This window comes from Blastococcus sp. CT_GayMR16, assembly GCF_004570875.1.
GTDB lineage: Bacteria > Actinomycetota > Actinomycetes > Mycobacteriales > Geodermatophilaceae > Blastococcus_B.
The window spans coordinates 112,584-158,392 of record NZ_SPQK01000008.1 but is presented as its reverse complement, the minus strand read 5'-3'; the positions used below and the strand labels follow the sequence as shown (position 1 = coordinate 158,392).

At 72.9% G+C, this 45,809-nt stretch carries 41 protein-coding genes and 2 pseudogenes (1 of these 43 only partly in view); 35 read left to right on the top strand and 8 right to left on the bottom strand.

Features of this window, described 5'->3' with window-relative positions; all coding sequences use genetic code 11:
* The 12 genes and pseudogenes from E4P38_RS11520 to E4P38_RS11465 form a co-directional block, all read left to right on the top strand.
* A pseudogene (locus E4P38_RS11520) lies at window positions 1–483 on the top strand (glutamyl-tRNA reductase); the annotation flags it as partial.
* Complete coding sequence (hemC, locus tag E4P38_RS11515) at window positions 480–1,430, top strand: hydroxymethylbilane synthase (protein ID WP_209309060.1); 951 nt, start codon at window positions 480–482, stop codon at window positions 1,428–1,430. The pseudogene E4P38_RS11520 and the gene hemC, both read left to right, overlap by 4 nt.
* Before the next feature lie 61 nt (window positions 1,431–1,491).
* Complete coding sequence (locus E4P38_RS11510; RefSeq protein ID WP_135131944.1) at window positions 1,492–3,036, top strand: uroporphyrinogen-III synthase; 1,545 nt, start codon at window positions 1,492–1,494, stop codon at window positions 3,034–3,036.
* Window positions 3,033–4,028: a porphobilinogen synthase gene (hemB, locus tag E4P38_RS11505; protein ID WP_135131943.1), complete on the top strand. Its 996-nt coding sequence runs from the start codon at window positions 3,033–3,035 to the stop codon at window positions 4,026–4,028. Before E4P38_RS11510 ends, hemB begins: the two co-directional genes overlap by 4 nt.
* Window positions 4,025–4,474: a hypothetical protein gene (locus E4P38_RS11500; protein WP_135131942.1), complete on the top strand. Its 450-nt coding sequence runs from the start codon at window positions 4,025–4,027 to the stop codon at window positions 4,472–4,474. The genes hemB and E4P38_RS11500 overlap by 4 nt, the downstream gene beginning before the upstream one ends.
* A complete protein-coding gene (hemL, locus tag E4P38_RS11495) occupies window positions 4,471–5,802 on the top strand; it encodes a glutamate-1-semialdehyde 2,1-aminomutase (RefSeq protein WP_135131941.1) in 1,332 nt (443 codons plus the stop codon). The genes E4P38_RS11500 and hemL overlap by 4 nt, the downstream gene beginning before the upstream one ends.
* Window positions 5,799–6,434 (top strand): histidine phosphatase family protein, encoded by a 636-nt coding sequence (locus E4P38_RS11490; RefSeq protein ID WP_135131940.1) that lies wholly within the window; start codon window positions 5,799–5,801, stop codon window positions 6,432–6,434. The genes hemL and E4P38_RS11490 overlap by 4 nt, the downstream gene beginning before the upstream one ends.
* On the top strand, window positions 6,431–7,003 hold the full coding sequence (locus E4P38_RS11485; RefSeq protein ID WP_135131939.1) for a TlpA disulfide reductase family protein: 573 nt from the start codon (window positions 6,431–6,433) through the stop codon (window positions 7,001–7,003). The genes E4P38_RS11490 and E4P38_RS11485 overlap by 4 nt, the downstream gene beginning before the upstream one ends.
* Before the next feature lies 1 nt (window position 7,004).
* The gene (locus E4P38_RS11480) at window positions 7,005–7,814 is read left to right on the top strand and encodes a cytochrome c biogenesis protein CcdA (RefSeq protein WP_135131938.1); all 810 of its coding nucleotides are present in this window, start codon (window positions 7,005–7,007) and stop codon (window positions 7,812–7,814) included.
* Window positions 7,811–9,406: a cytochrome c biogenesis protein ResB gene (locus tag E4P38_RS11475; RefSeq protein ID WP_245160955.1), complete on the top strand. Its 1,596-nt coding sequence runs from the start codon at window positions 7,811–7,813 to the stop codon at window positions 9,404–9,406. Before E4P38_RS11480 ends, E4P38_RS11475 begins: the two co-directional genes overlap by 4 nt.
* On the top strand, window positions 9,396–10,361 hold the full coding sequence (gene ccsB / locus E4P38_RS11470) for a c-type cytochrome biogenesis protein CcsB (RefSeq protein WP_135131937.1): 966 nt from the start codon (window positions 9,396–9,398) through the stop codon (window positions 10,359–10,361). Before E4P38_RS11475 ends, ccsB begins: the two co-directional genes overlap by 11 nt.
* A 132-nt stretch (window positions 10,362–10,493) precedes the next feature.
* On the top strand, window positions 10,494–10,754 hold the full coding sequence (locus E4P38_RS11465; protein WP_135131936.1) for a hypothetical protein: 261 nt from the start codon (window positions 10,494–10,496) through the stop codon (window positions 10,752–10,754).
* A gap of 1 nt (window position 10,755) precedes the next feature.
* Here E4P38_RS11465 and E4P38_RS11460 read toward each other — a convergent pair whose 3' ends face one another.
* Window positions 10,756–10,974 (bottom strand): hypothetical protein, encoded by a 219-nt coding sequence (locus tag E4P38_RS11460; protein WP_135131935.1) that lies wholly within the window; start codon window positions 10,972–10,974, stop codon window positions 10,756–10,758.
* A 95-nt stretch (window positions 10,975–11,069) separates the two neighbouring features.
* Between E4P38_RS11460 and E4P38_RS11455 the strand changes: the two genes are divergently transcribed.
* Window positions 11,070–11,498, top strand: coding sequence for an Lrp/AsnC family transcriptional regulator (locus tag E4P38_RS11455; RefSeq protein ID WP_245160954.1), 429 nt, complete (start codon window positions 11,070–11,072; stop codon window positions 11,496–11,498).
* Window positions 11,491–11,805, top strand: coding sequence for a DUF4229 domain-containing protein (locus E4P38_RS11450; RefSeq protein ID WP_135131933.1), 315 nt, complete (start codon window positions 11,491–11,493; stop codon window positions 11,803–11,805). Before E4P38_RS11455 ends, E4P38_RS11450 begins: the two co-directional genes overlap by 8 nt.
* Before the next feature lie 7 nt (window positions 11,806–11,812).
* Here the strand turns inward: E4P38_RS11450 and E4P38_RS11445 are convergent, their stop codons facing one another.
* The 3 genes from E4P38_RS11445 to menE are packed head-to-tail and all read right to left on the bottom strand — an operon-like array spanning window position 11,813 to window position 16,352.
* Window positions 11,813–14,308 carry an aminotransferase class I/II-fold pyridoxal phosphate-dependent enzyme gene (locus E4P38_RS11445; protein WP_135131932.1) on the bottom strand — a complete coding sequence of 832 codons (2,496 nt, stop codon included), beginning with the start codon at window positions 14,306–14,308 and terminating at the stop codon, window positions 11,813–11,815.
* A 34-nt stretch (window positions 14,309–14,342) separates the two neighbouring features.
* Window positions 14,343–15,215, bottom strand: coding sequence for a 1,4-dihydroxy-2-naphthoate polyprenyltransferase (locus tag E4P38_RS11440; RefSeq protein WP_135131931.1), 873 nt, complete (start codon window positions 15,213–15,215; stop codon window positions 14,343–14,345).
* 3 nt (window positions 15,216–15,218) lie between these two features.
* Window positions 15,219–16,352 carry an o-succinylbenzoate--CoA ligase gene (menE, locus tag E4P38_RS11435; RefSeq protein ID WP_245160953.1) on the bottom strand — a complete coding sequence of 378 codons (1,134 nt, stop codon included), beginning with the start codon at window positions 16,350–16,352 and terminating at the stop codon, window positions 15,219–15,221.
* Window positions 16,353–16,393: 41 nt separating this feature from the next.
* Between menE and E4P38_RS11430 the strand changes: the two genes are divergently transcribed.
* From E4P38_RS11430 to E4P38_RS22900, 3 genes are all read left to right on the top strand, one after another.
* Window positions 16,394–17,317, top strand: a complete 924-nt coding sequence (locus E4P38_RS11430) for an o-succinylbenzoate synthase (RefSeq protein WP_245160952.1) — start codon at window positions 16,394–16,396, stop codon at window positions 17,315–17,317.
* Window positions 17,314–18,975 carry a 2-succinyl-5-enolpyruvyl-6-hydroxy-3-cyclohexene-1-carboxylic-acid synthase gene (gene menD, locus E4P38_RS11425; protein ID WP_135131929.1) on the top strand — a complete coding sequence of 554 codons (1,662 nt, stop codon included), beginning with the start codon at window positions 17,314–17,316 and terminating at the stop codon, window positions 18,973–18,975. The genes E4P38_RS11430 and menD overlap by 4 nt, the downstream gene beginning before the upstream one ends.
* Window positions 18,976–19,109: 134 nt before the next feature.
* Complete coding sequence (locus E4P38_RS22900) at window positions 19,110–19,733, top strand: hypothetical protein (RefSeq protein ID WP_167760531.1); 624 nt, start codon at window positions 19,110–19,112, stop codon at window positions 19,731–19,733.
* A 68-nt stretch (window positions 19,734–19,801) separates the two neighbouring features.
* Here E4P38_RS22900 and E4P38_RS11410 read toward each other — a convergent pair whose 3' ends face one another.
* Complete coding sequence (locus tag E4P38_RS11410) at window positions 19,802–21,070, bottom strand: isochorismate synthase (protein WP_135131927.1); 1,269 nt, start codon at window positions 21,068–21,070, stop codon at window positions 19,802–19,804.
* A 35-nt stretch (window positions 21,071–21,105) separates the two neighbouring features.
* Here E4P38_RS11410 and E4P38_RS11405 point away from each other — a divergent pair, with 35 nt between their 5' ends.
* From E4P38_RS11405 to E4P38_RS11320, 18 genes and pseudogenes are all read left to right on the top strand, one after another.
* Window positions 21,106–21,825, top strand: a complete 720-nt coding sequence (locus E4P38_RS11405; RefSeq protein WP_135131926.1) for a demethylmenaquinone methyltransferase — start codon at window positions 21,106–21,108, stop codon at window positions 21,823–21,825.
* A 328-nt stretch (window positions 21,826–22,153) separates the two neighbouring features.
* A complete protein-coding gene (locus E4P38_RS11400; protein ID WP_135131925.1) occupies window positions 22,154–23,431 on the top strand; it encodes a geranylgeranyl reductase family protein in 1,278 nt (425 codons plus the stop codon).
* Between the two features lie 96 nt (window positions 23,432–23,527).
* Window positions 23,528–23,890: an NADH-quinone oxidoreductase subunit A gene (locus E4P38_RS11395; protein WP_135131924.1), complete on the top strand. Its 363-nt coding sequence runs from the start codon at window positions 23,528–23,530 to the stop codon at window positions 23,888–23,890.
* A gap of 21 nt (window positions 23,891–23,911) precedes the next feature.
* Window positions 23,912–24,367: pseudogene (locus E4P38_RS11390) on the top strand (NADH-quinone oxidoreductase subunit B family protein); the annotation flags it as partial.
* Between the two features lie 379 nt (window positions 24,368–24,746).
* Window positions 24,747–25,496 carry an NADH-quinone oxidoreductase subunit C gene (locus E4P38_RS11385; protein WP_135131922.1) on the top strand — a complete coding sequence of 250 codons (750 nt, stop codon included), beginning with the start codon at window positions 24,747–24,749 and terminating at the stop codon, window positions 25,494–25,496.
* The gene (locus tag E4P38_RS11380; protein ID WP_135131921.1) at window positions 25,493–26,821 is read left to right on the top strand and encodes an NADH-quinone oxidoreductase subunit D; all 1,329 of its coding nucleotides are present in this window, start codon (window positions 25,493–25,495) and stop codon (window positions 26,819–26,821) included. The genes E4P38_RS11385 and E4P38_RS11380 overlap by 4 nt, the downstream gene beginning before the upstream one ends.
* 76 nt (window positions 26,822–26,897) lie before the next feature.
* Window positions 26,898–27,911, top strand: coding sequence for an NADH-quinone oxidoreductase subunit NuoE (gene nuoE / locus E4P38_RS11375; protein WP_135131920.1), 1,014 nt, complete (start codon window positions 26,898–26,900; stop codon window positions 27,909–27,911).
* 3 nt (window positions 27,912–27,914) lie between these two features.
* Window positions 27,915–29,243 (top strand): NADH-quinone oxidoreductase subunit NuoF, encoded by a 1,329-nt coding sequence (nuoF, locus tag E4P38_RS11370; RefSeq protein WP_135131919.1) that lies wholly within the window; start codon window positions 27,915–27,917, stop codon window positions 29,241–29,243.
* Window positions 29,240–31,732, top strand: a complete 2,493-nt coding sequence (locus tag E4P38_RS11365) for an NADH-quinone oxidoreductase subunit G (protein WP_245160951.1) — start codon at window positions 29,240–29,242, stop codon at window positions 31,730–31,732. The genes nuoF and E4P38_RS11365 overlap by 4 nt, the downstream gene beginning before the upstream one ends.
* The gene (gene nuoH, locus E4P38_RS11360; RefSeq protein ID WP_135131918.1) at window positions 31,729–33,198 is read left to right on the top strand and encodes an NADH-quinone oxidoreductase subunit NuoH; all 1,470 of its coding nucleotides are present in this window, start codon (window positions 31,729–31,731) and stop codon (window positions 33,196–33,198) included. The genes E4P38_RS11365 and nuoH overlap by 4 nt, the downstream gene beginning before the upstream one ends.
* On the top strand, window positions 33,191–33,814 hold the full coding sequence (gene nuoI, locus E4P38_RS11355) for an NADH-quinone oxidoreductase subunit NuoI (RefSeq protein ID WP_135131917.1): 624 nt from the start codon (window positions 33,191–33,193) through the stop codon (window positions 33,812–33,814). Before nuoH ends, nuoI begins: the two co-directional genes overlap by 8 nt.
* The gene (locus E4P38_RS11350) at window positions 33,811–34,617 is read left to right on the top strand and encodes an NADH-quinone oxidoreductase subunit J (RefSeq protein WP_135131916.1); all 807 of its coding nucleotides are present in this window, start codon (window positions 33,811–33,813) and stop codon (window positions 34,615–34,617) included. The genes nuoI and E4P38_RS11350 overlap by 4 nt, the downstream gene beginning before the upstream one ends.
* A complete protein-coding gene (nuoK, locus tag E4P38_RS11345) occupies window positions 34,614–34,913 on the top strand; it encodes an NADH-quinone oxidoreductase subunit NuoK (protein ID WP_135131915.1) in 300 nt (99 codons plus the stop codon). Before E4P38_RS11350 ends, nuoK begins: the two co-directional genes overlap by 4 nt.
* Before the next feature lie 10 nt (window positions 34,914–34,923).
* Window positions 34,924–36,828 carry an NADH-quinone oxidoreductase subunit L gene (gene nuoL, locus E4P38_RS11340; protein WP_209309059.1) on the top strand — a complete coding sequence of 635 codons (1,905 nt, stop codon included), beginning with the start codon at window positions 34,924–34,926 and terminating at the stop codon, window positions 36,826–36,828.
* 69 nt (window positions 36,829–36,897) lie between these two features.
* On the top strand, window positions 36,898–38,469 hold the full coding sequence (locus tag E4P38_RS11335; protein WP_135131914.1) for an NADH-quinone oxidoreductase subunit M: 1,572 nt from the start codon (window positions 36,898–36,900) through the stop codon (window positions 38,467–38,469).
* Complete coding sequence (gene nuoN, locus E4P38_RS11330) at window positions 38,466–40,004, top strand: NADH-quinone oxidoreductase subunit NuoN (protein ID WP_135131913.1); 1,539 nt, start codon at window positions 38,466–38,468, stop codon at window positions 40,002–40,004. The genes E4P38_RS11335 and nuoN overlap by 4 nt, the downstream gene beginning before the upstream one ends.
* Window positions 40,004–41,059: a polyprenyl synthetase family protein gene (locus E4P38_RS11325; RefSeq protein ID WP_135131912.1), complete on the top strand. Its 1,056-nt coding sequence runs from the start codon at window positions 40,004–40,006 to the stop codon at window positions 41,057–41,059. Before nuoN ends, E4P38_RS11325 begins: the two co-directional genes overlap by 1 nt.
* 13 nt (window positions 41,060–41,072) lie before the next feature.
* Window positions 41,073–42,221, top strand: coding sequence for a PQQ-dependent sugar dehydrogenase (locus E4P38_RS11320; RefSeq protein ID WP_135131911.1), 1,149 nt, complete (start codon window positions 41,073–41,075; stop codon window positions 42,219–42,221).
* Here E4P38_RS11320 and E4P38_RS11315 read toward each other — a convergent pair.
* The 3 genes in view from E4P38_RS11315 to E4P38_RS11305 are tightly spaced (at most 7 nt apart) and all read right to left on the bottom strand, a layout consistent with a single transcriptional unit that may run on beyond the window.
* Entirely contained in the window at window positions 42,218–42,748 is a 531-nt protein-coding gene (locus E4P38_RS11315; protein WP_135131910.1) for a DUF6817 domain-containing protein, read from the bottom strand. The genes E4P38_RS11320 and E4P38_RS11315 overlap by 4 nt on opposite strands.
* Before the next feature lie 7 nt (window positions 42,749–42,755).
* Entirely contained in the window at window positions 42,756–43,865 is a 1,110-nt protein-coding gene (locus tag E4P38_RS11310; RefSeq protein ID WP_245160950.1) for a 2-oxoacid:ferredoxin oxidoreductase subunit beta, read from the bottom strand.
* Window positions 43,862–45,809 carry the 3' portion of a 2-oxoacid:acceptor oxidoreductase subunit alpha gene (locus tag E4P38_RS11305; protein ID WP_135131909.1) on the bottom strand. The gene runs 5 nt beyond the window's last position, so only the last 1,948 of its 1,953 coding nucleotides appear in the window; its start codon lies beyond the right edge, outside the window — the gene reads right to left on this strand; the stop codon is at window positions 43,862–43,864. The genes E4P38_RS11310 and E4P38_RS11305 overlap by 4 nt, the downstream gene beginning before the upstream one ends.

Here is a 45,809-nt window from a genome sequence, read left to right as displayed (position 1 = left end):
GATCTCGTGCACGTCGTCGACCTGGCGCTGCTCCAGGGTGAGCGCGCCGCGACCCCCGGCCGGCCCACCGCCGGTCCGGTCGCCGCCGACGACATCGCCGCGGCGCACGCCCTCGTCGAGGCCGAGACCGCGCTGTTGCGGGCCGAGCGGCAGGCCGCCGCCGTGGCCCCCACGGTGTCGGCGCTGCGCAGCCAGGCGGCCGAGGTCGTCGACGCCGAACTGCTGCGGCTGTCCACCCGGCTGCCCGACCTCGACGCACGGGCGCGGTCGGAGATAGCCCGCACGGTGCGCCGCGTCGTCGACAAGCTGCTGCACGAGCCGACCGTCCGCGTGAAGGAACTGGCCGCGGCGCCCGGCGACACCGACTACGCCGGCGCGCTGCGCGCCCTCTTCGGTCTCGGCATCGACGCCGAGGTGGAGGACGGCGCCCTCGCCGAGGCCGTCACCGTCGATCCCGCCCTGCGAGCGGGGGAGGCCTCGTGACCGCCACCGTGACGTCGACGCTGCGCCTGGGCACCCGGGGCAGCGCGCTCGCCCGCACCCAGTCGCAGGCGGTCGCCGACGCGATCACCGCGGCCACCGGGACGCCGGTCGAGCTCGTGCCCATCGTGACCGAGGGCGACCGCTCCGCCGAGGCGATCGCGGAGCTCGGCGGCACGGGCGTGTTCGTCGCCGCGATCCGCCGCGCGCTCGCCGAGGGCAGCGTCGACCTCGCCGTCCACAGCTACAAGGACCTCCCGACGCTGGCCGAGCCCGGGCTGATCATCGCCGCCGTGCCGGGCCGCGAGGACCCGCGCGACGCCCTGGTCGCCCGCGACGGGCTCACCCTCGGGGAGCTCCCGGCCGGCTCGAGGATCGGCACCGGCGCACCGCGCCGGGTCGCCCAGCTGCGCGCGCTCGGTCTCGGGCTCGACATCGTCCCGATCCGGGGAAACGTGGACACCCGGCTGGGGCGGGTCGGCGGTCGTGGAGCCCCGGGGGACCTCGACGCCGTCGTCCTCGCCCGTGCCGGACTGGCCCGGCTGGGCCGGCTGGACGCGATCACCGAGACCCTCGACCCGCTGCAGGTGCTCCCGGCGCCGGCACAGGGCGCCCTCGCCGTCGAGTGCCGCACCAGCGACGCCCGCACCCGCGAGCTGCTCGGCCGGCTGGAGGACGTCAGCGCCCGGGCCTGCGTCGTCGCCGAGCGCAGCACCCTCGCCGCGCTGGAGGCCGGCTGCAGTGCGCCGGTGGCCGCCTACGCCGAAGTGGCCGAGGGCGAGACCGGCCCCGAACTGTTCCTCCGGGCATCCGTGACCGCGATCGACGGCAGCGACGCCGTCCGCGGCTCGGCCACCGGGCCTCTCCTGGAGGCCGCCGCTCTCGGGCGTGCCCTGGCCACGGAACTCCTCGACCGCGGCGCGGCCGAGCTCATGGCGGTCACCCCGTGACCCGCCACCCCATGCAGACCCCCGCACAACAGGCCCTTCGGGCCAGGATCAGGAGCACGCGATGACGCGCAACCGCGCGACCTCCGGCACTGCCGGTCGGGTCGTCTTCGTCGGCGCAGGTCCGGGTGACCCCGGCATGCTCACCGCCCGGGCGACCGCGGCACTGACCGAGGCAGCCGTCGTCCTCGTCGACCCCGACGTCTCCGTCGCGGTCCAGGACGCCGTCCGCGAGGCACACCCGCAGGCCGAGCTGACCCCAGCCGTCGGCGAGCCCGCCGAGGTGGCCAAGGCCGCCGTCGCCGCAGCCAAGAACGGCAGCGTCGTCGTCCGGCTGGTCGCCGGTGACCCCTACACCGCCGACGCGGTGGTCAAGGAAGTGCTCGCCGTCGGCCGCACCTCCGTGCCCTTCGACGTCGTGCCGGGCGTCGCGACGGCCACCGCCGTGCCGGCCTACGCCGGTGTGGCCCTCGGCAGCACCGCGGTGACCGCCGATCTGCGCAGCGGGGTGGACCTGTCCGCCCTCGCCGGTGCGGCCGCGGTCGCCGGCGGCACGCTGGTGCTGCAGGGCACCGCGGACGAGCTGCCGGACGCGGCCGCCCGGCTGGTCGAGGGGGGCCTGTCGGGCAGCACCCCGGTGGTCGTCACGACCGGCGGCTCGGGGACGGCGCAGAAGAGCGTCGTCGCCAAGCTCCTCGCCGTGGCCGAGAAGACCGCCGGCCTCGACTCGTTCACCGGCCCGGTCGTCGCCACCGTCGGCACCGCCGTCGACAAGCGCGCCCGGCTGTCGTTCTGGGAGAGCCGGCCGCTGTTCGGCTGGCGCGTCCTGGTGCCGCGCACCAAGGACCAGGCCGGGGGGATGAGCGACCGGCTGCGCGCGTACGGCGCCGTCCCGGTCGAGGTGCCGACGATCGCCGTCGAGCCGCCGCGCAGCCCGGCGCAGATGGACCGCGCCATCAAGGGCCTGGTGACCGGCCGCTACGGCTGGATCGTGTTCACGTCCGTGAACGCGGTGAAGGCCGTCCGCGAGAAGTTCACCGAGCTGGGCCTCGACGCCCGTGCGTTCGCCGGCGTGAAGGTCGCCTGCGTGGGTGAGCAGACCGCCGACGCCGTCCGCGCCTTCGGCATCGTCCCGGAGCTGGTGCCCGCGGGTGCCCAGTCCAGTGAGGGCCTGCTGGCCGACTTCCCGCCCTACGACGACGTCTTCGACCCGATCGACCGTGTGCTGCTCCCGCGCGCCGACATCGCGACCGAGACGCTCGCCGCCGGGCTCAAGGAGCGCGGCTGGGAGATCGACGACGTGACGGCCTACCGGACCGTCCGGGCCGCTCCGCCGGCCGCGTCGGTGCGTGAGGCGATCAAGGGTGGCGGGTTCGACGCCGTCTGTTTCACCTCCTCCAGCACGGTGCGCAACCTGGTCGGCATCGCCGGCAAGCCGCACGCCAAGACGGTCGTCGCGGTCATCGGCCCCGCCACGGCGGCCAGCGCGCAGGAGTTCGGCCTGCGCGTGGACGTGCAGCCGGAGACGGCGGCCGTCGGCCCGCTGGTCGACGCCCTGGCCGAGTACGCGCAGTCCCTCCGCGACGCGGAGGACGGGGCCGGCACGTGACCGCCACGCCGTCGCCCGCCCACCCGTTCGCGCGCGGGCGGCGGCTCCGGTCGACGCCCGCGCTGCGGCGACTGACCGCGCAGACGCGGCTGGCTCCGGCGGACTTCGTGCTGCCGGTGTTCGTCAAGCAGGGCATCGGCGCCCCGGTGGCGATCTCCTCGATGCCGGGCGTCGTCCAGCACACCCTGGACTCGCTGCGGAAGGCCGCGCACGAGGCGGCCGAGGCCGGCATCGGCGGGCTGATGCTCTTCGGCATCCCCGGCGAGAAGGACCCGGTGGGCTCGCAGGCCGACGCCGCCGACGGGATCGTCAACGTCGCGCTGCAGCAGCTGAAGGCCGACCTCGGGGACGAGCTCGTGCTCATGGCCGACCTCTGCCTGTGCGAGTACACCGACCACGGGCACTGCGGCGTCATCACCCCGGCCGGGATCGTCGACAACGACCCGACCCTGGACCGCTACGCGGCGGTGGCCGTCGCGCAGGCGCGGGCCGGTGCCCACGTCATCGCCCCCAGCGGGATGATGGACGGGCAGGTCGCGGCCATCCGCCGGGCCCTGGACGGCGCGGCCTTTACCGAGACGCCGATCCTCGCGTACGCCGCCAAGTACGCCTCGGGCTTCTACGGCCCGTTCCGCGAGGCGGCCGAGGGTGCACCGCAGTTCGGCGACCGCTCGACCTACCAGATGGACCCGCCGAACGCCGACGAGGCGCTGCGCGAGGTCGCCCAGGACCTCGCCGAGGGCGCTGACGCGGTGATGGTCAAGCCGGCGCTGCCCTACCTCGACATCATCACGCGGGTCGCCGACGCGGTGCACGTGCCGGTGAGCGCATACCAGGTCAGCGGCGAGTACGCGATGGTCGAGGCGGCCGCCGCGAACGGCTGGGTCGACCGCGAGCGGGCGATCCTGGAGACGCTCACCTCGATCCGGCGGGCCGGTGCCGGCACGGTGCTGACGTACTGGGCGGTCGAGGCGGCCCGGCTCGTCCGGTGACCGCGTACGTCGAGCCCGGGGGCTCCTGGCGGCCGTTCTGGATCGTCGCGGCCGCGTTCGCGGCGTTCCTGGCGTTCGACGTCGCCCTGCCCGGCCCGGACATCCCGGTGCTCGTCTGGGCGCTGGTGCTCGTCGTCGTCCTGGGCATCGTGGCGATGGGCTGCCTCTCGGCCCGGCGCATCTGGACCGTCCGGGTGGACGACCGCAGCCTCAGGGTCGGCCGGGAGAATGTCGCTCTCTCCGACATCGACGTCGAGCACCTGCGGGCGGTGGACTCCGGCGTCGACGCGGGCGCCCCGGTGCTCGGCGGCGGCTGGTCGCTGCCCCGCGGGCGGACCGGCCTGCCGCTGAAGCTCACCGACGGCCGCACGGTGCTCGTTCCCACACGAGACCCTGCCGCCCTGTACACGGCGCTCCTCGATGCACAGGGGACACTGGGCTCGTGACCTCGCTGGACAGCTCCGCCTACACCTACGAGGCCCCGGTCTCGGCCGACCTCTTCGCCCGCGCCCAGCAGATCACCCCGGGCGGGGTGAACAGCCCGGTGCGCGCCTTCCGCGCCGTGGGCGGCACCCCCCGCTTCATGGTGGAGGGCTCCGGCCCCTGGATCACCGACGCCGACGGACGCCGCTACGTCGACCTGGTCAGCTCGTGGGGCCCGCTGCTGCTCGGCCACGCCCACCCCGCGGTCGTCGAGGCGGTCACCGCAGCCGCGCGCCGCGGCCTGTCCTTCGGAGCCCCGACCGAGGGCGAGCTCGACCTGGCCGAGGAGATCCGGAACCGCGTCGCGCCCGCCGAGCGGGTACGGCTGGTCAACTCCGGCACCGAGGCCGTGCTGTCCGCCGTCCGCCTCGCTCGCGGCGCCACCGGCCGCCCGCTGATCGTGAAGTTCGCCGGCAACTACCACGGGCACGTCGACTCCCTGCTCGCCTCCGCGGGCTCGGGGGTGGCCACGCTGGGACTCCCCGACACCCCGGGCGTCACCACGGGCGCCGCCGCCGACACCGTCGTCCTGCCCTACAACGACCTCGCCGCGGTCGAGGCGGTCTTCGCCGACCGCGGCAGCCAGATCGCCTGCGTCATCAGCGAGGCCGCGCCGGGCAACATGGGCGTCGTCCCGCCGGTGGACGGATTCAACGCCGGGCTGCGGCGCATCACCGCCGCCAACGGCGCCCTGCTCGTCCTCGACGAGGTCATGACGGGGTTCCGCGTCTCGCGCTCCGGCTGGTACGGCCTCGACCCGGTCGACGCCGACCTGTTCACCTTCGGCAAGGTCATGGGTGGTGGCCTGCCCGCCGCCGCGTTCGGCGGCCGCGCCGACCTGATGGGCCAGCTGGCCCCGCTCGGCCCGGTCTACCAGGCCGGCACGCTGTCGGGGAACCCGGTCGCGGTGGCCGCTGGGCTCACCACGCTGCGGCACTGCACCGAGGAGGTCTACGCGCACTGCGACGAGGTCGCCGCCGTCCTCCGGGGTGCGGCCAGCGCGGCGCTCTTCGCCGCCGGCGTCCCGCACCGCGTGCAGCAGGCGGGCAACATGTTCTCGATCTTCTTCGTGCCCGACGAGCGCCAGGTGCGCAACTACGACGACGCCCGCACCCAGGACGTCGCGCAGTACACCGCGTTCTTCCACGCCCTGCTGGCCCGCGGGGTCTACCTGCCGCCGTCGGCGTTCGAGGCGTGGTTCGTCAACGCCCAGCTGTCCGGCGAGGCCCTCGACCGCGTGCTGGAGGCGCTGCCCGCCGCTGCCCGTGCTGCTGCCGAGGTGAGCACGTGAGCGAGCAGACCGTCGTCCACCTGCTCCGGCACGGGGAGGTGCACAACCCCGGCAAGGTCCTCTACGGCCGGCTGCCCGGGTTCCGGCTGTCCACCGACGGCGAGGCGATGGCCGAGAAGGCCGCTGCCTGGTTCGCGCCTCGGGACGTCACGCACCTGGTGTCGAGTCCGCTGGAGCGGGCGCAGCAGACCGCCGCGCCCATCGCCGAGGCGCTGCACCTTCCGGTCACCATCGACGAGCGGCTGATCGAGGCGGGCAACGCCTTCGAGGGACTCCGCGTCGGCGTCGGGGACGGCGCACTGCGCGAGCCGCGCCACTGGTGGAAGCTGCGCAACCCGTTCCGCCCCTCCTGGGGTGAGCCCTACGTGGAGATCGCCGCCCGGATGCTGGCCGCCGTCGAGGCCGCCCGGGCCGCCGCGCGCGGGCACGAGGCGGTCCTGGTCAGCCATCAGCTGCCGATCTGGACGCTGCGGCTGCACCTCGAGGGACGCCGGTACGTCCACGACCCGCGCCATCGGCAGTGCGGCCTGGCCAGCGTCACCTCGCTGACCTACGACGGCGACCGGTTCAGCGGCATCTCCTACGCCGAGCCCGCGGGCGCCACCGATCCCGACGCGGTCCCCGGCGCATGAGGCGGGTGGTCACGGCGGCGCTCGGCTGCGCGCTGCTCACCGGCTGCTCGACCGGCTCAGGCGCCGTCGAGGTCAACAACGGCGGGGAGTTCCGGTTCGTCGCCGGCACCCCCGCGGGCGAGGTGATCCCGCCGGACGAGCGCGCGGCGGCCCCCGAGTTCTCCGGGCAGCTGCTCGACGGCGGCGAGTTCACGTCGTCCGAGCTCGACGGGGAGGTCGCCGTCCTCAACTTCTGGGGATCGTGGTGCGCGCCCTGCCGGGTGGAGACCCCGGAGTTCCAGGAGGTCTACGCCGAGGTCAAGGACGACGGCGTCGCGTTCCTCGGGCTGAACGTCAAGGAGGCGAGCGAGCAGTTCGCCACCGCCTTCGTCGAGCGGTTCGGGATCGAGTACCCGTCGCTCTACGACCCGCGCGGTGAGGTGGCGCTGGCGTTCCGGGGCTATCCCGCGAACGCGATCCCCTCCACCATCGTGCTGGACCCCGACGGGCGGGTGGCCGCGGTATACACCGGCACCGTCTCGAAGGAGGACCTGCGCCGCGTGGTCGAGTCGATCCTCGGGGAGGAGTGACGTGGGCGAGACCTTCCAGTCGCTCGTCACCGACGGCCCGCTGCTCGTCGCCGCCGGGGTGGCGGCCCTGGTCGGGCTGATCAGCTTCGCCTCGCCGTGCGTGCTGCCGCTGGTGCCCGGCTACCTCGCCTACGTCTCCGGGCTCGTCGGCACCGCGGCGCCGGCGACCGCGCCCGCGGGTTCCGGCGCCGTCGCCACTGCCGTGCGCACCGACGAGCGGTCTCCCCGCACGCGCATGGTGCTCGGCGCGGTGCTGTTCGTACTGGGCTTCACCGCGGTGTTCGTGGCCTTCGGGGCGGCATTCGGCGGCCTCGGCCGGCTGATGCTGGAGTACGCCGACGTCCTCAACCGGGTCTTCGGGGTGATCACGATCCTCGTCGGCCTGGGCTTCCTCGGCTGGCTGCCGCTGTTGCAGCGCACCAAGCGGCTGTCCGCCCGCCCCGCCGCGGGGCTCGCCGGGGCGCCGCTCCTGGGCATCGTCTTCGGACTCGGCTGGACGCCGTGCCTCGGGCCCACGCTGTCCGCGGTCTACTCCCTCGCCTTCACCGAGGCCACGGCCACCCGTGGTGCGGTGCTTGGCCTGGCCTACTGTCTGGGGCTGGGCGTGCCGTTCGTGGTCGTGGCACTCGGCGCCCGCTGGGCCATGGGGGCGACCGACTTCCTGCGCCGGCACGCCCGCACGGTGACCCGCGTCGGCGGCGCCGTGCTGGTGGTCGTCGGGTTGCTGCTGATCACGGGGGTCTGGACCGAGATGATGCAGTGGTTGCGGTCGTGGCTCGCGGCGACCGGACTGGGGAGCTCGGTCCTGTGACGGTGCTCGATCGGCCTGCCGGGGTGTCCGCACCCGGTCCGGCCGCCCCCCGCCGGGTCGCCGGTCTGCTGCTGCGCTGGTGGCGGCGCCTCACGGCGATGCGCACCGCGATCGTCCTGCTGTTCCTGCTCGCCCTCGCGGCGGTGCCGGGCTCGCTGCTGCCCCAGCGTTCGCTGTCGCAGAACAAGGTGAGCCAGTACTTCGCCGAGCACCCGTCGCTGGCGCCGGTGCTGGACCGCTTCTACCTCTTCGACGTCTTCAGCTCGCCGTGGTTCGCCGCGGTCTACCTGCTGCTGTTCATCTCGCTGATCGGCTGCGTGCTGCCGCGGGCGCTCGAGCACGTCCGTGCCCTGCGGGCCGCCCCGCCGCCGGCCCCGCGGCACCTGCTGCGGCTCCCCGACTCCGGCAACCTGACGACGCCTCTGCAGGCTGGGAAGGCGCTCGACGTCGTCGAGGAGGAGCTGCGGGTCCGCCGGTTCCGCGTCGTCCGGACCGACGGGGAGCTCTCGGCCGAGAAGGGCTACCTCAAGGAGACCGGCAACCTGCTGTTCCACCTGTCGCTGGTGGCGCTGCTGCTCGGCCTGGCCGGCGGCAAGCTCTGGGGCTACGAGGGCAGCATCCTGGTGACCGAGGGCCAGGGTTTCTGCAACTCCTTCCAGCAGTACGACACGTACCGCAACGGTCCGCTCGTCGACAGCGCCGACCTCACGCCACTCTGCGTCGACCTCGACCAGTTCACGGCGGAGTACGAGGAGAACCTGACGGCGGCGTCGTTCACCGCTGACATCCGCTACGGCGCGCCCGGCGAGGACGGCCGGCCGGTGACGATCGGGATCAACGAACCGCTGCGCCTGGACGGCGACCGCATCTACCTGACCGGGCACGGCTACAGCCCGACGTTCAGCGTCACCAAGCCCGACGGCACCGCGATCACCGACGTGTCGGTGCCCTTCCTCCCGCAGGACAACTCCACTTTCGGCAGCCAGGGGGCGTTGAAGCTGCCCGATCTCGGCGGCGGCAGAGACGACCAGCTCGCGCTCGAGGGGTTCTTCGCACCGACCGGCCTGGTGCAGAACAACATCCTGACGTCGGTCGACCCCCGGCCGCTGGCCCCGCAGGTCGCCGTCGTCATCTACCAGGGCTACCTGGGGCTGGACTCGGGGATCCCACAGTCGGTGTACTCCCTGGACGCCTCCCAGATCGACCGTGGTCGGCTGAACCGCGTCGCGGCGGCCAACCTGGAGATCGGGGAGTCGACGACACTCCCGGACGGCACGACGGTCGCCCTCACCGGCTACCGCGAATTCGCCGCCCTGCAGCTGTCGCACGACCCGGGCCAGGTCTGGGTGCTCGTCTCGGCGATCTCCCTGCTGACCGGCCTGCTCGGCATGCTGCTGCTGCGCCGCGAGCGGGTCTTCGCCCGGGTCGCCGCCGACCCCGGAGGCGGCGGTACCGTGCTGACGCTCGCCTCGCTCACGCGCGGCAGCGGTGAGAGCGCCCCGCGGTTCGCCGCGCTGACCGACCACCTGGACGACGCGCTCGCCGCCCGGGCACCCGCACCGCAACCGGAGGACAGACCACGTGACCGCTGACTCGCTGGCTTCCCTGTCGGACAGCCTCTTCTCGATCACCGTCGCGCTGTACTCGCTCGCCGTCGTCGCCTTCTGCGCGCAGCTGGCCTTCGGACGACGGCCGGTCCGCTCGCCCGAGCTGGTCGGGGCCGGCGCCGCTGGCGCGACGACCGAGGTCCCGCCCGTCGAGACACCGCCGGCCGACGATGCCCGCGGGCGCCGCTGGGGCCTGGTCGCGATGGGCCTCACGGTCCTGGGCGTCCTCGCCCATACGGGTGTCCTGGTGTTCCGCGGGCTGGCCACCGACCGGCTGCCCTGGGGCAACATGTACGAGTTCGCGACGGCCACGGTGCTCGTCGCGGTGGTCGCCTACGCCGTGCTAGCCGTCCGCGCGCCCGGCCTGCGGCACCTTGGGCTGTTCGTCCTCGCACCGGTCGTGCTCGCGCTCGTGCTGATCGGCCTGTTCCTCTACGCCGACGCGGGCCCGCTGGTGGCCGCGCTGCGGTCGTACTGGCTGGCGATCCACGTGACCACGGCGATCATCGGGTTCGGGATCTTCTTCGTCAGCGGGATCGCCAGCATCCTGTTCCTGGTCCGCTCCCGCTACGAGGCACGGGTGGCCGACGGCGAGGCGCCGGGTTCGGGCATCGTCGCGAAGCTCCCCGCCGCCGCCGCGCTCGACCGGGTGGCCCACCGCACCGCCGTCTTCGGCTTCCCGATCTGGACCTTCGCTGTGATCGCCGGCGCCATCTGGGCCGAGGCCGCCTGGGGCCGGTTCTGGGGCTGGGACCCCAAGGAGACCTGGGCGTTCATCGCGTGGGTCGTCTACGCCGCCTACCTGCACGCCCGGACGACCGCAGGGTGGCGCGGCCGCCCGGCCGCCTGGGTCAACGTCGTCGGCCTGGCCGTGATGATCTTCAACCTGCTCTTCGTGAACATGGTCTCGACCGGGTTGCACAGCTACGCCGGCGTCTGACCCCCCGTTCGGCGCTCACCGACAGTGATCAGCCCGGCGGGGGAACCGTGCGCGCGAAGGTGCCGGATGTCGGGGGCTCGTGCTTCCATGCCTGCATGAACGTCCGTCCCGAGCAGCGCAGCGGAACTCACCGTGGGTAAGCACGACGCGCCCGCCGGATCCGGCGCTCACCCGCTGGTCGCCGACGCGCTGGCCCACCGCGCCCCCGACGCACACCGCCACGACGGCTCGGCGCCGGTGCGCGAGGGCGGGCTCGGCTGGCCCGGACCCCCGCCCGGTGAGGGCGGGGTGGGCTGGCCCCAGAAGGGCTCAGCAGCGAGGAGTGCCGGGCACGACGTGACGGCCCCGCGCCGCGGTTGGCGCCGGTTCTTCGGGGCCCGCACAGCCGCGTGAGCTAGGAGAGGGAGCCGTCGTCCCGCCGGGTCCGACGCTCGAGTTCGCGGAGGAACTCCGGGTCGTCGTCCGGTGCGAGCGGCCGGGTCGGGCGCTGCGGGCGCGGGCGTGGCGCGCGCGGCCCACGCACGCCGCCTCCGGGACGGCCGGGCGCTGCCGCCGCGCGCATGACCAGCACGACGACCACGACCGCCACCACGAGCAACACCAGGAACGGCACGGCTCCACCCCCTCGTCGGCACTCAGCGTACGTCCGCGGCGATACTCGGTGCTCAACCGTCGCCGATCGGGACAGGAGACCCAGCCATCGACGCCGTGGACCGGCAGCTGATCGACATGCTGCGCGCCGACGGACGGGCCAGCTACGCCGAGCTCGCCCGCCAGGTCGGGCTCTCCTCGCCCGCCGTGCACGAGCGGGTGGGCAAGCTGGAGGCGGCCGGGGTCATCACCGGCTACCGGGCCGTCGTCGACCCGGCCGCCGTCGGTCTGGACGTGACCGCGCTCGTGAGCGTGATCGAGAGCGACGTCGTCGACGAGACGGGGGTCGAGGAGGGGCTGCGGGCGCTGCCGGCCGTCGAGGACTGCTGGCGGGTCGCCGGCAGCGAGGGGTACATCCTCAAGGTGCGCGTGACCGACATCCCGGCACTCGAGGCCGCCATCGGCGCGTTGAACCGGATCAAGGGTGTCGCACGCACCCGCACCACCGTCGTTCTCTCAACCAAGTGGGAAGGCCGTCATGGCTGAGTCGAGCACCACCCCGTCGAGTCCGACCGGCGGCCCGGCCACGCCGCCGAAGGTGCTGCCCTGGATGCTCGCCTACACGGGCGGCAGGCTGGCCATCGCCGCCGCGCTCATCGGGCTGCTGTGGGCCGTCGGCCTCGGCGGCTACCCCGCCCTGCTGTTCGGTGCGCTGCTCTCCATGCCGGTCGCGTACTTCGTGCTCCAGCCGGTACGCGACAAGTTCACCGAGGCGCTCGCGGCGCGCAGCGTGGCCCGTCGCGCGGCCAAGACGGAACTGCGCACCCGGTTGAGCGGGCCCGCGGCGGACTGACCCGCACTCAGGGTGTGGGCACGCTCTCCGCGAGGTGGGCCAGCACGTCGGCGTTGTAGGTCTCGCTCGCGGCCACGTAGGCCCACCGCTTCTCCCGGCGGGCGCCGAACCGGGCCTTCTGGAGGTCCGCGCCCATTCCGAACCGCACCAGCCGCGCCCCCCGGCGCTGCGCCGAGCGCAGGGCCTGCAGCAGCAACACCTGATAGCTGGAGTGGGTGGGCACGTAGTCGTAGTCCAGCCCCACGAACACCGGCGCGACGTGGTCGTCCGTGACGTGCTGGACGGCGAACCCGACGACGCCGTCGCTCGTGTCGCCCGCACTCAGCTCGGGCAGGCGCAGCAGCACGAGCTCGAAGGCCGGCGAGGCCAGCACGGCGTCGAGAAGCCGCCGCGGCAGCGGGAAGACGTTGAGCTCGAACGCGTGGCCGTGCACCGCCCGGTAGAGCTCGTACAGGTGGTCGCGAACCAGCGCGGGCAGCGCCGCCGCTTCCGGGGTGCCCCCCTCCAGCACCTGCACGGAGAACGCCGATTCCCGGGCCAGGACCCGGGTGCGCTGGTGGTACCGGTGCTTGCGGGTCAGTCCGGCGAGGAACTCCTCGTCGTCGGCGAACCGCACCTCGCGGGCCCAGCTGTCGGGTACCGGCAGGCGCAGCAGGCCTTCGCCCAGCAGGAACGTGTGCAGCTCGTCGTCGCCGTCGGGCAGGTCGCGCAGCACCACCGCGGCGGCGCCGGCGGCGTCCTCCTCGACGCGGGCCGCCTGCAGGATCAGCCGCAGCGCCCCCTGCCAGTCGCGGGTGCGGTCCAGGTAGAGATGGTCGCCCTCGGTCAGCAGTGACCCCGTGCCGACCATCGGCGACGTGAGGAAGCGGCCGCCGTCCTCGCCGCCCCGGCGGCGCTCCACCTCCAGCGAGATGTGCGCCGGTGAGAGCATGTCGTCCTTCCACAGCGCCGTCGTCAGGAACGTCGCCGCCACCGGCGTCCCGTCGTCGTCCCGGACGACGAGGTAGGAGAACGCCCAGGCGTCCTCGTCCTGACCCGGAACGCCGCGCGCCGCGAAGACCTCCTCCAGAGCGCGCAATCCCGCGGCGTCGAAGGCCCCTCGGTGTCCCAGGAGCGCGTCCCACTCCGCCGCGTCGACGTCGGCGATCGAGCGCACGTGCTCAAGTCGCAGCCCGGACGGCGCGGCCCGCGGCACCGGGACGGCCGGCGGCGCGGGACGGCGGTCCGGCTGGATCTCGTCGCGGCCGCGGAGCTGCCGGGCGAAGGCGCGGCGCAGGTCGTCGACCGTGGCGCCCTCGTCGGCCATGGCCGCGGGCAGGTTCCGGGCCAGGGCGTCGACGACCTCGGCGATGTCCTCCTCGCTGTGGTGCAGCGTCAGTGCCAGCCGCGCGCCGGCCCGCTTGGCCGGGACGGCGGGGAAGGCAGCGGTGTTGACGAAGAAGCCGGCGTCGCGCATCCGCGCGGTGAGCCGGTAGGCCACCGACGTCACCCCGGCGCCGACGAACCGGATCGGCGCCTCCGACTCCGCCACCACCGGGAAACCGGCCTCGGCGGCGAGGGAGTTGAACAGCCGGATCCGCGAGCGCAGCAGTTCCTGGCGGGCCGGCAGCTCGGGGGAGCGGTGGAGGCGGGCCGATGCGACGATCGCGCCCAGCATCGGGGGCTGGATCGGCCCGGAGAAGATCAGCGGGCCGCCGACCGACGCCACGAGCCGGCGGGACTCCTCATCGGGGAAGGTGATCGCGCCACCGGCCGCGGCGAAGGACTTGTTGAGCGACGCGGCGACCACGGTGCGCGCGAGCGTCGCCGGCGACAGCTGCTCGAGGGCGTACCCGCGCCCGTGCGTCCCGGTCCACGACGCCGAGTGGGCGTCGTCCACGTAGAGCCACAGGTTGTCGTACCGCGCGGCGAGTTCCTCGAGCTCGCGGGCCGGGAAGAAGTCGGCGTACATGGAGTACAGCCCGTCGGTGGCGTACCAGACCCGCCGGTCGCGGTGGGTCTCCAGCCGCTGCTCCAGGACGCGCAGGTCGCAGTGCGGAATCAGCTCTACCTGCGTCCCGCCGGCCTGCACCAGCGTGGCCGCCGTCTGCACCGAGTGGTGCACCTGGTGGTCGAGGAGCAGCACGTCCCGGCTGTTCATCAGGGTGGGCATCGTCGCGATGTGCCCGATCGACGTGGACGGCGCGACGATGACCGGGCGGCCGAAGACCTCGGCGAGCTCTTCCTCGGCGACCCGGTACAGCGGCGCCGAGGCGTACGTCCGCGACGAGGAGAACTGCGTGCCGAAGCGGTCGACGGCGTCCCGGACCGCGGCCTTCATCCGCGGGTCGGTCTCGAGCCCGAGGTAGGAGCAGGAGCCGAAGTTCACCAGCCGGCGGCCCTCGACGGTCACCAGCCGGCCGTCCAGCTCGTCGTCCTCGACGTGGTTGTGCAGCAGGCCGCGGCGCACCCCGTCGGAGATGACCTCGTCGACGGCGGTCAGCAGGTCCTCGTGTGTCGCCATGAGGCGGCCTCTCGGTCAGCGCAGCTCGGTCAACTCATCCACTGAGGGCCAGCCCGACAGCGAGTAGCACGCCGGTGGCGAGAGTGAGCAGCCCCGTGCCCTGGAGCGCGCCGATCAACGCGGTCCCCCGCCCGCCGGTGAGCACCGTACGCGCAGGTGGGACCGCCAGGGGGAAAGCGAGCAGTCCCAGCAGGGCCCACGGCCGGAGGACGCCGACGGCGGCGATCACCACGAAGGCGACTGCGAACAACCCGACGAAGGTGATCCGGGTGGCGCGGCCGCCGAGCAGGACGGCGAGGGTGCGCTTGCCGACCACGGCGTCCCCGTCGATGTCGCGCAGGTTGTTGACCACCAGGATCGCGACGATCAGCAGCCCGACCGGAACCGCGACGGCGAAGGCCAGGGCCTCCAGGGTGCGGGTCTGCACGTACGTCGTCCCGACGACCGCGACCAGGCCGAAGAAGACGAAGACGAACACCTCCCCGAGGGCGCGGTAGCCGTAGGGGAGCGGTCCTCCGGTGTAGGTCCAGGCGGCGGCGATGCAGACCGCCCCGACGGCGACCAGCCACCAACTGGACAGCGCCGCCAGGCCCAGGCCGGCGACACCCGCCACGGCGAAGGCCAGCCCGGCGGCGACGAGCACCTGCTGCGGGGTCGCGGCCCCGGAGCCGACCAGCCGCATCGGGCCGACCCGGTCGGCGTCGGTGCCGCGCCGGCCGTCGGAGTAGTCGTTGGCGTAGTTGACCGCGATCTGCAGCGCGAGCGCGACCACCAGTGCGAGCAGGGCGGGCAACAGCCGGAAGCCGTCGAGCGCTGCCGCGGCGCCGGTGCCGACCAGCACCGGCGCGAGGGCGGCGGGCAGGGTGCGCGGGCGGGCGCCCGCGACCCACTGTTGGGGGGTGGCCATGGTTCAGCGAGCTCCCTGGAGAACTGCCGCCGCGACGGCCCGGCGGTCGGGCTTGCCCGTGTGCAGCAGCGGCACGGAGTCGATCACGTGCAGTTCCCGCGGGGCGGCCGGCGACCCGAGGCGGTCGGCGACCCACGCCAGCAGCGGAGCGAGGGCGGGCGCCGTCCCGGGGGCCGGGACGACGGCGGCGACCACCCGCTGGCCCCACTCGTCGTCGGGACGGCCGAAGACGACGGCGTCGGCGATGTCGGGGTGCGCGCGCAGCGCAGCCTCCACCGCTGCGGGCGCCACGTTCACCCCGCCGCTGATGACGACGTCGTCGAGCCGGCCGGTCACGGTGAGCCGGCCGTCCTGCAGGACGCCGGCGTCGCGGCTGCAGAACCAGCCGCCCGCGAACGCCTCGGCGGTCGCGGCGGGGTCGAGCCGGTAGCCGAGCGCGAGCGTCGGGCCGGCCAGCTCGACGCCGCCGTCGGTGACCCGGACGCGGACGCCGTCCAGGGGCTCGCCGTCGTAGACGCAGCCGCCGGCGGTCTCGGTCATGCCGTAGGTCGTCACGGCCGCGACTCCCGCGTCGAGGGCGCGGGCCAGCAGGGCCGGGTCGGTGGCGGCGCCCCCGATGAGCACGGCGTCGAAGGCGCGGAGGCCGTCGGGCTCGGTGTCGAGGAACCGGCGCAGCTGGGTCGGCACCAGCGCCGTGTAGCGGCGGCCGGCGGGCATGCGGGCGGTCGCGACGGCGAGGGTCTCGTCCCGGTCCAGCACCGTGGGTCGTTCCCCGGCCAGGATGTTGCGGCACAGGACCTGGAGGCCGGCGATCGCCGAGACCGGCAGGGCGAGCAGCCAGGCGCCCGGGCCGCCGAGCCGGTCGTGCGTGGCCGCCGCCGACGCCGTGAGCGCCTCTGCCGACAGCAGGACGCCGCGGCCGCCCCCGGTCGAGCCGGACGTGACCACCACGAGGTCGGCGCCGGGCTCGAGCGGCTCCTCCGGGCGGAGCACCCCCCGGGCGGCGGCGACGGCGGCCGGGGGTCCCGCGGGAAGGACGGCGAGCGGGGTCGTCCCGTCCAGCGCAGCGCGGACGTCGTCCACGGAGAGGTGGGGAGCGGCGACGAGCGTGAGGTGCCGAGTCAGCTGCCGAGCCACGAGGAGCAAGGGTACGGCTGTGCCCAACTAGGCTGCGCGGCGTGATCACGGCCGTGTACCGGGTGCCCCTGCGCACCCGTTTCCGCGGCATCGACGTCCGGGACGGCGTCCTCGTCCGCGGTCCAGCCGGCTGGGGCGAGTTCTCCCCGTTCTGGGACTACGACGTCGCGGAGAGCCGTCGCTGGTGGGCCGCCGCGGTGGAGAGCGCCGTCGAGGGCTGGCCGGCGCCGCTGCGAACGTCGGTCCCGGTCAACGTGACCGTGCCGGCTGTCGACGCGGCGCGTGCCCACGCGATCGTCTCGGCGTCGGGCTGCCGGACGGCGAAGGTGAAGGTGGCCGAGTCCGGGCAGACGTCCGCCGACGACCTCGCGCGGGTCGAGGCCGTGCGTGACGCCCTCGGCCCCGGCGGGGCCATCCGGGTGGACGCCAACGCCGCCTGGGACGTCGACACCGCCGTCGCCCGCATCAAGGAGCTGGACCGCGTCGGGCTGGAGTACGTGGAACAGCCGTGCGCGACCTTGGAGGAACTCGTCGCGCTGCGCCGCCTGATCGACGTCCGGGTGGCCGCCGACGAGGTGGTCCGTCGGGCCGACGACCCGCTGCGGGTGGACCTGCGCGAGGCGTGCGACGTCGTCGTCCTCAAGGTGCAGCCGCTCGGCGGGGTCCGTGCCGCGCTGCGGGTGGCCGAGGCGCACGGGCTGCCGTGCGTCGTCTCCTCGGCGCTGGAGTCCTCGGTCGGGATCGCTGCCGGGGTGGCGCTCGCCGCGGCGCTGCCCGAGCTGCCGTTCGCTTGCGGTCTGGCCACCGTCGCCCTGTTCACCGAGGACGTCTCCAGCACGCCGCTCTTGCCGGTCGGCGGGCACCTGCCGGTGCTGCGCCCGGAGCCGGACCGGCTGGAGGCGGTGGCCGCCGACCCGGAGACCGATGCCCGCTGGCGGGCCCGGCTCGCCGCGGTGCGCGGATGAACCCCTCGACCGCGTTCGCCCGCGTGCTGGTCGACGAGCTGGTCCGCGGCGGCGTCACCGACGCCGTCCTCGCGCCGGGCTCCCGCTCGGCCCCGGTCGCGCTCGCGCTCGCCGCCGCGGAGCGGGCCGGCCGGCTGCGGCTGCACGTGCGCATCGACGAGCGGACGGCGGCCTTCCTGGCGCTCGGCCTGGCCAAGGCCTCCGGGCGGCCGGTGCCGGTGCTGACCACCTCCGGGACGGCGACCGCACACCTGCACGCAGCGGTCCTGGAGGCCGACGCGAGCGGGGTGCCACTGCTGGCGCTGACCGCCGACCGGCCGCCGGAGCTCCGGGGCACCGGGGCGAACCAGACGATCGACCAGCCCGGGCTCTACGGCGGCGCGGTGCGCTGGGCGGCCGACGTCGGCGTGCCGGAGGCCGGCCGCGAGGCGACGCAGAACCGCTACTGGCGGTCGCTGGTGGCCAAGGCGCTCGTGGTCGCCCGCGGTGCCGTATCGGCCGACCCCGGCCCGGTGCACCTGAACCTCGCGCTGCGCGAACCGCTCCTGCCCGAGGACGACGACGCCGACCTTCCGGGCCCGTGGTCGGGCCGGGGCGACGGTGCGCCCTGGACGGCGGCGGCGGAGCCCGCGCCGGCCGCGCCGCGACCGGTAGGTGCCGACGGTCGGACCCTGGTCGTCGCGGGGGATGGACCGTTCCGTCACATCGACCTGTCGGGTCTGCCGCTGATCGCCGAGCCGAGCAGCGGGATCTGGGGCAGCTCCGTCCGCGGCGGCGCACTGCTCCTCGGAGCCGCCGACTGGCTGGCCGCGCACCGGCCCGACCGGGTGGTCGTCGTGGGCCGCCCGACGCTGTCCCGGCCGGTCTCCGCGCTGTTGGCCGACCCGTCCGTGCGGGTGGAGACGGTGACGGCGTCCCCCCGCTGGGCGGATCCGGTGCGCAGCAGTGCCCTCGTGAGCCGAGACGCTGCGTCGCTCCCGGCAGCGGAGGCCGCCGGATGGACCGAGAGCTGGCAGCAGGCGGCGGCCCGCGTCGGCACCGCGATCGACGCGGTGCTCGACGCGTCCCCGGTGCTCACGGCTGCCCGGTTGGCCCGGGACACGGTCGCGGCGCTGCCGTCCGGCGCGCTGCTCGTCCTCGGCTCGTCCACCCCGGTGCGGGACGTCGACCGGCTGGCGGTGCCGCGGGCCGATGTCTCGGTGCTCGCCAACCGTGGCGTGGCGGGGATCGACGGAACGATCTCCACGGCGGTGGGCGCCGCGCTGGCGCACGGGGGGCCGGCGTTCGCCCTCATGGGCGATCTGACGTTCCTGCACGACCTCACCGGCCTGCTGCTGGCCGAGGGCGAGGCGGTTCCGGACCTGACGGTGGTGGTTCCGGACAACGACGGGGGCGGGATCTTCGCCCAGCTGGAGCCGGGGGAGGACCGCCATACCCGCGACTACCGGCGCGTGTTCGGCACCCCCCACGGCCGGGACCTCGTCGCGGTGGCGCAGGGGCTCGGCTGGGCGGCGTCCTCGGTGCGGTCGGCCGGTGAACTCACGGCGGCGCTGGCGCTGGGCGGGCCACGGGTCGTCGTCGTCCGGACGGACCAGCGGGCCGAGGCGGAGCTGACGCGGGAGCTGCGGGCCGCGGCCGGCCGCGCCCTGACCTCCTGAGCGGGGCTTTTCACCAGTTCTGATCTCTTGCGGTTCTCTTGCGGTTTCCTGGAGGGAGGCCTGCGGAAGGGCCTGCATCGTCGTCCTTGTCACCGGGACCGCCCCGGTCCCGGCAAGTCAAGGAGACACCCGACATGATCACGACGATCACCCCTCTCCGCCGTATCGCGGTGACGCTGGCAATGACCGGCGTGACCGCTTTCGGCGCCGTCGCCATCGCCCCCGCCGCTTTCGCGGATGACACCATCACCGTCACCGAGGAAGCGCCCGTCACCGAGACCGCTCCTGAGGTCGTCGTTCCCGAGGCAGCTCCCGTCGTCCCCGAGGCCACCCCGGTGGTCCCGCCGACTGCCCCCGTGGTCCCGCCGGCCGCCCCGGCCCCCGTGGTCGAGACCGCTCCGGCCCCCGCGCCGGTCGTGACCCCGCCGCCCGTCGTCATCGGCAAGGACGGCAAGCCCGTCAAGGCGCCGAAGGTCTGCACGAGCAAGGACCTGTCGGACCTCGCGTCCAAGGTCGCCAAGGCCACCGCCCAGGCGACGCAGCTCAACAAGACGGCTGCCGCGCTCCGTCAGGTGTCCGCCGCGCTGCGGACCCAGGCCGCGAAGATGACGAACGTGTCCCAGGCTCGCCTCACCCTGGCGCTGGCCGCGCTCGGTGACCTCGCTGCGAACAAGCTCGAGGCCCAGGCTAAGTCCGTCGTCACGAGTGCGAACCAGATCAGCTGCATCGTGGTCACCGCGCCCGGTGGGCGCTGGTAACCCTCGCTCGATCCGCACGAACGGTCGAAGGCGGCGTCCCGGTTCTCCGGGGCGCCGCCTTCGTGCGTTCAGCCCTCGAGTGCCGCCTGGAACGCCGCGAACTTCGACTGGGTCTCGGCCAGCTCGGCGGCCGGATCGGAGCCGGCCACGATGCCGCAGCCGGCGAACAGCCGGGCGCTGTCGTCCCCGACGAGTTCCGCGCAGCGCAGGGCCAGGCCGAACTCGCCGTCGCCGTGGGCGTCGAGCCAGCCGACCGGACCGGCGTAGCGGCCCCGGTCCATGCCCTCGAGCTCGGCGATGACGGCCGCGGCGTCCCGGGTCGGGGTGCCGCAGACGGCCGCGGTGGGGTGCACGGCACCGATCAGCTCCAGCAGCCCGGCCGCGCCGCGGGGGCCGCGGCTGCGCTGGGTCCCGGTCACGTCGCTGGCGAGGTGACGCACGTTGGCCAGGGTGAGCAGGTCCGGCTCGGCCGGTGCGTCCAACGTCGTGCAGAAGGGCTTCAGCGCCTGGACCAGCGAGTCGACGGCCAGGGCGTGCTCGGCGCGGTCCTTGGCCGAACCGATGAGTGCGTCGGCGAGGCGCTGGTCGTCGGCTCCCGCCCCGCGCGGGGCGGTGCCGGCGAGGACGCGCGCGGACAGCCGGCGTCCGCTGCGCCGCAGGAGCAGCTCCGGGGTGGCGCCGAGCAGGCCGTCGACGGCGAAGGTCCAGCAGTCGGGGAATCGGTCGGCCAGCCGGCGCAGCAGCCGCCTCGGGTCCAGCGGCAGGTCGGCAGAGACCAGCAGGTCGCGGGCCAGCACGACCTTGGCGAGTTCGCCCGCCCCGATCCGCTCCACCGCGGTGGCGACGGCGGCGCACCAGGTGGCCGGGTCGAGCGCACCGTCGGCGTAGCGGAGCCGGGGAGGGGCGGCGTCGTCCCAGGTCGGGGACGCGGCGGGCACCTCGCGCGGGTCGACGTCGCCGATCGTGGTGATCCAGCCGACGCCGTCCCGCCGTCCGACCACGACCTCGGGGACGACGAAGACCGACGTCCCCGCCACCGGGTCGAACGCGATGCTGGCGAAGACCACGGGGCCCGAGCCGGTGATCCCGAGGTCGTCGTCGATGTCGAGGCCGTCGGTGTAGGACGCCCACCAGTCGGCGGCCTCATCGAGGGCGTGGGGGCCGGTGACCTCCAGCCGGGCGGCCTCGCCGCGACCGACCAGGCCCTCGCCGCGGCGCACCCACGACAGCTGGCCCTCGGTCGCCAGGTGGTCGAGCAGGGCGCCGGCGTCGTCGGACCGGACGGTCGTGACCATGCGTGCGGCGGCTGCCGGAGAGGTCAGGGCCGCCGCTGTCATCTCCCCAGCGTAAGAGGCCTTGTAGCGTCGCCGCTGTGGGAGACCGGCGAGATGACGCACACACAGCCGGCGTCCGGGCGCACCTGGACAAGCAGCCGGCCGAGGTCGCGGCGATGTTCGACCGCGTCGCGCGCCGCTACGACGTCACCAACACCGTGCTCTCGGGCGGTCTCGACGCCTCCTGGCGCCGCGCCACCAGGGATGCCCTCGGGGCCCGGGCGGGCCAGACGGTCCTCGACGTCGCAGCCGGGACGGCGGTGTCGACGGTCGAGCTCGCGGCCGGTGGGGTGACCGCGATCGCCTGCGACTTCTCCCAGGGGATGCTCCGGGCCGGAGCGGCGCGGCCGGTGCCCAAGGTGGCCGGCGACGCGATGGCGCTCCCGCTCGCCGACGAGAGCGTGGACGGCGTCGTCATCTCCTTCGGGCTGCGCAACGTGGCCGACCCGGATGCCGCGCTGCGGGAGTTCCGGCGGGTGACCAGGCCCGGCGGCACCCTCGTGATCTGCGAGTTCTCGAGCCCCACCTGGACGCCGTTCCGCACCGTCTACACCGAGTACCTGATGCAGGCCCTCCCGCGGATCGCCCGCGCGGTGAGCAGCAACCCCGAGGCATACGTCTACCTGGCCGAGTCGATCCGGGCGTGGCCCGACCAGGCCGAGCTGGCCGGCCGCGTCCAGGACGCCGGCTGGGCGGACGTCGCATGGCAGAACCTCACCGGTGGGATCGTCGCGCTGCACCGCGCCCGCAAGCCCTGAGGTCCCCAGCCAGGGCACCGCACCGAGCTTGCGAGGGGTGGGGGGAAGCGGATCCTTCTCACCATGACGACCCCGCCGCCTCCGCCGCAGCCGCCGGGACCCGCGCCCACCCCGACGGATCCGATCCCGCCGCCCGTGCCCGATCCCTACCCGGCCCCGGATCCCATCGAGCCGCTCACGCCCCCGCCCGACCCGCTCTGACGCGGTGCGGTCGACGGCACCCCGGGGGCCGGTGTTCCCTTCCTCACAGCCGGGCCTAGACTCGGACCGAACGACTTTGTGAACTGATTCACAAGGTCCGGACGGGTGTGCGGAAGGGGGCGCGGACGTGCCTGGGACCACGACCGAGCTGCCCGCCGCGGACGTCGTGGTGGTCGGGGCGGGCCCCGCCGGTTCCAGTGCCGCCTACTGGCTGGCGCGAGCCGGCATCGACGTCGTCGTCCTGGAGAAGTCCGCCTTCCCGCGGGAGAAGGTCTGCGGCGACGGGCTGACCCCCCGCGGCGTCAAGGCTCTCGAGGACCTGGGCGTCGACACCTCCCCGGCGGCCGGCTGGATCCGGCACAAGGGGCTGCGCGTACAAGGCGGCGGGCAGGTCATCGAGGTCGACTGGCCGCAGCTGGACCGCTGGCCCGACTTCAGCCTGGTCCGCCGCCGCAGCGAGCTCGACGCCCTGCTGGCTGAGCACGCGCAGGCCGCGGGCGCCCGGCTGCACACCGGTGTCACCGTCACCGACCCGATGCTCGACGAGGCCGGCCGCGTCGTCGGTGTGCACACCCAGACCGGCCCGGACAAGGAGCCGGGCGGCTGGCGGGCGCAGCTCGTCGTCTCCGCCGAGGGCCTCTCCGGTCGCCTGGCCAAGTCCCTGGGGCTGGTCCGTCGGGAGGACCGCCCGCTGGGGGTCGCCGTCCGCCGCTACGTCCGGACGCCGCGCACGCACGACGACTACCTCGACATCTCCTTCGACCTGTCCGCCGACGGGCCGACGGCCGCGTCGATGCCCGGCTACGGCTGGGTCTTCGGCATGGGCGACGGGACGGCGAACGTCGGGTTCGGCCTGCTGGACACGCGCCGCGGCGACGGCGGCGACCACCGCGAGGTCCTGCGCCAGTGGCTCGACACCTTCCCGGCGGAGGACCAGCTGGACGAGGAGCACGCCGTCACCCCGCTGCGCGGCGCCGGCCTGCCGATGGCCCTGCACCGCGGCCCCGCCTACAGCCGCGGCCTGCTCCTGGCCGGCGACTCCGCCGGTACGGTCAACCCGTTCAACGGCGAGGGCATCAGCTACGCCATGGAGACCGGCCGGATGGCCGCCGAGACCGCGGTCGACGCACTCGCCCGGCCCGAAGGCCCGCAGCGCGAGACCGCCCTGCGTCGCTACCCGGACCGCCTCAGCGCCGACTACGGCCGCCACCACCGCCTCGGCATGGGCTTCCTCGCGCTCCTGAGCCGACCGGACGTCGTCCGCTTCGCGACGGCGCACGGCCTGAAGCGGCCCGCTCTGGTCAACGCGGCACTGCGGCTGATGGGCAACCTGACCGACGGCCGGGACGGCGACCGGGTCGACCGCGCCATCGCTGCGATCACCCGATTGGCGCCGGCGGTATGAGCGTGGTCGACATCACAGCTAGAACACAAGCCGACACGGAGGGTGAGGCATGACGCCTGTCCGGAACGTGATCGTCCTCACCGTAGGGTGCCGCTGATGCTCTCGAACTACGTCCCGATCATCGGGCTCTTCGCGCTGGCCGCGGGGTTCGCGCTGTTCTCGGTGACCGCCGCGCCGTACGTCGGCCCGCGCCGCTACAACCGCGCGAAGCTCGACGCCTACGAGTGCGGCATCGAACCGGTGCACCAGCCGCTCACCGGCGGCCGCTTCCCGGTCAAGTACTACCTGACGGCGATGCTGTTCATCGTCTTCGACATCGAGATCGTCTTCCTCTACCCGTGGGCGGTCTCCAACGACGCGCTCGGCGTCTTCGGTCTGGTCGAGATGGTCGTCTTCATCGGCACGGTCTTCATCGCGTACGCCTACGTGTGGCGTCGCGGCGGATTGGAATGGGACTGACGTGGGACGGGCGATCTAGTTATGGGACTCGAAGAGAAGCTGCCCAGCGGCGTGCTGCTGACCAGCGTGGAGAAGCTGGTCAACTGGACGCGGAAGTCGTCCCTGTGGCCGGCGACCTTCGGCCTGGCCTGCTGCGCGATCGAGATGATGGCGTCGGGCGCCGGCCGCTACGACCTCGCCCGCTTCGGCATGGAGGTCTTCCGCGCTTCGCCGCGGCAGGCCGACCTGATGATCGTGGCCGGTCGGGTGAGCCAGAAGATGGCCCCGGTCCTGCGCCAGATCTACGACCAGATGCCCGAGCCGCGGTGGGTGCTCGCGATGGGCGTCTGCGCCAGCTCCGGCGGCATGTTCAACAACTACGCGATCGTCCAGGGCGTCGACCACATCGTCCCGGTGGACATGTACCTGCCTGGCTGCCCGCCGCGGCCGGAGATGCTCATGGACGCGATCCTCAAGCTGCACCACAAGATCCAGAACGAGCCGCTCGGTGCCAAGCGCGCCCGCCAGCTGGCCCGCGCCGAGGCCGACGGGACGGCGAAGGACCTGCACGTCGAGATGCCGTCGACGATCCGGGTGAACAAGGCCGACCGCCGGGCCTACGAGGAGGCGGCCGCCGAGGGGCGCACCGGTCAGTTCCTCATCGAGCAGCGCGGCGGCAACGCCGTCCTGCTGCCGGGGGAGCGGGGTGGACGGCGATGAGCAACGCGAACATGACGGGGGAGCGAGCATCGCAGGGAGATGCCGGGAGCCGACAGGAAGTGAGCATCGCAGCGAGCGCCAGCGAGCGAGGAGCGGAGCGACCGCGGAGGCGACCGATGTTCTCGACCGAGGAGCGGAACGAGCCCGGAGTGGAGCAATGAGCAACGACGGCGGCGAGGTCGTCCCCTCCCGCGAAGAGGCGGGCTACGACGCGGCCACGGCCCCCAGCGGTGGCTTCCGCAAGGGCTCCTTCGGCGTCACCGGCAGCGGCGACACCTCCGGCTTCGGTGGTCTCGTCCGAGTCGAGCCCGGCGGCGCGGTCGCGCTGCACTCCACCGACCGGCCCTTCGGCGGCTACTTCGACGAGGTCACCGACGCGCTGATCGAGGCGGTCGGGCAGGCCACGTACGACGCGGCGGTGCAGCGCGTCCTGGTCGACCGGGGCGAGATCACCTACTTCGTCGCCCGCGAGCACCTGCTGGTGCTGGTGCAGGCGCTCCGCGACGACGACGCCCTGCGCTTCGAGCTGTGCAGCAGCGTCTCCGGCGTGGACTACCTCGACAGCGGCGGCCCGGCGGCGACGCCGGACCGGCCGCGACTGCACGTCGTCTACCACCTGACGTCGATGACCTACCGCCGCCGGATCCGCCTCGAGGTCGCCGTCACGGCCGAGGACGCGCACGTGCCGTCGGTCGTCGGCATCTACCCGACCGCTGACTGGCACGAGCGCGAGACCTGGGACATGTTCGGGATCGTCTTCGACGGCCACCCGGCGCTGACCCGCATCCTCATGCCCGACGACTGGGACGGGCACCCGCAGCGCAAGGACTACCCGTTGGGCGGCGTCCCCGTGGAGTACCACGACGCGACGATTCCTCCGCCCGATACGCGACGGAGCTACCGATGAGCACCACCTACAACCCGGCTGATCCCTACGCCGGCTCGCGGGAGACCACCGAGGGCCGCGTCTACACCGTCACCGGCGGCGACTGGGACCTCACCTTCGCCGACCCGCACGGCGAGGAACGGCTCGTCGTCAACATGGGGCCGCAGCACCCCTCGACGCACGGCGTCCTCCGGCTGATCCTCGACCTCGAGGGCGAGACGGTGACGAAGGCCCGGGTCACCATCGGCTACCTGCACACCGGCATCGAGAAGAACACCGAGTACCGCAACTGGACGCAGGGCACGACCTTCGTGACCCGCATGGACTACCTGGCCCCGCTGTACAACGAGGCCGGCTACTGCATGGCCGTCGAGAAGCTGCTCGGGGTGGAGATCCCGCAGCGCGCCGCGACGATCCGCGTGCTCGTCATGGAGATCAACCGGATCGCCTCCCACCTGGTCGGGCTGGCGACCGGCGGCATGGAGCTCGGCGCGCTCACCGCCATGACCAACGGCTTCCGCGAGCGGGAGATGTGCCTCGACCTGCTCGAGGAGATCACCGGCCTGCGGATGAACCACGCCTACATCCGCCCCGGCGGCCTGGCGCAGGACCTCCCCGAGGGCGCGGTCGAGTCCATCCGCGAGTTCCTGAAGATCATGCCGAAGCGGATCGCGGACTACCACCGCATGCTCACCGGCCAGCCGATCTGGCAGCGGCGCCTGAAGGACGTCGGCTACCTTGACGTCACCGGCTGCCTCGCCCTCGGCGTCACCGGCCCCATCCTGCGGGCCGCCGGCCTGCCCTGGGACATGCGCAAGACCGAGCCCTACCTCGGGTACGAGACCTACGACTTCGAGGTGCCGACCGCGGACACCGCGGACGCCTGGGGCCGCTACCTGGTCCGCATGGCCGAGATCGGCGAATCGTTGAAGCTGATCGAGCAGGCACTCGACCGGCTCGAGCCCGGCCCGGTGATGGTCGAGGACCGCAAGATCGCCTGGCCCGCGCAGCTCTCGCTCGGCGCCGACGGCATGGGCAACTCCCTCGACCACGTCCGGCACATCATGGGCCAGTCGATGGAGGCCCTGATCCACCACTTCAAGCTGGTCACCGAGGGCTTCCGGGTGCCGGCCGGCCAGGTCTACGTGCCGATCGAGTCCCCCCGCGGGGAGCTCGGCTACCACGTGGTCAGCGACGGCAGCACCCGCCCGTGGCGCGTGCACGTGCGCGACCCAAGTTTCGTGAACCTGCAGGCCACGGCCGCGATGAGCGAGGGGGGCATGATCGCCGACGTCATCGCCGCGGTCGCCTCGATCGACCCCGTCATGGGGGGAGTGGACCGGTAATGAGCGAGCTTGCGAGCTCATCGATGAGCAGAGCAGTGCCACGAACGGCTTCGACGAGCGCCAGCGAGGAGACGTCGTGAGTGCCCTTCCCGGATCCCCCGAGGGGACGGCGGTGACCGGGCTCGACTCGAGCCCGGTGGAGCCCGCTCCGCTCGACCTCCCCCCGCTGACCGAGCAGACCCGGCTCGAGGCACGCGAGATCATGGCCCGCTACCCGGTGGCCCGCTCGGCGCTGCTGCCGATGCTGCACCTGGTCCAGTCGGTGCAGGGCTACGTCTCGCCCGAGGGCGTCACCCTCTGCGCGGAGGAGCTCGGCCTGACCAAGGCCGAGGTCGGCGCGGTCGCGACGTTCTACACGATGTACAAGCGCCGTCCGACCGGCCGGCACCTGGTCAGCGTCTGCACGAACACGCTGTGCAGCGTGCTCGGCGGCCAGCGGATCATGGACGCGCTCAGCGCCGACCTCGGCGTGCACCACGACGAGACCACCGCCGACGGCTCGATCACCCTCGAGCACGCCGAATGCCTGGCCGCCTGCGACTACGCGCCGGTGGTCACCGTCGACTACGAGTTCTACGACCAGCAGGACGTCGAGAGCGCACGTGTTCTGGTCGAGGCCCTGCGCCGCGGCGAGAAGCCCATGCCTGACCGCGGTGCGCCGCTGACCGACTTCAAGGGCATCTCCCGGCAGCTGGCCGGCTTCTCCCAGTACGGGAACGACGACGCCGCCGCACGGGCCGCCATCGACGCGCCCGGTGCGCTCGGCCCCACCCTCGTCGGCCTGCGGCTGGCCGAGGAGCGCGGGGAGTCGGCCCCGCCGATGCCCCGGCCGGCCACTCCCTCGGCGGCCGCCGACGAACCCCGGGAGACCGTCCGCCCCTCCGGGCGGACGGGCGAGACTCCTGGCCGCGAGGCCGCCGACGCGCGGGTCGCCGCCGCCGACACCCCTGCGGAGAAGGCCGGCGCGGCCGCCAGTCACCCCGACGCACCCGAGCCCGCCGGACGGCGACTGCCCGACGGCCGCGAAGGCACCGACACACCTGCGGGGACCGAGCCGGGCACGTCCGGTCAGGGTCCCGGAAAGGCCTGACCGATGCCCCTCACTCCTGTCCTCACCACGCGGTGGGGCGCCGAGAAGTCCTGGCGGCTCGAGAGCTACGAGCGCCTCGAGGGCTATGCGGCCCTGCGGACGGCGCTGTCGATGACGCCGGAGCAGCTCGTCACGCTCGTCAAGGACTCCGGGCTGCGCGGCCGCGGCGGCGCCGGCTTCCCGACGGGCATGAAGTGGAGCTTCATCCCACAGCCCAAGCCGGGGGAGACCCCGACCGGTCCCGCGGCGATGCCCAAGTACCTCGTCGTCAACGCCGACGAGGGCGAGCCGGGCACCTGCAAGGACCTGCCGTTGATGATGGCCGACCCGCACTCCCTCATCGAGGGCGTGATCATCTCGGCGTTCGCCATCCGCTCGCACTTCGCCGTCATCTACGTCCGCGGCGAGGCCGTGCACGCCCACCGCCGCCTGGTCGCCGCCGTCGAGGAGGCCTACGCCGCCGGTTACCTCGGCAGCGACATCCTCGGCACGGGCTACGACCTCGAGCTCGTGGTGCACGCCGGTGCGGGCGCCTACATCTGCGGTGAGGAGACGGCGCTGCTGGACTCCCTCGAGGGTTACCGGGGTCAGCCGCGGCTCAAGCCGCCGTTCCCCGCCGTCGCCGGTCTGTACGGGGCCCCGACCGTCATCAACAACGTGGAGACCCTGGCCAGCGTGCCGTTCGTCGTCCGCGGCGGCGCCGACTGGTTCAAGGAGTTCGGCCCGGAGAAGTCGCCCGGCCCGAAGATCTACTCGCTGTCCGGTCGCGTCGTCCGCCCGGGTCAGTACGAGGCCCCCATGGGGACGACGATGCGCGAGCTGCTCGAGATGGCCGGCGGCGTCCGCCCCGGCCACGAGCTGAAGTTCTGGACGCCGGGCGGCTCCTCGACGCCGTACTTCACTCACGAGCACCTCGACGTCCCGCTCGACTTCGACTCGGTCGCGGCCGCGGGATCGATGCTCGGCACGACCGCACTGATGGTGTTCGACGAGACCGACTCGATCGTCGAGGCCACCCTGCGGTTCACCGAGTTCTACGCGCACGAGAGCTGCGGCAAGTGCACCCCGTGCCGCGAGGGCACCTACTGGCTGGTCCAGATCCTCGAGCGCCTCGTGCACGGCAGGGGCACCGCGCAGGACCTCGACCTCCTGCTCGACACCTGCGACAACATCCTCGGCCGCTCGTTCTGCGCGCTGGGTGACGGCGCGACGAGCTGCATCGCCAGCTCGCTGAAGTACTTCAAGGACGACTACGTCGCCCTGCTGCCCCCGGAGGAGCAGGCCCGGCTGGGCCGCACCCTACGCATCGAGCCCGTCGGAGTTGCCTCGTGACGTTGACGACCCCCGGCCCGGCGCCCGCGGTCCCGCCCGGTACCCCTGGGCCGCACACCCCGCCGGACGCGGTCCGCTGCACCATCGACGGCTTCGAGGTCGCCGTTCCCAAGGGGACGCTGATCATCCGGGCCGCCGAGCAGATCGGCGTCCAGATCCCGCGCTTCTGTGACCACCCGCTGCTCGAGCCCGTGGGCGCGTGCCGGCAGTGCCTGGTCGAGGTGGAGGGCCAGCGCAAGCCGGTCGCCTCCTGCACCATGCCGGTCACCGAGGGCATGGAGATCAAGACCCAGCTCACCAGCGAGGTGGCCGACAAGTCCCAGCAGGGCACGATGGAGCTGCTGCTGATCAACCACCCGCTCGACTGCCCGGTCTGCGACAAGGGCGGCGAGTGCCCGCTGCAGAACCAGGCGATGAGCAACGGCCGTACCGAGACCCGGTTCGTCGACGTCAAGCGGACCTATCCCAAGCCGCTGCCGATCAGCAGCGAGATCCTGCTCGACCGCGAGCGCTGCGTGCTCTGCGCCCGCTGCACCCGGTTCTCCCAGCAGGTGGCCGGCGACCCGTTCATCGAGCTCTTCGAGCGCGGCGCGCTGGAGCAGGTCGCGATCTACGAGGACGAGCCGTTCGAGTCCTACTTCTCCGGCAACACCACGCAGATCTGCCCGGTGGGGGCGCTCACCAGCGCGCAGTACCGCTTCCGCGCCCGCCCGTTCGACCTCCGCAGCGAGCCGAGCGTCTGCGAGCACTGCGCGTCCGGCTGCGCCCAGCGGACCGACTACCGCCGCGGCAAGATCACCCGCCGGCTCGCCGGTGAGGACCCCGCGGTCAACGAGGAGTGGAACTGCGACAAGGGCCGCTTCGCGTTCCGCTACGTCAACGCGAACGCGCGGCTGACGACGCCGCTGGTCCGCCGGGACGGCGAGCTGCAGCCGGCGTCCTGGCCGGAGGCGTGGGCCGCCGCGGCGGCCGGGCTGCTCGCCGCGCGTGAGCAGGGTGGCGTCGGAGTTCTCCCCGGCGGCCGGCTGACCGTCGAGGACGCCTACGCCTACGCCAAGTTCGCCCGCGTGGCGCTCGGCACCAACGACGTCGACGCCCGCGCCCGCGCGCACTCGGCCGAGGAGCTCGCGTTCCTCGGCGCCGTCGTCGCCGGCACCGCACCGGGCGCCGGTGGGGTCACCTACGACGAGCTGGCCGAGGCGCCGGCGGTGCTCCTGGCCGGCTTCGAGCCGGAGGAGGAGTCGCCGATCGTCTTCCTGCGGCTGCGCAAGGCGGTCCGTACCCGCAAGCTCCCGGTCTTCGACCTGGCCCCGTTCGCCACCCGCGCCGCGGAGAAGCTCTCGGCCACCGTCCTCACCACCCTGCCCGGCGCCGAGGCGCAGTCCCTGCGGGCTCTCGCCGAGGGCAGCTGGGGTGGACCGGCCATCGAGGCGCTGCGCGCCCCGGGGGCCGTCGTCCTCGCCGGTGAGCGGCTCGCCGAGGTTCCGGGAGCCTTCTCCGCGCTCGTGGCCCTCGCCCGCGCCACCGGTGCCCGCGTCGCCTGGATCCCGCGACGGGCGGGGGAGCGCGGGGCCGTCGAGGCCGGCGCGCTGCCGACCCTGCTCCCCGGTGGACGGGCCGTCGCGGACGCCACCGCGCGCGCCGAGGTCGCCGCCCTCTGGGGGGCCGAGCTGCCGGCCGCACCGGGGCGCGACATCACCGGCATCCTCGCCGCCGCCCGGGACGGGCAGCTCGGCGGACTGCTGGTCGGTGGGGTCGACCCCTACGACCTGCCGGACCCGGCGCTGGCCGAGGCCGCCCTTGCCGGCACCGGCTTCATCGTCAGCCTGGAGATGTTCCCCTCGGCCGTGACCGAGTGGGCCGACGTCGTCCTGCCGGTCGCCGCCGCACCGGAGAAGGCGGGCACCTACCTGGACTGGGAGGGCCGCTCCCGCACGTTCGACGCGACGCTGCACGGCACCGGGCAGCTGCCCGACGGCCGGGTGCTCCAGGGGATTGCTGACGCCATGGTCGAGATGGGTAGTGGCATGGCAGACCTGCGGCTGCCCACCCCCGAGGCGGCCCGCGCCGAGCTCGCCGCACTCGGCACGTCCCGCCGGACGGGTGAGGGTGCCGGCCTCGACGTCCGCCCGCCCGCCGCCCCGGAGCTGACCGACGGTCAGGCCGTGCTCGCCTCCTGGCGGCAGCTGATCGACGCCGGGACGCTCCAGCGGGACGAGCCGGAGCTCGCCGCCACGGCCCGCCAGTCGGTGGTGCGGATCGGTCCCGGGACTGCCGGTGCCCTCGGCGTCGCCGACGGGGAACGGGTCACGGTGAGCGGGGCGACCGGCTCGGTGAACCTGCCCGTCCGGATCACGCCGATGCCCGACCGGGTCGTCTGGCTGCCGATGAGGTCCCCGGGCAGCGAGATCCGCGCCGACCTGGGCTCGGGTCCCGGTGGCGTGGTCCGGCTCGCCCGTACGACCGACACCGCGGGGGAGCTCCGATGATGCTGCTGGCCACCCGCGACCAGCCGACGCTCGAGGACTTCGGTTCCGACGTCTGGTGGATCGTGCTCATCAAGATCGTCGGCATCTTCGCCGTGCTGGTCTTCATGACGCTGTTCGCGATCGTGTTCGAGCGCAAGGTCGTCGCCCGGATGCAGCAGCGGATCGGCCCCAACCGGGTCGGCCCCCGCGGCTACCTGCAGAGCCTGGCCGACGGCCTGAAGCTGGCGTTCAAGGAAGACATCATGCCGGCGCTGGCCGACAAGCCGGTCTACTTCCTGGCGCCGGTCATCGCCACGATCCCGGCCTTCCTCGCCTTCTCCGTGATCCCGCTGGGCCCGTCGGTCAGCATCTTCGGCCAGGTCACCCCGCTGCAGCTCACCGATGCCCCCATCGGTGTCCTCATCGTCCTGGCCTGCTCGGCAATGGGCGTCTACGGCATCGTGCTGGCCGGCTGGGCCTCGGGCTCGACCTATCCGCTGCTCGGCGGCCTGCGCAGCGCGGCCCAGATGGTCAGCTACGAGATCGCGATGGGGCTGTCGATCGTCGCGGTCTTCCTCTACGCCGGCTCGATGTCGACCTCGGAGATCGTCGCCGGGCAGGCCGACGGCAACCAGCTGTCGTTCTTCGGCTGGGAGTTCACCGGCCCGAGCTGGAACGCCATCCTGCTGCCGGTCTCCTTCATCATCTACGTGATCGCGGTGGTCGGTGAGACCAACCGGGCGCCCTTCGACCTCCCCGAGGCCGAGAGCGAGCTCGTGGGTGGCTTCCACACCGAGTACTCGTCGCTGAAGTTCGCGCTCTTCTTCCTCGCCGAGTACGTCAACATGGTCACCGTCTCGGCGCTGGCCGCGACGCTGTTCCTCGGCGGCTGGCGGGCTCCCTGGCCGATCTCGATCTGGGACGGCGCCAACACCGGCTGGTGGCCGCTGCTCTGGTTCTTCCTCAAGGTCGTCATCGCGCTGTTCGTCTTCATCTGGCTGCGCGGCACGCTGCCCCGGCTGCGGTACGACCAGTTCATGCGGTTCGGCTGGAAGGTCCTCGTCCCGACCGCGCTGCTGTGGATCCTCGTCGTCGCCACCATGCGCACCGTGTCCCGGGAGGCGGATCTCTCCACCGGTGAGGTGGCCCTCTACGTCGGCGTCCCGGCCGCCATCGTGGTGCTGGCCGGCCTGCTCCTCGCCAGCCGGTCGGCGAACCGGGACACCCGGCTGATGGCCGAGCAGGCCAGCGCGGGGGAGATCCACGCGACCGATCCGGAGCCCGACGTCCTGCCGCCGGCCGGACCGCGGCGCCGTGCGACCGGTGCGCCCAAGCGGGCCGAGGGCGGTTTCCCCGTCCCGCCGATGGACCTGCGCGTGCCGCCGTCCCCACGGATCCGGCGCCAGCCGGTCGCCAGCGACGGGGCGACCGTCGTGAGCACCGGACGACGCGGCTCCACGACGATGAAGGAGGACGGCGATGTCTGACCGCACACCCGCCCGGCGATCGGGCGGCGACGTCGAGCGCTCGTCGGGACGCCCGAGCACCCGACCGGCGGTGCGGGACAGCCTGCTGGCCGCCCCGGCCCAGGGCTTCGGCGTCACCTTCGCGCAGATGTTCCGCAAGGTGACCACCGAGCAGTACCCGTTCGAGCCGAAGGTGACCAAGCCGCGCTACCACGGGCGGCACGTGCTCAACCGGCACCCGGACGGCCTGGAGAAGTGCGTCGGCTGCGAGCTCTGCGCCTGGGCGTGCCCGGCCGACGCCATCTACGTCGAGGGCGGCGACAACACCGACGAGGCGCGCTTCTCGCCCGGTGAGCGGTACGGCGCCGTCTACCAGATCAACTATCTGCGCTGCATCTTCTGCGGGCTGTGCATCGAGGCCTGCCCGACCCGCTCCCTGACGATGAGCAACGACTTCGAGCTGGCCGACGACAACCGCCAGGACCTGATCTACACCAAGGAGCAGCTCATGGCTCCGCTGCTGCCGGGCATGGAGCAGCCGCCGCACCCCATGCGTCTCGGCGACGACGAGAAAGACTACTACCTGCGGGTGCCGGGATCGTCGCCGAACGAGCCGGTCGCCGGGGAGCGGGTATGACGCAGACCCTCGGCGGTGGCGAGACCGTCGTCTTCTGGGTGCTCGGGCCGATCGCGCTGGCCGGTGCGCTCGGCATGGTGCTGAGCCGCAACGCCGTCCACTCGGCGCTCTGGCTGGTCAACACCATGCTGGCGTTCGGCGTCTTCTACGTCGTCCAGGAGGCGCCGTTCCTCGGCGCGGTGCAGATCATCGTCTACACCGGCGCGATCATGATCCTCTTCCTGTTCGTGCTGATGCTCGTCGGCCGCGACTCCTCGGACTCGGTCGTGGAGACGCTGCGCGGGCAGCGGGTCGCCGCGATCATCCTGGGCGTCGGCTTCGCGGGCCTCGTGGGTGCGGGCATCGCCCGGGCCACCCAGGACCTGCCGACGGACGGTCTCGACGGCGACACCGGCGGCACGGGCAACATCCCGGCGATCGCCGAGCTGCTGTTCACCAAGTACCTGCTGGCCTTCGAGGTCACCAGCGCTCTGCTGATCACCGCCGCGGTGGGTGCGATGGTGCTCGCCCACATCGAGCGGGAGCCCGGCAGCCGGCGCAGTCAGAAGGAACTGTCGCGGGCCCGCTTCCTCACCGACCGGCAGGGGACCCTGCCCGGCCCGGGTGTCTTCGCGCGGGCCAACTCCGTTGCCGTCCCGGCGATCCTGCCCGACGGGCGGGTGGCCGAGGACTCGCTCGCCACCGGCCTCGAACCCCAGGAGCCCGACCAGATGCCGCGACCCACCGGCCGGGAGCAGCTCGGCAGTCCGGACGCCGCCCTCGGCACGCTGGACCCGGCGCCGCTGGACGGGGGAGACCGATGACCCTCTCCTGGTACCTGGTGCTCGCCGCGATCCTCTTCACGATCGGCGCCGTCGGGGTCCTCGTCCGCCGCAACGCCATCGTCGTGTTCATGTGCGTGGAGCTGATGCTCAACTCGGTGAACCTGACGCTGGTCACCTTCGCCCGCGCGAACGGCACCGTCGACGGTCAGATCATGGCGTTCTTCGTCATGGTCGTCGCCGCCGCGGAAGTCGTCGTCGGTCTCGCGATCATCATGTCGATCTACCGGACCCGCCGGTCCGCCTCGGTCGACGACGCCAACCTGCTGAAGTACTGACGGGGACGGAATGGACACGCTGCCCGCCGAGGGCCTGCTCGCTTCGTCCTGGCTGCTGATCGCGCTGCCGCTCGCCGGTGCCGCGGTGCTGCTGCTGGGTGGTCGTCGCACCGACCGCTGGGGCCATCTGCTCGGGACGGCGACCGTCGTCGCGTCCTTCGTGCTCGGCCTGCTCTGCACGTTCCAGCTGGCCGGGCTGGAGGAGAAGTCGGCCGGCGTCGACCTCTTCACGTTCATCTCCGCCGGCGACCTCGACGTGCGGGCCGGGCTGCTCTACGACCCGCTGTCGGCGATGTTCGTGCTGCTGATCACCGGCGTCGGCTCGCTGATCCACATCTACTCGATCGGCTACATGGCGCACGACCCCGGTCGCCGCCGATTCTTCGCCTACCTGAACCTGTTCATCGCGGCGATGCTGCTGCTCGTCCTCGGCAACAGCTTCGTGGCCCTCTACGTGGGCTGGGAGGGCGTCGGTCTCGCGTCCTACCTGCTGATCGCGTTCTGGTACACCCGCCCCGCGGCGGCCACGGCAGCGAAGAAGGCCTTCATCATGAACCGGGTCGGCGACGTCGGCCTGGCCCTGGCGATCTTCCTGATGTTCAGCCAGCTCGGGACGACGTCCTACGAGGGCGTGTTCGGCGGGGTCGGCACGCTGGCCGGTGGCACGATCACCGCCCTCGGGCTGCTGCTCCTGCTGGGCGCGTGCGGCAAGTCCGGCCAGTTCCCGCTGCAGGCATGGCTCCCCGACGCCATGGAGGGCCCGACCCCGGTCTCGGCCCTCATCCACGCCGCGACCATGGTCACGGCCGGGGTCTACCTGATCGCGCGCTCGGCACCGATCTACGACCTGACGGAGACGGCCCGGACGGTCGTCATGCTGATCGGCGCGCTCACCCTGCTGATCGGTGCGATCGCCGGCTGCGCCTACGACGACATCAAGAAGGTGCTGGCCTACTCGACGGTCAGCCAGATCGGCTACATGTTCCTGGCCGTCGGGCTCGGACCGGTCGGCTACGTCGCGGGCCTCGCCCACCTGCTCGCGCACGGCTTCTTCAAGGCCGGGCTGTTCCTCGGCGCGGGCTCGGTCATGCACGCCATGGACGACCAGGTCGACATGCGCCGCTTCGGCGGGCTCTGGAAGAAGCTGCCGGTCACCTTCGTCACCTTCGGCCTCGGCTACCTCGCGCTGATCGGCTTCCCCTTCCTGTCGGGGTACTTCACGAAGGACGCGATCATCGAGGCCACGTTCGACCGTGGCGACACCCTCGGGTACGCGACCGGCGGGATCGCCGTCCTCGCCGCCGGGCTCACCGCCTTCTACATGACCCGGCTGATGTTCATGACCTTCTTCGGCCGCGCGCGGTGGGAGGACGGCGTGCACCCGCACGAGTCGCCGTCGGTCATGACGGTGCCCATGATCGTGCTCGCGATCGGGTCGGTGTTCTCCGGTGCCCTGCTGGTGTCGTTCTTCCCCCTGTCGGACTGGCTCGAGCCGGTCTTCGGCGAGCCGGAGGAGGCCGAGCACGTGATCGCGCCGCTCACGATCGGCATCGCCCTGACCGTCGTCATGCTGATCGGGGTGTTCCTCGCCTGGCTGTTCGTCGGCCGCCGCGAGGTGCCGGTGACCGCCCCCGTGCGCGTCTCCCCGGTGACCCGCGCCGCCCGCAAGGCGCTCTACGCCGACACGATCAACGAGTCGCTGTTCATGCGCCCCGGCCAGTGGCTGACCCGGGCGCTGGTCTTCTTCGACAACCGTGGCGTGGACGGCGCCGTGAACGGTCTCGCGGCGACTCTCGGCGGGTCCTCCTCGCGCCTGGGTCGCGCGCAGACGGGCTTCGTGCGCACCTACGCCCTCGGGATGCTCGGCGGCGCCGTGCTGGTCGCGGGTGCACTGCTGGCGGTGACGGCGGGATGAGCCGGCTCCTGACCTTCCGAGAGGGACCCCGATCGTGAGCTGCCGAGCCGAAGCTTGCGGAGGCGCGCAATGAACTCTTTCCCGTTCCTGCTGGTGATGATCGCGCTGCCGGCCGTCGGTGCCGCGGTCGTCGCCGCGCTGCCCCGCGGGCGCGACCTGCTCGCCAAGCAGCTGTCCCTCGGCATCAGCCTCGTGGTGCTGCTGCTCGCCGTCCTCGCGACCGTGGCGTTCGACACCGGCGGTGACCGGTTCCAGCTCACGACCGAGTTCGCCTGGATCCCGGACTTCGGGGTGCAGATCGCCCTGGGCGTCGACGGCATCGCGCTGGTGATGCTGCTGCTCATCGGCGTGCTGGTGCCGGTAGTCGTCGGCGCCTCGTGGCGCGACGAGTTCCCGGGCCGGTCGATGAAGGCCTACTTCGCCTGGCTGATGCTGCTCGAGGCGATGATGGTCGGCGTCTTCGCCTCGACCGACATCTTCCTGTTCTACGTCTTCTTCGAGGCGATGCTCGTCCCGATGTACTTCATCATCGGGAGCTTCGGCGGCCCGCGCCGGCAGTACGCCGCGGTGAAGTTCTTCCTCTACAGCCTGGTCGGCGGCCTGATCATGCTGGCCGCCGTCATCGGTCTGTACGTGGTGAGCGCCAGCCAGCTCGGCGAGGGCACGTTCGCCTTCGACGCGCTGCGCCAGCTCGAGATCACCCCCGGCGTGCAGAAGCTGCTCTTCCTCGGCTTCTTCGTCGCGTTCGCGATCAAGGCGCCGCTCGTGCCGTTCCACACCTGGCTTCCCGACTCCGGTTCCGAGGCCCCCATCGGCGGTGCGGTGCTGCTGGTCGGCGTCCTGGACAAGGTCGGCACGTTCGGCTTCCTGCGCTACTGCCTGCCGCTGTTCCCCGACGCCTCGCGGTACTTCGCGCCGTACGTGCTGGTCCTCGCCGTCGCCGGCATCCTGTACGCCGCCCTGCTGGCGATGGGGCAGAGCGACATGAAGCGGCTGGTGTCCTACACGTCGATCTCCCACTTCGGCTTCATCGCCCTGGGCATCTTCGCGTTCACGACCGAGGCCGCCACCGGTGCGGTGCTCTACATGGTCAACCACGGCATCGCGACCGGCCTGCTGTTCGTCGTCGTCGGCATGCTCATCGCCCGCGGGGGGTCGCGGCAGATCCGCGACTACGGCGGGGTGGCGGCGAAGGCGCCGATCCTGGCCGGCGTCTTCCTGCTGGCGGGCCTCGCGTCGCTGGCGCTGCCGGGCACCAACAGCTTCGTCAGCGAGTTCCTCGTGCTGATCGGCTCGTTCCCGTCGCAGCCGGTCTTCACCATCATCGCGACCGTGGGCATCATCCTGGCCGCCCTCTACATCCTGCTGATGTACCAGCGCACGATGCAGGGCCCGCCGGCGGGCGTGCTCATGGTCGAGGACGACGACGAGCCCGTCCCCTCCGACGGCGGCTCCACCGCCGTCCTGACGGCGCCGCGCCGCACCCTCCGGGTGCTCGACCTCGACCGTCGTGAGCTGTCGGTCGTGGCGCCCCTCGTCGCCCTGATCATCGTGCTGGGCGTCTACCCGCAGCCGCTGCTGAACTTGATCGAACCGGCCGTCAGCGCCACCATGAGCGACCTCGGAGGGTCCGACCGATGATCGAGGCGCCCGACCTCTCCCTCGCCGCGCTCACACCGCTGCTGTTCATCTTCGGCGCGGCCTGCGTCGGCGTCCTCGTGGAGGCGTTCGCGCCCCGCGAGGCACGGCACCCCGTCCAGGTCGCCCTCGCGCTGGTGGGCACCCTCGGGGCGCTGGTCTCCACGCTGCTGCTCGCGGGCAGCCGCGAGGTCACCGCGGGTGGCGCGCTGGCCGTCGACGGCGCGGGGCTCTTCCTGCAGGCGACGATCGCCGGCCTCGGTGCCCTGGCGATCCTGCTGTTCGCCGAGCGGTCCCTGGACCCGGCCCGGTCGTCGTTCGTCACCTCTGCCGCAGTCCCGGCCGGGAGCCCGCGCGACCGGGAGCTGCTGACCTCGGAGCGGGTCCAGACCGAGGTCTACCCGCTGGCCACGTTCGCCATCGGCGGCATGATGCTGTTCGTCGCGTCGAACGACCTGCTGATCATGTTCGTCGCGCTCGAGGTGCTCAGCCTGCCGCTGTACCTGATCAGCGGCCTGGCCCGCCGTCGCCGGCTGCTGTCCCAGGAGGCGGCGGTGAAGTACTTCCTCCTGGGTGCCTTCGCCTCGGCGTTCTTCCTCTACGGCCTGGCCCTGGTCTACGGCGCCACCGGCAGCATCCGGCTCAGCGACATTCGCGCCGCCGCGGTCGAGGACGGCGGCGACGTGCTGCTCGTCCTGGGCCTGGCCCTGCTGATCGTCGGCCTGCTGTTCAAGGCCAGCGTGGCGCCGTTCCACACCTGGACGCCGGACGTCTACCAGGGCGCCCCGACGCCAGTGACGGCGTTCATGGCGGCCTGCACGAAGGTCGCCGCGTTCGGCGCGATCCTGCGCCTGCTCTACGTCGCCTTCGGCACCAGCGAGTGGACGTGGCGACCGCTCATCTACGGCGTCGCGATCGTCTCGATGATCGTCGGCGCGATCCTCGGCCTGACCCAGACCGACCTCAAGCGGATGCTCGCCTACTCCTCGATCGCGCACGCCGGTTTCCTCCTCACCGGCGTCATCGGTCTCGGCAGCAGCGGCGACGGCTCCGGCCTGGCAGCGACGATGTTCTACCTGCTGACCTACGGCCTGACGACGCTCGGCGCGTTCGCGGTCCTGACCCTCGTGCGGGACGGCGACGGCGAGGCGAGCCATCTGTCGCAGTGGGCGGGGCTGGCGTCACGGTCGCCACTGACGGCCGCGGTCATGAGCCTCTTCCTGCTGGCGCTGGCCGGCATCCCGCTCACGGCCGGGTTCACCGGGAAGTTCGCGGTGTTCCGGGCGGCCATCGAGAGCGGCGCCTGGCCGCTGGCGCTGGTCGCGCTGCTGGCCAGCGCGGTGGCAGCGTTCTTCTACCTGCGGGTCATCGTGCTCATGTACTTCTCGCCGCCGGCTGCCGACGGTCCGACCGTCGGCGTGCCCGGCCTCCCGACGACGATCGTCCTCGCGATCACCGCCACGGCCACCCTGGCGCTCGGCATCGTGCCCGGGTCGGTGCTCGACCTCGCCGAGCGGGCGGCTATCTTCGTCGGTTGATGACCGGAGCCCGTGCCGCAGTCGAGGGCACTTCCACCGAGGTCTGGCACCGGGGCTCCACGCCGGCGTCGACCATCGGCCCCTGGCTCCCCGAGGGAGCACTGGGTGCCTCGCTGGCCGAGGGCCTGATCCGCGTCGAGTCGGCGCTGACCACGGCCGTCGGCAGCGAGCACCCCTTCGTACGCGAGGCCGCCGGCCACCTGATGTCCGCGGGGGGCAAGCGCTTCCGGCCGATGCTCGCGCTGCTGGCCGCCCAGCTGGGGAATCCGCAGGCCCCGGAGGTGATCCGCGCGGCCGTCGTCTGCGAGCTGACCCACCTGGCGACGCTGTACCACGACGACGTCATGGACGAGGCGGTCGTGCGGCGCGGCGCTCCCAGCGCCAACAGCCGCTGGACGAACAGCATCGCGATCCTGACCGGCGACCTGCTCTTCGCCCGGGCGTCGGACCTCCTGGCCGACCTCGGCCCGGACGCCGTACGGATCCAGGCACAGACGTTCGAGCGGCTGGTCACCGGTCAGATCAAGGAGACCGTCGGCGCCCAGCCCGGCGACGACCCCATCGCCCACTACCTCGACGTCCTGGCCGACAAGACCGGCTCGCTGGTGGCGACCTCCGCCCGCTTCGGCGCGAGCTTCGCCGGGGTCGAGGAGACCCTCGTGCAGGCACTCACCGCCTTCGGCGAGGAGGTCGGGGTGGCCTTCCAGATCTCCGACGACCTGCTCGACATCGTCAGCCAGGACGGCGCCTCCGGAAAGCTGCCCGGCACCGACCTGCGCGAAGGCATCGCGACCCTGCCCGCGCTGTTCGCGCTCGCGGGGAACGACCCGGCCGAGGCGCGGCTGCGGGAGCTCGTGGCCGCTCCCATCAGTGACGACGCCGACCACGCGGAGGCGCTCACCCTGCTGCGCTCGTCGCGCTCCCTGGCCCGCGCCAACGAGGTGCTGGCCCAGTACGCCGACCGCGCCCGCGTCCGGCTCGACGAGATTCCCGCGGGCGACGTCCGCGACGCGCTCTCGGCGCTGTGCGACTACGTGGTCACCCGCACCAGTTAGAGAGAGGACCAGCATGCCCCCCACCCCTCGCAGGCTCGCGGTGGGTGCCTGCATGGTGGCCGCACTGCTGGCCGGGTGCTCGGCGGCGCCCGAGGAGGACGCCGGCGAGGAGCCGGCCGTCACCGCCTCCCCGTCGGGCGCACCGGCGCTCGAGGTCGTCGTCGTCGCCGACGGGCTCGACCACGCCTGGGACGTCGCGCAGGCGCCCGACGGCACGCTGCTCGTCGACGAACGGGCCGGCGGGTTCACCGCCGTCCTGCCCGACGGCACGGTCCAGGAGGTGGAGGCCGACTTCGGGGACCTCTTCGCCCAGGGTGAGACCGGCCTGATGGGCCTGGTGCTCGACCCCGCCTTCGACGACAACCGGCGGTTCTACAGCTGCCAGGGCATCAGTGCGGGATCGAGCCCGTCGATCGCGGTCGTCGGCTGGACGGTCTCCGACGACTGGCGCACGGCCACCCGCGTAGCGGATCCGCTGATCGGCGGGATCCCGGTGAATCCGGGCTCCGGCCGGCACGGCGGCTGCCGGCTGCGGTTCAGCCCCGACGGCGCGCTGCTGATCGGGACGGGCGACAACGCCGTCGGCAGCAATCCGCAGGACCGCACGACGTGGGCGGGCAAGGTGCTGCTCGCCGACCCCGCGACCGGCGAGGTGGCTGTGTGGACGTATGGGCACCGCAATGTCCAGGGCCTCGCCGTCCGGCCGGGCACGGGCCAGGTCTTCTCCGTCAAGCAGGGCTCGAGCCGGGACGACGAGGTGAACCTCCTGCGGCCCGGGGGCAACTACGGCTGGAACCCCGACGGCGCCGACGGTGGCTACGACGAGAGCGTCCCGATGACCGATCCCGGGATCGCCGGAGCCATCCCGGCCGTCTGGTCCTCCGGGGCGCAGACGATCGCCACCAGCGGGGGCACGTTCCTCGACGGCGAGGACTGGGGGGCCTACGACGGCCTCATGCTGCTCGGCGTCCTCAAGGGGCAGGGCGTGCTCGCCCTGCGGCTGGACGACGACGGCGCGCTCCAGGAGCAGTTCCGGCTGCCGGAGCTCGAGGGCGCGTACGGCCGCATCCGGACCGTCCAGCAGGGCACGGACGGCGCCTTGTACGTGACCACCGACAACGGCGGCGACGGCGACAAGCTGCTCCGCGTCACGCCCCGCTAGCCGAGTACTCGCCGCACCTCGTCCGCTACGGACGGGCTCAGCAGCGGCGCCCACTCGGCGGTCAACCGGCGGATGAAGTCGCTGTGCTGCGCCAGGAACTCGGGGGCGTGCTCGGCGATGTCGAGTTCGTTCACGATGCTCAGGTCGGCGAAGTCCCGGAGATCCTCGGCGTCGAGCGCCTCGCACGCGCCGGTGAACCGGTCCCAGACCTGGCGGGTCTCGGCCAGGCCGTGCCACGTCCTCGACCGGTCGCAGGCGCCGTAGCGGTAGACCAGCCGCTCGACGTCCTCGCCGGCGATGTCGGCCAGGAGCGGGCGCTCATCGAGAGTCAGGAGTGCCACGTCGAAGCCGTCGGTGCCGTAGACGGCGTGCGCCCGACCGGCCAGTTGCAGGCGCCGCGACGCCCCCAGGTCCGCGAGCTTGTGCTGCACCCGCTCCAGGTGGGCGCACAGCGTTCCGCCCGGGTGGTCGATCGCTTCCGCGCCGCGAGCGCGCAGCAGTTCAGCGACCCGGTCGGCGTCCGTCACGAGGCTCTCAGCCCCCCACCACCCAGTTGTCGTTGCCGTTGAGCAGGGCCGCGAGGTCGGCCGGTTCCTCGGTGCTGGCGACGTCGAGCTGCTCGGCCATCATCGCGTCGTAGGTCGGCTTCCGGATCGACCGGAAGACGCCCATCGGGGTGTAGCGGAGATCCTGGGAGGACAGCCGCGACAGCGCGAAGGCGTAGGCCGGGTTCTCCCGGTGCGCGTCGTGGACGACGATCTCGCCGGCGTCGACCTGGTTGGTCTCGCCGATCCGCAGCCCGCCGAAGTCGTCGCGCACCACGCACGAGGCGCCGTCGGGACCGAAGACCAGGGGCTTGCCGTGCTCGAGCGGGATCGACCACTGGGTGCCGGTGGCCGGGTCCTTCAGCAGCTCGAAGGCACCGTCGTTGAAGATGTTGCAGTTCTGGTAGATCTCCACCAGCGAGGTGCCCTTGTGCTCCGCGGCCTGCCGCAGCACGTCGGTGAGGCCCTTGCGGTCGGAGTCCATGGCCCGTCCGACGAACGTGGCGTCGGCGCCGAGCGCCAGCGACAGCGGGTTGAACGGGTGGTCCAGCGAGCCCATCGGCGTGGACTTGGTGACCTTGCCGATCTCGGACGTCGGCGAGTACTGGCCCTTGGTGAGGCCGTAGATCCGGTTGTTGAACAGCAGGATCGTCAGGTTCACGTTGCGGCGGAGCGCATGGATCAGGTGGTTGCCGCCGATGGAGAGCGCATCGCCGTCCCCGGTGACGACCCAGACCGACAGGTCGGGACGGGACGTGGCCAGCCCGGTGGCGATCGCCGGGGCGCGACCGTGGATGGAGTGCATCCCGTAGGTGTTCATGTAGTACGGGAAGCGCGAGGAGCACCCGATGCCGGACACGATGACCATGTCCTCGCGGGCGATGCCGAGGCTGGGCAGGAAGCTCTGGACGGCGTTGAGGATGACGTAGTCACCGCAGCCGGGGCACCAGCGCACCTCCTGGTCGGTCTTGAAGTCCTTGGCCTTGAGCTCGGTCTGCTTGGCGCCGTTCGCCTCGATCGACCGCGCGATCGCGGCGTCGATCGGGCTGGGGCCCTCGGGCATGCCGAGGTCGTGCACATGTGGAGAGGTCGCAGTCACAGCAGTTCTCCGTTCGCGGGGGCGCTGACCGAGGTCTCGGGGGTGCCGGCCCGGTCGATGACCTCTTGGATGACCGCGGCGAGCTCGGCGGCCCGGAAGGGCAGCCCGCGCACCTGGGTGTGGCTCTCGACGTCGACGAGGTACTTCGCGCGCAGCAGCATGGACAGCTGGCCGAGGTTCATCTCCGGGCAGACCACCCGGTCGTAGCGCCGCAGGATCTCGCCGAGGTCGTTGGGCATCGGGTTCAGGTGGCGCAGGTGGATCTGCGCGATGGAGCGGCCCGACCGGCGGACCCGCCGGCAGGCGGCACCGATGGGCCCGTAGGTCGACCCCCAGCCGATGACGGCGACGGTCGCGTCGCCCTCCGGGTCGTCGACCTCGGTGGGCGGCAGGCTGTTGGCGATCCCGTCGATCTTCGCCTGGCGCGTGCGGGTCATGAAGTCGTGGTTGGCCGGGTCGTAGGAGATGTTCCCCGTCCGGTCCGCCTTCTCCAGCCCGCCGATGCGGTGCTGCAGCCCGGCGGTTCCCGGGACGGCCCAGGGGCGGGCGAGGGTCTCCGGATCGCGCAGGTAGGGCAGGAACATGCCCTCTTCGCCGTCCTCGGCCCGTCCGTTGGGCTCGCTGGCGAACTCCACCCGCAGGTCGGGCAGGTCGTCGACGTTCGGCACGGCCCAGGGCTCGGCGCCGTTGGCCAGGTAGCCGTCGGACAGCAGGATCACCGGTGTCCGGTAGGTGAGCGCGATGCGGGTGGCCTCCAGGGCTGCGTCGAAGCAGTCACCGGGGGAGCGCGGGGCGATCACCGGGACCGGCGCTTCGCCGTTGCGGCCGAACAGGGCCTGCAGGAGGTCCGACTGCTCGGTCTTGGTCGGCAGGCCCGTGGAGGGGCCACCGCGCTGGACGTCGACGATGACCAGGGGCAGCTCGGTCATGACGGCGAGGCCGATCGTCTCGGCCTTGAGCGCGACGCCCGGCCCGGACGTCGTCGTCACCCCGAGGGCACCCCCGAAAGCGGCGCCGAGTGCGGCGCCGATGCCGGCGATCTCGTCCTCGGCCTGGAAGGTCCGGACGTTGAACGACTTGTGCTTGGACAGCTCGTGCAGGATGTCCGACGCCGGCGTGATCGGGTACGCGCCGAGGAAGAGCGGCAGGCCCGAGCGCTGACCGGCGGCCACGAGCCCGAGGGCGAGCGCCTGGTTGCCCGAGATGTTGCGGTAGCGGCCCGGTGCCATCGGCGCCGGCTTGATCTCGTAGGAGACCGCGAACGCCTCGGTCGTCTCGCCGTAGTTGTAGCCGGCCCGGAAGGCGGCGATGTTCGCCGCGGCGATCTCGGGCTTGCGGCGGAACTGCCGCTCCAGGAAGCGGATCGTGCCCTCGGTGGGACGGTGGTACATCCACGACAGCAGGCCGAGCGTGAACATGTTCTTGCTCCGCTCGGCCTCCTTCTTGCCGAGTCCGGAGTCCTTGAGCGCGTCGGTCGTCATGCTCGTGAGCGGCACGGAGACCAGCTGCCAGCCCTCGAGCGAGCCGTCCTCGAGCGGATTGGTCGCATAGCCGACCTTCGCGAGGTTCCGGGGGCTGAACTCGTCGGAGTCGGCGATCAGCAGTCCACCGCCGGGCAGGTCGGAGATGTTCGCCTTGAGCGCTGCCGGGTTCATCACGACCAGGACGTCGGGGGCGTCACCCGGCGTCATGATGTCGTGGTCGGCGAAGTGCAGCTGGAAGGAGCTGACGCCCGGCAGCGTCCCCGTTGGCGCTCGGATCTCGGCGGGGAAGTTGGGCAGCGTCGAGAGGTCGTTGCCGAAGCTGGCCGTCTCGCTGGTGAACCGGTTGCCCGTCAGCTGCATGCCGTCGCCGGAGTCACCGGCCAGCCGGATGACGACGCGGTCGAGCTCGACGACGCTCTTCACGAGGCCGCCGGGGGCGGAGCTGGGCGGGGTGATGCCA

What these genes read in the sequence shown, in the direction of transcription:
- E4P38_RS11510 (WP_135131944.1), top strand. Translation starts at nt 1,492, where the DNA reads ATGACGCGCAACCGCGCGACCTCCGGCACTGCCGGTCGGGTCGTCTTC.
- E4P38_RS11485 (WP_135131939.1), top strand. Translation starts at nt 6,431, where the DNA reads ATGAGGCGGGTGGTCACGGCGGCGCTCGGCTGCGCGCTGCTCACCGGC.
- E4P38_RS11450 (WP_135131933.1), top strand. Translation starts at nt 11,491, where the DNA reads ATGGCTGAGTCGAGCACCACCCCGTCGAGTCCGACCGGCGGCCCGGCC.
- E4P38_RS11445 (WP_135131932.1), bottom strand. Translation starts at nt 14,308, where the DNA reads ATGGCGACACACGAGGACCTGCTGACCGCCGTCGACGAGGTCATCTCC.
- E4P38_RS11440 (WP_135131931.1), bottom strand. Translation starts at nt 15,215, where the DNA reads ATGGCCACCCCCCAACAGTGGGTCGCGGGCGCCCGCCCGCGCACCCTG.
- menD (WP_135131929.1), top strand. Translation starts at nt 17,314, where the DNA reads ATGAACCCCTCGACCGCGTTCGCCCGCGTGCTGGTCGACGAGCTGGTC.
- E4P38_RS22900 (WP_167760531.1), top strand. Translation starts at nt 19,110, where the DNA reads ATGATCACGACGATCACCCCTCTCCGCCGTATCGCGGTGACGCTGGCA.
- E4P38_RS11410 (WP_135131927.1), bottom strand. Translation starts at nt 21,070, where the DNA reads ATGACAGCGGCGGCCCTGACCTCTCCGGCAGCCGCCGCACGCATGGTC.
- E4P38_RS11395 (WP_135131924.1), top strand. Translation starts at nt 23,528, where the DNA reads ATGCTCTCGAACTACGTCCCGATCATCGGGCTCTTCGCGCTGGCCGCG.
- E4P38_RS11385 (WP_135131922.1), top strand. Translation starts at nt 24,747, where the DNA reads ATGAGCAACGACGGCGGCGAGGTCGTCCCCTCCCGCGAAGAGGCGGGC.
- E4P38_RS11380 (WP_135131921.1), top strand. Translation starts at nt 25,493, where the DNA reads ATGAGCACCACCTACAACCCGGCTGATCCCTACGCCGGCTCGCGGGAG.
- nuoF (WP_135131919.1), top strand. Translation starts at nt 27,915, where the DNA reads ATGCCCCTCACTCCTGTCCTCACCACGCGGTGGGGCGCCGAGAAGTCC.
- nuoH (WP_135131918.1), top strand. Translation starts at nt 31,729, where the DNA reads ATGATGCTGCTGGCCACCCGCGACCAGCCGACGCTCGAGGACTTCGGT.
- nuoI (WP_135131917.1), top strand. Translation starts at nt 33,191, where the DNA reads ATGTCTGACCGCACACCCGCCCGGCGATCGGGCGGCGACGTCGAGCGC.
- E4P38_RS11350 (WP_135131916.1), top strand. Translation starts at nt 33,811, where the DNA reads ATGACGCAGACCCTCGGCGGTGGCGAGACCGTCGTCTTCTGGGTGCTC.
- nuoK (WP_135131915.1), top strand. Translation starts at nt 34,614, where the DNA reads ATGACCCTCTCCTGGTACCTGGTGCTCGCCGCGATCCTCTTCACGATC.
- nuoL (WP_209309059.1), top strand. Translation starts at nt 34,924, where the DNA reads ATGGACACGCTGCCCGCCGAGGGCCTGCTCGCTTCGTCCTGGCTGCTG.
- E4P38_RS11335 (WP_135131914.1), top strand. Translation starts at nt 36,898, where the DNA reads ATGAACTCTTTCCCGTTCCTGCTGGTGATGATCGCGCTGCCGGCCGTC.
- nuoN (WP_135131913.1), top strand. Translation starts at nt 38,466, where the DNA reads ATGATCGAGGCGCCCGACCTCTCCCTCGCCGCGCTCACACCGCTGCTG.
- E4P38_RS11325 (WP_135131912.1), top strand. Translation starts at nt 40,004, where the DNA reads ATGACCGGAGCCCGTGCCGCAGTCGAGGGCACTTCCACCGAGGTCTGG.
- E4P38_RS11320 (WP_135131911.1), top strand. Translation starts at nt 41,073, where the DNA reads ATGCCCCCCACCCCTCGCAGGCTCGCGGTGGGTGCCTGCATGGTGGCC.